Here is a 57,671-nt window from a genome sequence, read left to right on the forward strand (position 1 = left end):
GCCTTGGGCGCGAGGGCCGGGCGCGGGAGGATGTGGGGGAGCACCACAGCGACAGCGGAGGGAACCAGCGTGAGTGAGACCAAAGCGGCCAGGACCGGCTCGGGTGAGAGTGCCGAGAACGAGGTCGTCGACCTCTGTCGTGACCTGATCCGGATCGACACCAGCAACTACGGGGATCACTCGGGACCGGGCGAGCGGCTGGCCGCCGAGTACGTCGCGGAAAAGCTCGCGGAGGTCGGACTGGAGCCGCAGATCTTCGAGTCCCACAAGGGCCGTGCCTCCACGGTGGCGCGGATCGAGGGCGAGGACCCGTCCAAGCCGGCGCTGCTGATCCACGGCCACACGGACGTCGTCCCGGCCAACGCGCACGACTGGACGCACCACCCCTTCTCGGGAGAGATCGCGGACGGCTGCGTGTGGGGCCGGGGCGCGGTCGACATGAAGGACATGGACGCGATGACCCTGGCGGTCGTGCGCGACCGGATGCGCAGCGGCCGCAAGCCCCCGCGCGACATCGTGCTCGCCTTCCTCGCGGACGAGGAGGCGGGCGGTACGTACGGGGCCCGGTATCTCGTCGACAAGCACCCGGACCTGTTCGAGGGCGTCACCGAGGCCATCGGGGAGGTCGGCGGCTTCTCCTTCACGGTCAACGAGAACCTGCGGCTCTACCTCGTCGAGACCGCGCAGAAGGGCATGCACTGGATGCGTCTGACCGTGGACGGTACGGCCGGCCACGGTTCGATGACCAACGACGACAATGCGATCACCGAGCTGTGCGAGGCGGTCGGGCGGCTGGGGCGGCACAACTGGCCGGTCCGGGTCACCAAGACCGTGCGCTCCTTCCTGGACGAGCTGTCCGACGCGCTCGGCACCCCGCTCGACCCGGAGGACATGGACGCCACGCTCGCCAAGCTGGGCGGCATCGCCAAGATGGTCGGCGCGACCCTGCGCAACTCCGCGGCCCCCACGATGCTCGGCGCCGGCTACAAGGTGAACGTGATCCCGGGACAGGCGACCGCCCACGTCGACGGCCGTTTCCTGCCGGGGTACGAGCAGGAGTTCCTGGCCGACCTGGACCGGATCCTCGGCCCGCGCGTCAAGCGCGAGGACGTGCACGGCGACAAGGCGCTGGAGACCGACTTCGACGGCTCGCTCGTGGACGCGATGCAGATCGCGCTCAAGGCCGAGGACCCGATCGCGCGGGCGGTGCCGTACATGCTCTCCGGCGGTACGGACGCCAAGTCCTTCGGCGACCTGGGTATCCGGTGCTTCGGATTCGCTCCGCTGAAGCTCCCGCCGGAGCTCGACTTCGCCGGCATGTTCCACGGTGTGGACGAGCGCGTACCGGTCGAGGGCCTGAAGTTCGGCGCCCGGGTGCTCGACCGTTTCATCGACAACAGCTGAAAAGTCGATACGCGTCGCCATAATCGCCAGCTTGTACGCACCTAACCGGAACGAGTGAAAGGCGCGGATCACTCGTAGCCCGATTACTTCTTCCTCGTTACAGGTGATGCGGTCCGCGGCTGGGACCGCATTTGCCAACTAGGAGGAATAATGATCAAGAAGATCGTCGCCGCTGCGGCTGTCACCGGTGGTCTGGTTCTCGCGGGTGCCGGCATGGCCGTCGCCGACTCGGGCGCCCAGGGTGCCGCCATCGGCAGCCCCGGCGTGCTCTCGGGCAACGTCGTCCAGGTTCCCGTCCACGTTCCCGTGAACGTGTGCGGCAACACGATCTCCGTGATCGGGCTGCTGAACCCGGCCTTCGGCAACACCTGCGTCAACGCCTGACGTTGTGCGTCAACCCGTAAGGGTTTGAGCCCGCTCGGCCCCGGAGCGCACGCCATGTGCTCCGGGGCCGTCGGGTCCTTTGCCCCCGCACGGTCAAGTCCGGGGGTATTCCGGAAGGTAGAAGGCAGGAAACAACCTATGCGACAGGTCACGCGTAAAGGCCTGATCACCATGGCGGCTGCGGGCGGCGTTCTCGCGCTCAGTGGCGGTTACGCGCACGCCGACGCGGGAGCGGCCGGCGGCGCATCGAATTCCCCGGGGGTGCTTTCAGGGAATTCGGTACAGATCCCGGTCGAGGTTCCGGTCAACGTCTGCGGCAACTCCGTGAACGTCGTGGGGCTGCTCAACCCGGCGGCGGGCAACGCCTGCGCGAACACCTCGGACGGTGCGGCCGCAGGCCGTCACGGTTCGACCGCCGGGAGCTCGGGCAGCCACGCCTCCGACCACGGCCGGGCGTCCGGCGACCGCGGTCAGGGGGTGCGGGCGGGCACCGGGAAGCACCGGGCCGCCGGCAGCGACAACGGGGGAGGGGCCACCGCCGAGGGGACCGCGAAGGGCTCGCCCGGTCTGCTCTCGGGGAACCAGATCCAGGTACCCATCGACATCCCCGTGAACGCCTGCGGGAACAGCGTCACCATCGGTGGCCTGCTCAACCCCGCCCTCGGCAACACGTGCGAGAACGACAGCACACCCCCGGTCGTCCCGGAGACTCCCGTCACCCATGTGACACCGCCGACGCCCGGACCGCGCACCATCCCGAACGCGCCCGAACCGCAGACCCTGCCGGCGAGCACGCCGCAGCTCGCGCACACCGGAGCGGGCGGGCTCGACCTGCTCGTCCCGGCGGGCGCCGGTCTGCTGCTGGCCGGGGCGGGCACGGTGCTGTACCGCCGCGCCAGGGCCGCCGCCTGACGGCAGCGGTCGGCACGGCGAAGGGAAGGGGCCCCGCGGCGACGCGGGGCCCCTTCCGTCTCACCAGGTGGCCCGCAACTGGCGGATGATCCGCCGCCGCAGCCGCACCCGGCGACTGCCGTCCAGGCGCAGCGTCAGCCGGTCCAACTCCCAGTGCCCGTACTCGGCATGGTCGGTCAACAGGCGGGCCGTCTCCTTCCGGGACACCCCGCGCGGCACGTACACATCGACAAATTCGTATTCCGGCATCGCATCTATTGTGCGGGCAGAGCCCGTGTACGGATAGCGTCTGCCCTATGTCTGATGCTGCGCAGCCCACCGCTGCCGAGGTACGCGCCGCCGCCGATGCGGTCAAAGCCGCGATCGACCACCACCTCGCGGCGGTCGAGCGCCGGTCCGGGGACGACGACCCCGCTGTCTACGACGCGTTCAACGCACTGGCCGCTGCGGCCGAGGTCTACGACGAACTCCTCTACGACCGCCATGACGAGGTCACGCCCTTCGAGATTCCGGGGGTGGAGGACTCCCTGCCGCCGTACAGCGGCCCGGAGGAGCCGAACGCCGTCAGCGTGCTGATCCGCCGCGACTACGCGGTGGTGGAGCCGCAGCGGCTGCTCGCGCAGGCACAGCGTCTCGCCGACGTGGACCCCGAGGACCGCGGCAGCGGAAGCGCGGCCGTGGTCGGCAGCAGTGTCCACGCGGCGCTGGGGGTGCTCTTCGGGGAGTACGAGGCGGACGAGATCGCCTCCCGGCACACGGAGTTCGGTCTGGAGGAGGGCGACTCCACGCTCTGGGTCGCGGCCGCGGACGAGTTGCCGGAGCCGGGGGAGTGGCTCGGCGCCCCGTTCGACGACGCGGACCCGGAGCTGGTGGTCTGCCGCTTCGACGTCAGCGCGGTCTTCGACGAGGACGATCTGGACGAGGAGCTGGACGGCCTGACGAGGGACAGGACCTGATTCCTGCCCACAGGACCTGATCTCTCCCCGCAGACCGACCCCGGCGCAGCGGTGCAGCACGCCATCGCGGAGGGCGTCGTCCTGGTCTTCCAGGACGGCCCGGAGGACGAGGACGCCGACGGGGACGCGGACGAGGAGAGCGAGGCAACGGACGCGGGCGACGGGGGCGCCGAACCGGCGGCGGAGCGGGAGCCGGTCCAGGTCCTTCTCGGCCTTGCGCTTCTCGATCCGCTCGCGCAGTTCGCGCTGGGCGGCCAGCTCCGCCTCGGCCTCGGTGGGTGCCGGGGCGGCGGTCGCGTCCCCCTCGCTGCTGAGGTCCGCGGCGGCGTCCTCCTGGGGCGCGGACCCGTCGGGCTCCTCCCCGGGTCCGTCGGCCGTCGCCTCGTCGGCACCGTCGTGGCCGGCCTCCGCCTGCTCGGCGGGTGCGGGCGCGGTGGCGGGCTCGTCCGCGACGACGTCGTCGTCGGTGGCCGAGGGGCCGGGGGATTCCCCCCGGGGAAGCGCAGTCACAGCGTGCTCCAGTCCTGGTCGGGATAGCGGTGCACGGGCGCCGACACATCGTCGAGCGCCTGGCAGATCTCGTCAGGAAGACTAAGCGTCTCCACTGACAATGCCTCCGTGAGCTGCTGCGCGTTGCGCGCGCCGATGATCGGGGCCACCACTCCCGGCCGGTCCCGTACCCAGGCCAGGGCCACCTGGAGCGCCGTGGTGGCCAGCCCGTCGGCCGCCGTCGCCACCGCGTGCACGATGCGGCTCGCCGGGTCGTCGAGATACGGCTCGACGAAGGGGGCCAGCAGTTCGGAGGCGCCGCGGGAGTCCGCCGGGGTCCCCGTGCGGTACTTGCCGGTGAGCACGCCCCGGCCCAGCGGGGACGACGGCAGCAGCCCCACGCCCAGGTCGAGCGCGGCCGGCAGCACCTCGCGCTCCACGCCCCGCTGCAGCAGCGAGTACTCCATCTGCGTACTGGCCAGCCGGGTCCGCACCCCGGGCGAGGCGAGCTGCCAGGTCGCGGCCTTCGCCAGCTGCCAGCCACAGAAGTTGGACACGCCCGCATACCGGGCCCGCCCGCTGGAGACCGCGATGTCCAGCGCCTGGAGCGTCTCGTCCAGCGGGGTCATGGGGTCGAAGGCGTGGACCTGCCACAGATCCACGTAGTCCGTACCCAGCCGGGCCAGCGAGGCGTCCAGGGCGGCCAGCAGATGCCCGCGCGAGCCGTTGAACCTGCGGTACGGATCGGCCACGCTGCCGGCCTTCGTCGCGATGACCAGATCCTGCCGCGGCACCAGACCGGCGACCAGCTGCCCGAGCAGGTACTCCGCCTCCCCGCCGCCGTACACGTCCGCCGTGTCGACCAGGGTGCCGCCCACCTCCCAGAACGCCTTCAGCTGCTCGGCAGCGTCGTGCTCGTCGGTGTCCCGGCCCCAGGTGAGGGTGCCGAGCCCGATCCGGGACACTCGAAGGCCGGTGCGGCCGAGATGCCTCTGCTCCATGGGCGCTGAGGTTACTGGCCACAGCCGCGCACAGGGCAGGGCTGTGGACAACCGGGGCCCGGGTGGCCCCTGCCGTATCGCCTTCCCGCGCGCTAGAGTCCGGAGCACAGGGACGTTACTGATCAGTAAGGGGAGCGGCTATGCGGCTCGGCATCAATCTCGGTTACTGGGGCGCGGGAATGGACGGCGACAACCTCGCCGTCGCGCAGGAGGCCGACCGGCTCGGCTACGACGTCTGCTGGGCGGCCGAGGCGTACGGCTCCGACGCGCCGACCGTGCTGTCCTGGGTCGCCGCGCAGACGGAGTCCATCGACGTCGGCTCCGCGATCATGCAGATCCCGGCCCGCCAGCCCGCCATGACCGCCATGACCGCGGCCACGCTCGACTCGCTCTCCGGCGGCCGCTTCCGCCTCGGCCTCGGGGTGTCGGGGCCGCAGGTCTCGGAGGGCTGGTACGGCGTCAAGTTCGACAAGCCGCTCGCCCGCACCCGGGAGTACGTCGAGATCGTCCGCAAGGCGATGGCCCGTGAGCGGCTCTCGTACGAGGGGCAGCACTGGACGCTCCCGCTGCCCGGCGGCCCCGGCAAGCCGATCAAGCTGACCGTGCACCCCGAGCGCGAGCACATCCCGCTCTACATCGCGGCGATCGGGCCGAAGAACCTGGAACAGACCGGCGAGATCGCCGACGGCGCCCTGCTGATCTTCCCGTCCGCGGACCATCTGGAAGACACCGCGATGCGGTACCTGAGGGCCGGGCGCGAGAAGGCCGGCAAGACCATGGACGGCTTCGACGTCTGCCCGACACTGCCGCTGGCCGTGGGCGACGACGTCAAGGGCCTCGCCGACATGTTCCGGCCGTACACCGCGCTGTACGTCGGCGGTATGGGCAGCCCCAAGCAGAACTTCTACAACCAGCTCGCCCAGCGCATGGGGTACGAGAAGGAGGCCGCCGAGATCCAGGAGAAGTACCTGTCCGGTGACAAGGCCGGTGCCGCCGCCGCCGTGCCCCACCAGCTGATCGACCAGACCACGCTGCTGGGGTCGGTGGAGCGGATCGCCGACCGGATGCAGGCCTACGCGGCGGCCGGTGTCACGACCCTGACCCTGGCCCCGGCGGGCTTCACGCTCGACGAGCGGCTCGCCGCGCTGCGGGCCGGCACGGACGCGCTGGAGCGCTCCGGGCTCGCGTAGTCCCTCCCGGCGCCGGGCAGCACTACGGCCGTGGTGGGGGCTCGGGGTCCTCCCCGCCACGGCCGTCACCGGGAACAACGCGGGCGGGACGGTTGGGTTACGGGGTCATGCGGAAACGGTTCGCCAGCGGTGGGCCGCGACGGGGACGGTCCCCCGTCCGGCCCAGTGCGGGAGCGCTCCTGTTGCCCGTCGGAGCCAGGCGCACTTGACTGGCGCTCGGCAGACGCCGGCACGGAGGTGGCAGTGATGCTCTCGGCAAAGAACCTGTTCCAGGAGATGCTCGACGACGACGACGCGTTCCGGCTGTTCTGCTCGATCGCCGCCAGCGGGGAGTCCCAGGGCGGCTGGGAGAACGGCCGCATCGCCGCGCTCGTGCCCGCGAGCCAGCGCGCGCTCGCCCCGAAGATCGCCCGCCACGGCGCCGACGAGGACAAGCACGGGCGGATCTTCAACGCCCTGCTGAGGAAGCGCGGTCTGACCGCAGTCCCGGTCCCGCACGAGACCGACTACACGATGCTGCTGGAGAAGCACGGCATCGGACTCGCCCACGAGCAGCTGGGGCGCGAGGAACCGCTCACCGAGCGCGACATCATCACCTACCTCGCCCACAGCCGGGTCACCGAACAGCGCGCCTCCGAGCAGATGCGGCTGCTGCGCAAGCACTTCGCCGACCACCCCGACCTGGGCCGGGCGGTCCGGATGATCTCCAACGACGAGGACAACCACCTCGCGTACTGCCACGAGGAACTCCTGCGCTTCGCCGCGGCCGGGCACGGCCGGACGATCCAGCACATCCTGCGCGAGTGCGCCCTCGCCGAGATCCGCGTCTACCGCGACGTCAGCCTGGCCGTGATGGACCACATGGGCCGCGTCCTCGGCTGGTCCCGGGCGAAGGCCGCGGTGCTGGCGGCCGGGATCCACGCCGTCCACGCGTACGAACGGGTCCTCGGCTGGCGGCGCATGGTCAGCCTGACACCCCCCGAGCGGCGGGACGCGCTGGGCGGGCCGGCCGTACCGGCACCCGAGTTCGCCTGAGCGGGGCCGGCCCGGCCGGCCACGGTGTCAGAGCCAGCCGCGGCGCTTGAACTGGCGGTACAGGCCGAGGACCGCGCCCGCCATCAGCAGGACGACCACCGGGTACGCCCAGACCCACCCCAGCTCGGGCATGTGCTCGAAGTTCATGCCGTAGATCCCCGCGACCATGGTCGGCACGGCCGCCATCGCCGCCCAGGCCGAGATCTTGCGCATGTCGTCGTTCTGCCGCACGCCCATCTGCGCGAGATGCGCCGACAGGATGTCCGAGAGCAGCCGGTCCAGCCCCTCCACCTGCTCGTTGGCGCGCGTCAGATGGTCCTGGACGTCCCGGAAGAACGGCTGCGAGTGCTCGTGGACGAACGGCACGCCGGCGCTCGCCAGCCGGGCCATCGGCACCGCCAGCGGGACCGTCGCCCGGCGGAACTCCAGCACCTGGCGCTTGAAGGTGTAGATGCGGGCCGCGGTGTTCTTGGAATCGCCCGTTCCGCTCGGGGCGAAGACCTGCGTCTCCAGCTCCTCCAGGTCGACCTGGAGCTCACCCGCGACATCGATGTAGTGGTCCACGACCGCGTCGCTGATCGCGTACAGGACAGCCGTCGGCCCGTGCTTGAGCACATCGACCTCGGCCTCCAGCCGGCGCCGGACCGCTGCCAGGGGCGCCCCCTCGCCGTGCCGGACCGTCACCACGAACGAATCGCCTATGAACACCATCAGTTCGTCCGCGCTGACCGTGTCGCTCTCGTGCTCGTACACGATCGGTTTGATCACCGCGAACAGCGAGTCGTCGTACACCTCCAGCTTCGGCCGCTGGTGCGCGGACAGTGCGTCCTCGACCGCCAGGGGGTGCAGCCCGAACTCGCTGCTGACCAGGTCGAACTCCTTCTCCGTCGGCTCGTGCAGGCCGAGCCACAGGAAGGCGTCGCCGCCGGCCCGCGCCTCGGCGAGGGCGTCGGAGAAGTCGGCGGGCCCGTCGGTGCGGCGTCCGTCCCGGTAGATGGCACAGTCCACGATCACGCGCGCATTCTTCCCTGCTCCGGCCCCGCGCGCACCTTTGCGTACGCTGGCCGTATGCCGACCCTGATCCTCGTACGCCACGGACGCTCCACCGCCAACACGTCCGGAGTGCTCGCCGGCCGCACCCCCGGTGTCGCACTCGACGAGCGCGGCACCGAGCAGGCCGCCGCGCTCCCCGGACGGCTGGCCGCCCTGCCGCTCGCCGCCGTCGTCAGCAGCCCCCTGCAGCGCTGCCGGGAGACACTCCGGCCGCTGCTCGCCGCCCGGCCGGAGCTGACGCTCCACACCGAGGAGCGGATCAGCGAGTGCGACTACGGGGACTGGTCCGGGCGCAAGCTCGCCGAGCTCACCGACGAGCCGCTGATGAAGGTCGTCCAGCAGCACCCGTCCGCCGCGGCGTTCCCCGGCGGCGAGTCGATGCGGGCGATGCAGGCACGCGCCGTCGACGCGGTACGCGACTGGAACGCGAGGATCGAGGAGGAGCACGGCGAGAACGCCGTCTACGTCATGTGCTCCCACGGCGACATCATCAAGTCCCTCGTCGCCGACGCCCTCGGCATGCATCTGGACCTCTTCCAGCGCGTCCAGGCCGACCCGTGCTCCGTCACCGCGATCCGCTACACCAGGCTCCGCCCGTTCCTGCTGCGCCTCGGTGACACCGGCGAGCTGGCCTCCCTGGCACCCCGCGAACCGGCTCCCGACGCGAGCGCCGGGACGGGCGGCGACGAGGAGGACGCGGCGGTCGGGGGCGGCGCTGGGGCACCGTGATCGCTCCGCGCAGTAGGGTGGACGCGCCGTAGGCGCCTTTCCGGGGGAACTCTCCCGGCCCGGCCCGGCCGACCCCTCATATGCCGTCAATTTTCAAGGGAGACAGGACGTGTCCCGTCAGGTGTTCCTCTACGACCCCCCGGACCGTTTCGTGGCCGGCACGGTCGGGCTGCCTGGACGTCGTACGTTCTTCCTGCAGGCATCCTCAGGCGGACGTGTCACCAGCGTTGCCCTGGAGAAGACCCAAGTCGCCGCGCTCGCCGAGCGGGTCGACGAACTGCTCGACGAAGTGGTGCGGCGCACCGGCGGGAACTCGCCGGTGCCGGCCGTGGCCCCGATGGACGTCACCGACACCGCCCCGCTCGACGTCCCCGTCGAGGAGGAGTTCCGGGTCGGCACCATGGCGCTCGCCTGGGACGGCGAGGAACAGCGCATGATCGTCGAGGCGCAGGCCCTGGTCGAACTGGACGCGGACTCCGTCGAGGACCTCGCGGAGGCCGAGGAGCGGCTGCTCCAGGACGAGGAGAACGGCCCGCCGATGCTCCGGGTCCGGCTCAGCGGCGCCCAGGCCAGGGCCTTCGCCAAACGCGCCCTGGACGTCGTGAACGCCGGCCGCCCCCCGTGCCCGCTCTGCAGCCTGCCGCTCGATCCGGAAGGACACGTATGCCCGCGCCAGAACGGATACCGTCGCGGCGCCTGAGCGACGACGAGCTGATCACCCTGCTCGGCAAGGGACAGCTCACGGTCCTCGGACAGGTCCGCGGGGCCTCCAACGCGGTGCTCTACTGCTCGGTCGCGTACGAGGGCGAGCAGGCGCACTGCGTCTACAAGCCGGTCGCGGGCGAGCAGCCCCTGTGGGACTTCCCCGACGGCACCCTCGCCCAGCGCGAGGTGGCCGCCTACGAGGTGTCCGAGGTGACGGGGTGGGGCCTGGTGCCCCCGACCGTGCTGCGGGACGGGCCGTACGGCCAGGGCATGTGCCAGCTCTGGATCGAGGCGGCGCCCCAGGACGAGGACGCCCCCGGCCTCCTCGCGCTCGTCGAGGACGAGGAGCCGGGTGAGGGCTGGAAGCCCGTGGTCCTCGCCGAGGTGGGGGAGGGGAGGACGGCGCTGCTGGTCCACGCGGACGATCCCCGGCTGCGCCGGCTCGCGGTGCTCGACGCCGTGATCAACAACGGTGACCGCAAGGGCGGTCACCTGCTGCCCGGGCCCGACGGCCGGCTGTACGGCATCGATCACGGTGTGACCTTCAACGCGGACGACAAACTGCGCACGCTGCTGTGGGGCTGGGCGGGCGAGCCGCTGCCTGCGGAGGCCGTCGGGGTGCTGGACCGGCTGGCCGCGGAACTGGAGCCGGGGGCGGCGCTGCTCACCCGGCTGGGGGAACTGATCACCGCCGCGGAGATCGAGGCCCTGAGGGCCCGTGTGGAGGCGTTGCGGGGTACGGGTCTGCACCGCGAGCCGAGCGGCGAGTGGCCCGCCATCCCGTGGCCACCGGTGTGATCAGGCCGCGGTGACCGCCGCGGGCCCCGGGGAACCGCCGGGGCATGCACCTTCCGGGCCGGGGCGCAAGAGTGCCTCTTCGGTCAGGATGCCCCCTCCGGTTCGTATCCGGAAGCCGCGTCCGGTTACGCTCGTGGCATGCATGCCTGGCCCGCTTCTGAGGTCCCCGCCCTGCCTGGCAAGGGCCGCGACCTTCGGATCCACGACACCGCGACCGGCGGACGGATCACCCTTGACCCCGGTCCCGTCGCCCGCATCTATGTCTGCGGCATCACGCCGTACGACGCGACCCACATGGGTCATGCGGCGACCTACAACGCGTTCGACCTCGTTCAGCGCGTGTGGCTCGACACCAAGCGGCAGGTTCACTATGTCCAGAACGTGACCGACGTGGACGACCCGTTGCTGGAGCGGGCCGTGCGCGACGGGCAGGACTGGACCGAGCTCGCCGAGCGCGAGACGGCCCTGTTCCGTGAGGACATGACTGCCCTGCGCATGCTCCCGCCGCAGCACTACATCGGAGCCGTCGAGGCGATACCCGGCATCGTGCCGCTCGTCGAACGGCTCCGGGACGCGGGCGCCGCCTACGAACTCGACGGCGATGTGTACTTCTCCGTCGACACCGACCCGCACTTCGGCGAGGTCTCGGGCCTCGACGCCGAAGCGATGCGGCTGCTCTCCGCCGAACGCGGAGGCGACCCGGACCGCCCGGGCAAGAAGAACCCGCTCGACCCGATGCTCTGGATGGCCGCCCGCGAGGGCGAGCCGAGCTGGGACGGTGCCTCGCTCGGCGCCGGCCGGCCCGGCTGGCACATCGAGTGCGTGGCCATCGCCCTCGACCACCTCGGCATGGGCTTCGACATCCAGGGAGGCGGCTCCGACCTCGCCTTCCCGCACCATGAGATGGGCGCCTCGCACGCCCAGGTGCTGACCGGCGAGCACCCGTTCGCCCAGGCCTACGTGCACGCCGGCATGGTCGGCCTGGACGGCGAGAAGATGTCCAAGTCCCGGGGCAACCTGGTGTTCGTCTCGGTGCTGCGCCGCGACGGCGTGGACCCGGCGGCGATCCGCCTCGCGCTGCTCTCGCACCACTACCGCTCCGACTGGGAGTGGACCGATCAGGTGCTCGCCGACGCGGTGGAGCGGCTCGCCCGGTGGCGCGCCGCCGTCTCCCGGCCGGACGGGCTGTCCGCCGACGCCCTGGTGGAGGAGGTCCGCGCGGCCCTCGCCGACGACCTGGACGCCCCGGCGGCCCTGGCCGCCGTGGACCGCTGGGCCGAGCGGCAGACCGCCGAGGGCGGGACGGACGAGGGAGCGCCGGGACTCGTCTCGCGCACCGTCGACGCCCTGCTCGGTGTCGCGCTGTAACCGCCCGCTGTATTACGTCCCTTCACCGGCCCCGAACTTCTTGATGAAGTTCGGGGCCGGTTCCGTTTTGTCCATGGTCAAATGCTCGATGCTGCGCTAAAAGCGCTCTATGCAATCATCAACGCGCATCAGAGGGGCAGTAGTTGCAGCACTGCTGGGGCTGCTCGCCGCGGTCTCGGGACCGGGCAGCGCACAGGCGGCGGACCCGGCCGAACCCGCCGGCACGACGGTCGGCGATCTCACCGGCTTCACCGCCGACGGGCCGGTGTACCGGCTGACCGCGGGGGCCTCGAAGGCCCGCGTCAGCTTCGTGTCCGAGGAGATCTTCCGGATCGAACTCGCCCCGGACGGAACGTTCGAGGACCCCGCGGGCGATGCCATCGTCCTGCCGCAGGGCACACCGCCCCGCACCCGGTGGAAGGAGCGCGGCGACCGCTACGACCTCTCCACGGGCGATGTCACCCTGCGTGTCTACAAGTCGCCCCTGCGGTTCGCGCTGTACCGGGCCGACGGCAGCCAGGTCTGGTCCGAGGCGAAGGGGCTGAGCTGGGACGCCGAGAAGACCACCCAGACCCTGGCCCGCGGCGCCGACGAGCAGTTCTACGGTGCCGGCATGCAGAACGGCCGGGGCAACACCTCGCACCGGGACAAGACCGTCGAGGTCGGCGTCGACTACGACTGGGACGACGGCGGGCACCCCAACTCGGTGCCGTTCTACCTCTCGTCGGCCGGCTACGGCGTCTTCCGCAACACCTTCTCGCCGGGCACCTACGCCTTCACCGACCCGGTGACCACCACCGAGCAGGAACGGCGCTTCGACGCCTACTACTTCGCGGGTGACAGCGCCAAGGACGTCATCGGCCAGTACACGAAGCTGACCGGCAAGCCCTTCCTGCCTCCGGTGTACGGGCTGGAGATCGGCGACGCCGACTGCTACCTGCACAACGCCAACCGCGGTGAGCGCCACACCCTGGACGCCCTGAAGGTCGCCGACGGCTACGTCGAGAACGACATGCCGAACGGCTGGATGCTCGTCAACGACGGCTACGGCTGCGGTCACGAGGACCTGGCCGAGACCGCCAAGGGCCTCCAGGACCGCGACATGCAGCTCGGCCTGTGGACCCAGGACGGCATCGAGAAGATCGCCGAGCAGGTCAAGGCCGGCCAGCGCGTCGCCAAGCTCGACGTCGCCTGGATCGGCGAGGGCTACAAGTTCGCCCTCGACGGCTGCAAGGACGCCTACAAGGGCATCGAGGACAACAGCGACGCCCGCGGCTTCACGTACGCACCCGAGAGCTGGTCGGGCGCACAGCGCTGCGGTGTCCAGTGGTCCGGCGACCAGTACGGCACCTGGGACTACATCCGCTGGCAGATCCCGACCTACGCGGGCGCCACGATGTCGGGCCTCGCCTACACCACGGGCGACGTCGACGGCATCTTCGGCGGCAGCGCGAAGACGTACACCCGCGACCTCCAGTGGAAGATGTTCCTGGGCACCACGATGACCATGGACGGCTGGGCGGCCAGCGACAAGCAGCCCTTCCGCTACGGGGAGCCGTACACCTCCGTCAACCGCGACTACCTCAAGCTCAAGGAGTCGCTGCTGCCCTACCAGTACTCGTACGCCCACGAGGCCACGAAGACCGGTGTCGGCATGGTCCGCCCGCTGGTGCTGGAGTACCCGGACGACCCGAAGGCCGCGACGGACGCCGCCAAGTACGAGTTCATGTCCGGCGAGGACTTCCTCGTGGCCCCGGTGTACCAGGACAGCACCGAGCGCGACGGCATCTACCTGCCGAAGGGCACCTGGACCGACTACTGGAGCGGGCGGACGTACGAGGGGCCGGTCACGGTCGACGACTACAGCGCCCCGCTCGACACCCTGCCGCTCTTCGTCAGGGCCGGCGCCGCCGTGCCGATGTGGCCGGGCATCCGCTCGTACAAGGACCGCACCGCCACCTCCCCGCTCGCCTGGGACATCTACCCGCAGGGCCGTTCCTCCTTCACGCTGTACGAGGACGACGGCGTGACCCGCCGGCACCGCGACGGCGCGTACGCCACCCAGACGGCCGAGGTCTCGGCGCCGGTCAAGGGCGCGGGCGACGTCACCGTGAACATCGGTGAGAGCAAGGGGAAGTTCGAGGGCAAGCAGAGCAGCCGCCCGTACGAGTTCAGCGTGCACACGGGCTCCGCGCCGAGCGCCGTGAAGCTCGCCGGCAAGCTGCCCCGGCTGGACTCGGCCGCCGCCTACGCCTCGGCGAAGCAGGGCTGGTGGTACGACCGCGACGACCGAGGCGGCGTGGTGAAGATCAAGACCGTCCCGCTGTCCACGGGCAGGAAGTTCTCCGTGAAGCTGGAGAACACCAGTGCGGTCGGCGGGCGCGACGCCGCCGCGGCCGCCACCCTCTCCGCACCGCGGGGGCAGGAGACCGGCGCCGGTGCCGCGAGCACCGTGGCCGTCGACGTCACCGCCGGCTCGGCCGACGTCACGGACGCCGTGGTCTCGCTCGACGTCCCCGAGGGCTGGCAGACCACGCCGGCCGCGGCCGTGGACCGGATTCCGGCGGGCACCACCCGGCGCGTCGAGGTGAAGGTCACCCCGGCGAAGGGCGCCGAGGCGGGAGAGGCCCGGATCACCGCGCTCACGCGCTACCGGTCGGCGGGCGAGTCCCGCACGGCCGTCCAGCGCTTCGCCACCGCCGTGATGCCCGCGCCGCCCACCGGCGAGGTGTGGGCGAGCGACCTCGCGTGGCTGACCTCCGCCAACGGGTACGGACCGGCGGAGCGCGACCGCAGCAACGGCGAGTCGGGCGCGGCCGACGGACACCCGCTGACCCTGGCCGGGAAGGTGTACGAGAAGGGGATCGGCACCCACGCCGACTCGGACATCGAGGTCTATCTCGGCGGACGGTGCTCGCAGTTCACCGCCGACGCCGGGATCGACGACGAGATCAACGGCTACGGCGAAGTGGCGTTCTCCGTCGAGGCGGACGGCAAGGTGCTGTGGACCTCGCCGAAGGTGACCGGGGCGTCGGCGACGGTGCCGGTCGACGTGCCGCTCGACGGCGCGCGGCATGTGCGGCTGAAGGTCACGGACACCAACGGGTCCAAGACCGGCGACCACGGGGACTGGGGCGCGGCGCGCTTCGTCTGTTCCTGAATGCCGGCAGCGAAGCGGGGGAGCCGGGCGGGTACGCACCCGTCCGGCTCCACCCTGCCCGGATCAGTCCTCCGAGGAGTCGTCCGGCGAGTCGTCCGACGAGTCCTCCGCCGGTCCGCCGGCTGCGGAACCGCCGGCCGGCGGGGCGCCCTTTCCGGGTCCGGTCTCCGGCCTGGGCGGCTTCGGCGGCCTGGTCCGGCCGCTCGACGGATCCCGCAGATACGAGCCGTCACCGCCCTCCGTGGCGTGCCCGCCGGGGGCCTGGCCGGGGCCGGGGTCCCGGCGCCGCAGATAGCGCTCGAACTCCCGGGCGATGGCCTCACCGCTCGCCTCGGGCAGCTCCGCGGTGTCCCGGGCCTCCTCCAGCGTCTGCACGTACTCCGCCACCTCGCTGTCCTCGGAGGCCAGTTGATCGACCCCGAGCTGCCAGGCACGTGCGTCCTCGGGCAGTTCACCCAGCGGGATGCGCAGCCCGATGAGATCCTCCAGGCGGTTCAGCAGTGCCAGGGTGGCCTTCGGGTTGGGCGGCTGCGAGACGTAGTGCGGTACCGCCGCCCACAGACTCACCGCCGGCACACCCGCGTGCGTGCACGCCTCCTGGAGGATCCCGACGATGCCGGTCGGCCCCTCGTACTTGGTCTCCTCCAGGTCCATGGTCCGCGCCAGATCCGGGTCGGACGTGACTCCGCTGACCGGCACCGGCCGCGTGTGCGGGGTGTCGCCGAGCAGCGCACCGAGCACCACCACCATCTCGACGCCCAGTTCATGGGCGAATCCGAGGATCTCGTTGCAGAACGAGCGCCAGCGCATCGACGGCTCGATGCCCCGGACCAGGACGAGATCGCGGGGCTTGTCGCCGCCGATACGGACCACGGAGAGCCGGGTGGTCGGCCAGGTGATCTTGCGTACCCCGCCGTCCAGGAAGACGGTCGGGCGGTTGACCTGGAAGTCGTAGTAGTCCTCCGCGTCCAGCGCCGCGAACACCTCGCCCTTCCACTCCCGGTCCAGATGCGCGACCGCCGTGGAGGCGGCGTCACCTGCGTCGTTCCATCCCTCGAACGCGGCCACCATGACCGGGTCGATCAGCTCGGGAACCCCCTCGAGCTCGATCACCCAGGCCTCCTTCCGAAGTTCCCTTGCGTACGGAACAACCTTACGGCTTCCGGCCACTCCCGCCGCAGCCCTTGCGCACGCCGGGGCGAACCCGGCAGGCCGGGGACGCCTCATCGGCCGCAGCGAGGCATCGGTCCCGCTATACATCCGAGCTGTGTGGGGTCAATTTCCCCTCAACTCTGGACGTTGGAGCCTTCAGGGCGCTATACATCGGATGACCAGAGCAGAGGTCCGATGTTATTTCCCCTGGGGGCGCACATGAGTCAGACCGTCACGGATTTCGAGGTCCACGACATCCGTTTTCCGACCTCGGAACAACTGGACGGTTCGGACGCCATGAACCCCGATCCCGACTACTCGGCCGCCTACGTCGTGCTGCGTACCGAGGGGGCGGACGGTGAAGGCGGGGGCATCGAGGGGCATGGCTTCTGTTTCACCATCGGGCGCGGCAACGAGGTCATGGCGGCCGCCATCGAGGCGCTGCGGCCCTATCTGACCGGACGGCCGGTGCCCCGTACCGCGGCCGACCTCGGCGAGCTGTACCGGGACCTCACGCACGATTCCCAACTGCGCTGGCTGGGACCCGAGAAGGGCGTGATGCACATGGCCGCCGGCGCGGTCCTCAACGCCGCCTGGGACCTGGCGGCCAAGTACGCGGGCAGACCCGTCTGGCAGTTCCTGGCCGGGATGACACCCGAGGAGCTCGTCTCCCTCGTCGACTTCCGCTACCTCACCGACGCCCTCACCCCCGAGGAGGCGCTCGCGATCCTGCGCGCCGCCGAGCCGGGCCGGGCCGAGCGCGCGGAGCGGCTGCGCGCCGAGGGATACCCGGCTTACACCACCTCGCCCGGCTGGCTCGGCTACTCCGACGACAAGCTGGTGCGGCTGGCCAAGGAGGCCGTCGCCGACGGCTTCACCCAGATCAAGCTGAAGGTCGGCGGTGACGTCGCCGACGACGTGCGCAGGCTCGCCCTCGCCCGGGACGCCGTCGGCGCCGGTGTCCGGATCGCCGTCGACGCCAACCAGCGCTGGGACGTCGCCGACGCGGTGGAGTGGATGACCGCGCTCGCGCCGTACGACCCGCACTGGATCGAGGAGCCGACCAGCCCCGATGACATCCTCGGCCACGCCGCCGTGCGCGCCGGCCAGCCGGTCAAGGTCGCCACCGGTGAACACGTCGCCAACCGCGTCGTGTTCAAGCAACTGCTCCAGGCCGGCGCCGTCGACTTCGTCCAGATCGACGCGGCACGTGTCGCCGGTGTCAACGAGAACCTGGCGATCCTGCTGCTCGCCGCCAAGTTCGGCGTGCCCGTCTGCCCGCACGCCGGTGGCGTCGGACTCTGCGAGCTCGTCCAGCACCTGGCGATGTTCGACTACGTGGCGGTCTCCGGTACCTGGGAGGACCGGGTGATCGAGTACGTCGACCACCTCCACGAACACTTCGTCGAGCCCACCGTGATCGAGTCCGGGCGCTACACCGCTCCGGCGGCGCCGGGCTTCTCCGCCCGGATGCACCCCGAGTCGATCGCCGCACACCGCTACCCGGAGGGCCCCGTATGGCAGGCCCGCCGCACCAACGAGGAGGACGGCCGATGACCGCCACACGCGACTTCGAGGGCATGAACGCACTGGTGACGGGCGGCGCCTCCGGTATCGGGGCAGCCGTCGCGACCATGCTGCTGGAGCGCGGGGCCCGCGTCGCGGTACTCGACCGGGAGACCGCCGGGGCACCCGAGGGCGTCCTGGCCGTGAAGGCGGACGTCACCGACGACGCCGCGGTCCGCGAGGCCGTCGACCGGGCCGCCGCCGAACTGGGCTCCCTGCACACGCTCGTGTCCAACGCGGGCATCGGTTCCATCGGCAGCGTCGAGGACAACGACGACGACGAGTGGACCCGCGTCCTGGACATCAACGTCGTCGGCATGGTCCGTACGGCACGGCACGCGCTCCCGCACCTGCGCAGGGCCGCAGCCGAGCGCCCGGGCGCCGTATCGATCACCCAGACCTGCTCGATCGCCGCAACCGCCGGACTGCCCCAGCGCGCCCTGTACAGCGCGAGCAAGGGCGCCGTCCTGTCCCTGACGCTGGCCATGGCCGCCGACCACGTCCGCGAGGGCATCCGCGTCAACTGCGTCAACCCGGGCACCGCGGACACCCCGTGGATCGGCCGGCTGCTCGGCCAGGCGGACGACCCGGGCGCCGAACGCGCGGCGCTCAACGCCCGGCAGCCGCTGGGCCGGCTGGTCTCCGCCGACGAGGTGGCCGCCGCGATCCTCTACCTCGCCAGCCCCGCCGCGGCCTCCGTGACGGGCACGGCCCTGGCCGTCGACGGCGGAATGCAGGGCCTGCGCCTGCGCCCCGCCGACAGCTGACCCGGGAGGCGCGGTCCGGACGGGACGGCCGGGACCGCACTTCTCACAGCATCCGCACCACCTGTACCACGCACCCCCGCAACGCCATCAGATCCTTCGAGCCGGTACTCCACAAAGGAACGGGACACCAATGAGAGTGCGTACGACGAGTGCGGCGGCCTGCGCCGTGCTGCTGGCCGTCACTGCCCTTGCGGGCTGCAACCGCGAATCATCGGACAAGGGGGCGGGCAGCGAGAAGATCGGCATCGACCTGCCGCGCAGTGACAGCGACTTCTGGAACTCCTACCAGAACTACGTCGAGAAGGGGGTGAAGGACGGAGACGTCAAGGCACTGCCGCTGACCAACTCCCAGAACGACATCGGCAAGCTCGTCGCCAACGTCCAGACCTTCACCGACCAGGGCGCCAAGGCCGTGGTGATGGCCCCGCAGGACACCGGTGCGATAGCCGAGTCGCTCAACACGCTGAACGACAAGAAGATCCCCGTCATCAGCGTCGACACCCGCCCGGACAAGGGCGACATCTACATGGTGGTGCGCGCCGACAACAAGGCGTACGGGACGAACGCCTGCAAGTACCTCGGCGAGCAGCTGAAGGGCAAGGGCAAGGTCGTCGAGTTCCAGGGCGACCTGTCCTCGATCAACGGCCGCGACCGGTCCGAGGCCTTCAAGGCCTGCATGGACAAGGACTTCCCGGGCATCAAGGTGTTCGAGCTGGCCACCGACTGGAAGGGCGACGTCGCCTCCGCCAAGCTCCAGTCCACGCTGGCCGCACACCCCGACATCAACGGCATCTACATGCAGGCCGGCGGCGTCTTCCTGCAGCCGACCCTCGCGCTTCTGGAGCAGAAGAAGCTGCTGAAGCCGGCCGGTACCCCGGGCCACATCACGATCATCTCCAACGACGGCATCCCGGAGGAGTTCGACGCCATCAAGGCCGGGAAGATCGACGCGACGATCTCCCAGCCCGCCGACCTGTACGCGAAGTACGCGCTGTACTACGCCAAGGCGGCCCTGGCCGGGAAGACCTTCAAGGAAGGCCCCACCGACCACGACTCGAACATCATCAAGATCCCGAACGGCTTCGAGGACCAGCTCCCCGCGCCCCTGGTGACCAAGGACAACGTCGACGACCCGAAGCTGTGGGCCAACCAGCTGGAAAAGAAGAGCTAGTCATGGACCAGGGACCACCACCTGCCGTACAGGCGGAAGGCGTCGTCAAGCGCTTCGGGCCGACCGTGGCGCTCGACGGGGTGAAGCTCACGGTGCGGCCCGGGGAGTCGCACGCGCTCGTCGGACGCAACGGCGCGGGCAAGTCGACGCTGGTCAGCGTGCTGACCGGCCTCCACAAGGCGGACGCGGGCACGGTCACGTTCGGCGGGGAACCCGCGCCCGCCTTCGGGGACACCGCGGCCTGGCAGTCGAAGGTCGCCTGTGTCTACCAGAAGTCCATGGTCGTCCCCGAGCTGACCGTCGCGGAGAACCTCTTCCTCAACCGGTTCGACGAGAAGTCCCGCTGGATCAGCTGGGGGAGGCTGCGCAGACGTGCGGAGCGGCTCCTCGCCGACTACGGCGTCCAGGTCGACCCGAACACCCGGGCGCGCGATCTCGCGGTCGAGCAGCGGCAGTTCGTCGAGATCGCCCGCGCGCTGTCCTTCGGCGCCCGGCTGATCATCCTCGACGAACCGACCGCCCAGCTCGACGCCCGGGGCATCGGCCGGCTCTTCGACAAGCTCCGGGAACTGCAGGACCAGGGAGTGGCGTTCCTGTTCATCTCGCACCATCTGCAGGAGGTCTACGAGCTGTGCACGGCGGTCACCGTCTACCGCGACGCCCGCCATGTCATGACCGCCCCGGTGGCCGACGTCACGAAGGACGATCTGGTGTCGGCGATGACGGGAGAGGCGTCCGGCGGCGCCGTCGCCTGGCACGCCTCCGGCACGGCCACGCCGCCCAGCCCGTCGGCGGAGCCCGTCCTGCGGACCCAGGGGCTCACCCTGGACGGCTGGTTCGCACCGGTGGACCTCCAGGTCCGCCCCGGTGAGGTGCTCGGTCTGGCCGGTTCCGCGGCCAGCGGCAACACCGCGCTGGGCGAGGTACTGGCGGGCATGCGCAAGGCGGACGGCGGCACAGTGCGGGTGCACGGCAAGGACGTGCGGCCGGGAAGCGTGCCGCACGCGCTGGACGCCGGGATCGGCTACATCCCCGAGGACCGGCACGACCAGGGACTCGTCCTCGGGCGCAGCGTCGCCGAGAACGCCACCCTCACGGTCACCGACCAGCTCGGCCCGTGGGGGACCGTACTGCCCTCCCGTACCCGGGAGTTCGCCCGGGCCATGATCAGCTCGCTGGACATCAAGACCCAGGGACCCGAACAGGCCGTCTCCGGGCTCTCCGGCGGCAACCAGCAGAAGGTGGTGGTCGCCCGGGCGCTGGCCCGCAAGCCCAGCGTGCTGGTCGCGGTCCGGCCCACCGCGGGGGTGGACATCAAGTCCAAGGACGCGCTCCTCGGAGTCGTACGGCAGGTCGCCGACGAGGGCAACGCCGCAGTGATCATCTCCGACGAGCTGGACGACCTACGGGTCTGCGACCGCGTACTCGCCCTGTTCCACGGCCGGGTGGTCGAGACATTCGCAAGCGGGTGGGCCGACGGAGAACTCGTCGCCGCCATGGAAGGTGTGGGGGAAAGGGAATGACCGGCACGGTAAGGCCCCCGGCGGCCGAAGAGATCGAGAGCGCGCTGAAGGGTCCGCTCGCGGGCGACGGCCCGCTGGACCGGCTGAAGCTGATCCGGTGGAGCGACTTCTCGCTGGTACCGGTGATCCTGGTGGTGATGCTGGTCGGATTCATCGTCTCGCCGGTGTTCCTGACCTCCCAGAACCTGATCAACGTCGTCCAGCAGTCCTCCGAGCTCAGCCTGCTGGTGCTCGCCCAGGCCTTCATCCTGATCTGCGGGCGGATGGACCTGTCACTGGAGTCGACGATCGGCATCGCGCCCGTCATCGCGCTGTGGCTGGTGCTGCCCGGCGGTGGTGACCGGTTCGCCGGTCTGGGGGTGATGCCGGGCTGGACGGCGGTCCCGCTCTGCCTGCTGGCGGGAGTGGCGATCGGCGCCTTCAACGGCTTCCTGATGCTGAAACTGCGCGTCAACGGCTTCATCGCGACGCTCGGCATGCTGATGATGCTGCGGGGCCTCCACAACGGCATCACCGAGGGCAAGTCGATCATCGACGTCCCCGCCTCCTTCAGCTACCTGGGCAAGGCCTCCTGGCTCGGCGCACCGGCGGCCGTCTGGATCTGCCTGGCGCTGTTCGCCGTCGGCGGCGCCGTGCTGGCCTGGACGCGGCACGGGCGCTCGCTCTACGCGATCGGCGGCAACCCGGAGGCCGCGCGGGCCGCCGGTATCCGCGTCGACCGTGTCACCTGGATCGTCCTGGCGATCGGCGGGCTGCTCGCGGCCTTCGCCGGCATCCTCTACACCGGCCACTACGGATCGGTCGGGGCCACGCAGGGCAAGGACATGATCTTCGACGTCATGGCGGCCGCCGTGATCGGCGGAATCGGTCTGAAGGGAGGCCGCGGCACCATCTTCGGCGCGCTCACCGGCGTCCTCACCCTTCGGCTGGTCGTCAACGTGATGACCCTGGCCGGTGTCCCGGGCCAGTGGGAGAAGTTCCTCAACGGCGCCATCATCCTCGTCGCCCTGGTCGCCTCGCGCTACGCCAGCCGCGAGGAACAGGACTGACCGTCCGGCCTCGCCGGCGTTCGAGGCGCGGGGTCCGGGGCGGAGCCCCGGTGACGGGAAGGGGCGGGCCGGGGAAACCCCGCCCGCCCCTTCCCGCTGCCGCACGCGCGGCTACAGCGTCGACCGCAGCCACTGCTCCACGCTGGCGACATGCACCGTCGCCCACGCCCGCGCCGCCTCCGCGTCGCGGTCCCGCAGCGCCGAGAGGATCGCCCGGTGCTCGTGGAGCGTGCGGCTCACCGCGTCCTCCTGGGTCAGCCCGCGCCACACCCGCGCCCGGGTCGTCGGACCCGAAAGGCCGTCGAGCAGCGAGCAGAGCACCGAGTTGCCGGACGACTGCACGATGCCGCGGTGGAACTCCAGATCGCAGGCCACCAGCTCCTCGACCGAGGGGTGCTCGCCCAGCGCGTCCAGCTGGGCGCTCAGCGCGTCCAGCTGCTCCTCGCCGATGCGGCTCGCCGCCATCGCGGTCGCCGCCGGCTCCAGGATCCGGCGGACCGCCAGGAACTCCAGCACCGTGTCGTCGCGGTGGAAGTCCACCACGAAGCTCAGCGCCTCCAGCAGCAGCTGGGGGTCCAGGCTCGTGACGTACGTGCCGTCGCCCTGCCGTACGTCGAGAATGCGGATGAGCGACAGGGCGCGCACCGCCTCCCGCAGCGAGTTGCGGGACAGACCGAGCTCCGCGGCGAGTTCGCTCTCCTTGGGGAGGCGATCGCCGGGCCGTAGCGCACCCGAGACGATCATTCCCTTGATCTTCTCGATGGCCTCGTCAGTGACAGCCATGGGCGACCTCCAGACATCCGATGTATCGCACCATTATGCGTGCCCACGGACAGCCGGTACGCCCATCGGAGGAATCGGCGCACGCGAAGGGGGCGGCGCCCCGCCGGCCGCCGCCCCCGTTCACCCGTGTCAGCTCCTCCGCTCGCCCAGCACCGACTCGACGCCGGCCCGGACCTCGTCCGTCGCCAGACCCCGGATCGTCAGTGTCGTCCGGCGCCGCAGCACGTCGTCCGCGGTCTCGGCCCACTCGTGGTCCCGCGCGTAGGCGACCTGCGCCCAGATCTCCGGTGCGTCGGGGTGGACGCGCTTCGCGAGGTCCGGGTTCTCGTTGGCCAGCCGGGCGATGTCGAAGGACAGCGAACCGTAGTGCGTGGCCAGGTGCCGTGCCGTGTCGGCGGACATCCGCGGGCCCGGCGTACCGCCGTCGACCAGCAGCCGGTGCGCCACCGCGTTCGGGTTGGCGATGCCGGGCAGCGGGAGCTTCCTCGGCAGCCGCGAGACCGGCTCCATGTCCTCGCCGAGCGGATGCCCGGGGAGCGCGGCCAGCTTGGTCATCACGGTGCGGCCGATGTGGCGGAACGTCGTCCACTTGCCGCCCGCCACCGACAGCATCCCGCCGCGGCCCTCGGTCACGACCGTCTCGCGCTTGGCCTTGGACGTGTCACCGGGACCGCCCGGCAGCACCCGCAGCCCCGCGAAGGAGTACGTGATGAGATCGCGCGACAGCTGCTGGTCCCGGACGGAGAACGCCGCCTCGTCCAGGATCTGCGCGGTGTCCTTCTCGGTCACCGAGACGTCCGCCGGGTCGCCCTCGTACTCCTCGTCCGTCGTACCGAGCAGCAGCATGTCCTCCCACGGCAGGGCGAACGTGATGCGGTACTTGTCGATCGGCGTGGCCAGGGCGGCCTTCCAGGGGCGGGTGCGCTTGAGCACCAGGTGCGCGCCCTTGGACAGACGTATCGACGGGGCCGCGTCGGGGTCCTCCAGCTTCCGCAGGTGGTCGACCCACGGTCCGGTGGCGTTCAGCACCAGCCGGGCGTTGACGCCGAACTCCGTGCCGTCCGTACGGTCCTCCAGGTCCGCGCCCGTCACCCGGCCCCTGGTGAACCGCAGCCCGGTCACCGCCGCGTGGTTGAGGACGGTCGCCCCCGCCTCGACGGCCGCGCGGACCGTCATCAGCGCCATCCGCGCGTCGTTCATCTGGTCGTCGCCGTACACCGCGACGGCCTTCAGGTTGTCCGTACGCAGCTCCGGCACATCGCGCTGCGCCTTCGCCGGGCTGATCACATGGCCGACTCCGTCCCCGAAGGCGGACAGGGCCGAGTACGCGAACACGCCCGCGCCGAGCTTCGCCGCGCCGTGCGGCCCGCCCTTGTAGACGGGGAGATAGAAGGTGAGCGGGTTGGCCAGGTGCGGGGCCACCTGACGGGATACCGCACGGCGCTCGAAGTGGTTCTCCGCGACCAGCTTCACCGCGCCGGTCTGCAGGTAGCGCAGACCGCCGTGGAGCAGCTTGGAGGAGGCGGAGGAGGTGGCGCCGGCGAAGTCGCCGGCGTCCACCAGGGCCACCCGCAGTCCGGACTGTGCGGCGTGCCAGGCGGTGGAGATGCCCAGAATGCCGCCACCGATGACCAGGAGGTCGTACGTCGCCTTGGAGAGCTGCTCCCGTGTCTCGGCGCGGCTCGGAAGGGAGCCGGAGGCCGGGTGCGTCCCGAGGGCGGGGACGCTCTGCAGGGTGGTCATGTGTGTCTACTCCTCGTCGTCCAGCCAGCCCATGGTCCGTTCCACGGCCTTGAGCCAGCTCTTGTACTCGCGGTCGCGGGTGTCCGCGTCCATGCGGGGGGTCCACTCGGCGGCCCGACGCCAGTTGGCGCGCAGCGCGTCGGTGTCGGGCCAGAAGCCGACGGCCAGGCCGGCGGCGTAGGCGGCGCCGAGGCAGGTGGTCTCGGCGACCATGGGCCGCACCACGGGTGCGTCCAGGAAGTCGGCGAGCGTCTGCATCAGCAGGTTGTTGGAGGTCATGCCGCCGTCGACCTTGAGCGCGGTCAGCTCGACGCCGGAGTCCTTGGTCATCGCGTCGCTGATCTCGCGGGTCTGCCAGGCGGTCGCCTCCAGCACGGCACGGGCGATGTGCGCCTTGGTGACGTAGCGGGTGAGACCGGCGATGACACCGCGGGCGTCGGGGCGCCAGTACGGGGCGAACAGTCCGGAGAACGCCGGGACGAAGTACGCGCCGCCGTTGTCCTCGACCGACGAGGCCAGGGTCTCGATCTCGGCCGCGGACTGGATCAGGCCCATCTGGTCGCGCATCCACTGCACCAGCGAACCGGTGACGGCGATCGAGCCCTCCAGGGCGTAGACCGGCTTCTCGTCGCCGATCCGGTAGCCGACCGTGGTCAGCAGCCCGTTGTAGGAGTTGACGGGCGTCTCGCCGGTGTTCATCAGCATGAAGGTGCCGGTGCCGTACGTGGACTTGGCCTCGCCCTCGGCGAAACACGTCTGGCCGAACAGCGCGGCCTGCTGGTCGCCGAGCGCGGAGGCGACCGGCACGCCGTCGAGCACACCGCCCTTGGCGTTGCCGTAGACCTCGGCCGAGGAACGGATCTCGGGCAGCAGGGCCGCCGGGATGTCCATGGAGGAGAGGATCTTCTCGTCCCACTCCATGCGGTGCAGATTCATCAGCAGCGTGCGCGAGGCGTTGGTGACGTCCGTGACGTGGACGCCGCCGTCGGTGCCGCCGGTCAGGTTCCAGATGACCCAGGAGTCCATGGTGCCGAAGAGGATGTCGCCGCGCTCGGCGCGCTCGCGCAGCCCCTCGACGTTGTCGAGCAGCCAGCGGACCTTGGGACCGGCGAAGTACGAGGCGAGCGGCAGACCGGTCTCGCGGCGGAAGCGGTCCTGGCCCACGTTGCGGCCGAGCTCCTTGCAGAGCGCGTCGGTGCGGGTGTCCTGCCAGACGAGGGCGTTGTGGACGGGCTCACCGGTGTGCTTGTCCCAGAGCAGCGTGGTCTCGCGCTGGTTGGTGATGCCGATCGCCTTCACGTCGGCGGCGGTGATGCCGGCCTTGACGATGGCGCTCGCCACAACCTCCTGGACGTTCTCCCAGATCTCGGTCGCGTCGTGCTCGACCCAGCCCGGCTTCGGGAAGATCTGCTCGTGCTCCTTCTGGTCGACGGAGACGATCCGGCCGTCCTTGTCGAAGACGATGCAGCGGCTGGAGGTGGTGCCCTGGTCGATGGCCGCGATGAACGGCCCGGTGCCGTGGGTGCCGGTGGTGTGTGCGTCGGTCACGGTGTGCTCCCGGAGGTCTGTGTGGTCGTGGGGGTGGCGGCTGTGGGCCCTGCGGCTCACGCGAAGGCGAGGTTGTAGAGCCCGCCGGCGAGCGCGCCGCCGACGAGCGGTCCGACGACGGGGATCCAGGCGTAGCCCCAGTCGGATCCGCCCTTGTTCGGCAGCGGAAGCAGCGCGTGCACGATACGCGGACCGAGGTCGCGAACCGGGTTGATCGCGTAGCCCGTCGGGCCGCCGAGCGAGAGGCCGATGGAGACGACCACCAGGGCGGTGATCAGGGCGCCGAGCGTGCCGATCCCGTTGCCGTCGTTGTTGAGGCCCTGCGTGAGGATCGCCAGGACCAGCACGAGCGTGGCGATGATCTCGGTGACGACGTTCTGCACGGCGTTACGGATCTCGGGACCCGTCGTGAAGATGCCGAGCACGGGTCCGGCCTTGGGGGCCGCGGCCTTGTCGACCATGCCCTCCTCACCCGAATGGGCGCCGAGGATCTCCGGATCGGTGAGATGGGCCCGGAACTGTCCGTAGTAGACCAGCCAGACCAGCACCGCGCCGATCATCGCGCCGAACAGTTCGGAGGCGAGGTAGAGCGGTACGTCGCTCCACTTGGTGCCGCCCTCGATCGCCAGGCCGATGGTGACCGCCGGGTTGAGGTGCGCTCCGGATACGCCGCCGACCATGTACGCGCCGGTCAGCACCGCGAAACCCCACCCGAAGGTGACGGCGAGCCAGCCGGCGTTCTGCGCCTTCGAGCGCTTGAGCGTGACGGCGGCACAGACACCGCCGCCGAGCAGGATGAGTACGGCGGTACCGATGGTCTCGCCGATGAAGATGTCGGAGCTGGACACCCGCGACTCCTTTGTCCTTCGTCCAGGGAAGCCGAACCCCGGGTCCCTCCGGTGGTCCGCGCCCTCATGTGAGGGCGTTGCCGGCCTTGGCTCTGTCACACCCTAACGCGTATTTCCGTTAGGCGTTCGACAATGCCGACCGGTGAACGGCAGTGTTTCCCCCAGGTGAATGAGGCGTCAAGGGTTGTGTGTTCTATAACTCGATCGTTACCGGTGACTCGGATGATCGCGCACGGGGCTCAGAAGCGCCTGGCGCCCAGATCCCGGGAGACCGCGCGGGCGCAGTCCCGTACCGCCGCCACCAGCTCCGGCCGCAGCTCGCCGCCCGCGCACACCCGTTCCACCGCGCCGGTCACGGCCACGGCTCCCACCGGCATCCGGCGCCGGTCGTGGATGGGCGCGGCCACCGCGGCCACGCCCTCCCAGGTCTCCTCCACGTCGGCCGCCCAGCCGCGCGCGCGGATCAGGTCGAGCATCGACTCGAACTCCTCCGGGTCGGTGACCGTGCGGGGCGTGAAGGGCTGTCTCTCCGCTTCCAGGGCCTCCGTGTGGGCCACCGGGTCATAGGCCGAAAGGACCTTGCCCAGGGCCGTGGAATGCAGTGGCTGCATGGCCCCGACCTCCAGCACCTGGCGGCTGTCGTCGGGCCGGAAGACGTGGTGGACGATCAGGACCCCCTGCTGGTGCAGCACGCCCAGGTGGGTGCTCTCGCCGCTGGAGCGGGCCAGGTCGTCCGTCCAGACCAGTGCGCGGGCCCGCAGCTCGTGGACGTCCAGATAGCTGTTGCCCAGGCGCAGCAGCTCGGCCCCCAGCTGGTAGCGCCCGGACGCCGCGTCCTGCTCGACGAAGCCCTCGTGCTGGAGGGTGCGCAGGATCCCGTGCGCGGTGCCCTTGGCCAGGCCGAGGGAGGAGGCGATGTCGGACAGTCCCAGCCGCCGCTCGCCGCCCGCGAGCAGGCGCAGCATCGCCGCCGCCCGCTCCAGCGACTGGATGTTCTTGGCCATCGCGCCGTACTCCTCCACCTTGTTCGACAATGCTGAACACTATCGGTCGATGCCGACCCATGCTCGATCGCAAGGGAATTCTGCGGCACTCCGACACCCCGGGACGACCGCCTGAACAGCATGCGGTCCGATTCGTGGGACAGAGTGACGGCCCGGGACGCCGCCCGGCTACCCTGGCCGGGTGCGCCTTCCGCCGAAGCCGCAAAGCCGACAGCCGTCGCATCCCAGGGAGTACATCCATGGCCTCGTCGCCGACCCCTTCCGCCGACAGCCGGAACCGAGCCGCAGCCCTCCGTGAGGCGCTCGCCACCCGAGTCGTGGTGGCCGACGGTGCCATGGGCACCATGCTCCAGGCACAGGACCCCACGCTCGAGGACTTCGAGAACCTCGAAGGCTGCAACGAGATCCTGAACCTCACGCGCCCCGACATCGTGCGCTCGGTGCACGAGGAGTACTTCGCCGTCGGCGTGGACTGCGTGGAGACGAACACCTTCGGCGCGAACCACTCGGCTGCGAACGAGTACGAGATCGCCGACCGGATCGTGGAGCTGTCCGAGGCGGGCGCCCGCATCGCCCGCGAGGTCGCCGACGAGTTCACCGCGAAGGACGGCCGGCAGCGCTGGGTCCTCGGCTCGGTGGGTCCCGGCACCAAGCTGCCCTCGCTCGGCCACATCGCGTACGACGTGCTGCGGGACGGCTACCAGCAGAACGCCGAGGGCCTGCTCGCCGGCGGCGCGGACGCCCTGATCGTGGAGACCACGCAGGACCTGCTGCAGACCAAGTCCAGCCTCATCGGCGCACGCCGGGCGATGGACGCCCTGGGCCTCGACGTGCCGCTGATCTGCTCGCTCGCCTTCGAGACGACCGGCGTCATGCTGCTCGGCTCGGAGATCGGCGCCGCGCTGACCGCGCTGGAGCCGCTGGGTATCGACCTGATCGGGCTGAACTGCTCGACGGGCCCGGCCGAGATGAGCGAGCACCTGCGCTATCTGGCCCAGCACTCGCGCACCCCGCTGATGTGCATGCCGAACGCGGGCCTGCCCGTGCTGACCAAGGACGGCGCGCACTTCCCGCTCGACCCCGAGGGGCTGGCGGACGCGCAGGAAACCTTCGTCACCGACTACGGCCTGTCCCTGGTCGGCGGCTGCTGCGGTACGACGCCCGAACACCTGCGCCAGGTCGTCGAGCGGTCCCGCGCCCTGACCCCCGCGGTCCGCGACCCCCGCCCCGAGCCCGGCGCCGCCTCGCTCTACCAGACCGTGCCGTTCCGCCAGGACACGTCGTACCTCGCGATCGGTGAGCGTACGAACGCCAACGGGTCGAAGAAGTTCCGCGAGGCCATGCTGGAGGCCCGCTGGGACGACTGCGTGGAGATGGCCCGCGACCAGATCCGCGAGGGCGCGCACATGCTCGACCTCTGCGTGGACTACGTCGGCCGCGACGGTGTCGCCGACATGAAGGAGCTGGCCGGACGGTTCGCCACGGCCTCCACCCTGCCGATCGTGCTGGACTCCACCGAGCTGCCCGTGCTGCGGGCCGGCCTGGAGAAGCTCGGCGGGCGCGCGGTCCTGAACTCGGTGAACTACGAGGACGGCGACGGTCCCGAGTCGCGCTTCGTCCAGGTCACCCGGCTGGCCGCCGAGCACGGTGCCGCGCTGATCGCCCTGACGATCGACGAGGAGGGCCAGGCCCGCACCGCCGAGCACAAGGTCGCCATCGCGGAGCGGCTGATCGAGGACCTCACCGGCAACTGGGGCATCAGCGAGTCGGACATCCTCATCGACTGCCTGACCTTCACCATCTGTACCGGGCAGGAGGAGTCCCGCAAGGACGGCATCGCCACCATCGAGGCGATCCGCGAGCTGAAGAAGCGCCACCCCGACGTCCAGACGACACTGGGCCTGTCGAACATCTCCTTCGGCCTCAACCCGGCCGCCCGCGTCGTCCTGAACTCCGTCTTCCTCGACGAGTGCGTCAAGGCCGGTCTGGACTCCGCGATCGTGCACGCCTCGAAGATCCTTCCGATCGCGCGCCTGGACGAGGAGCAGGTCAAGGTCGCCCACGACCTGGTCTACGACCGCCGCGCCGAGGGCTACGACCCCCTCCAGAAGCTCATGGAGCTCTTCGAGGGCGTCAACATGAAGTCGATGAAGGAGGGCAAGGCCGAGGAACTCCTCGCCCTGCCGCTGGACGAGCGCCTCCAGCGCCGGATCATCGACGGCGAGAAGAAGGGCCTGGAGGCCGACCTCGACGAGGCCCTGCGGACCCGGCCGGCTCTGGACATCGTCAACGACACCCTGCTGGAAGGCATGAAGGTCGTCGGCGAGCTCTTCGGCTCCGGCCAGATGCAGCTGCCGTTCGTGCTCCAGTCCGCCGAGGTCATGAAGGCCGCGGTGGCCCACCTGGAACCGCACATGGAGAAGTCCGACGCCGAGGGCAAGGGCACCATCGTGCTGGCCACCGTCCGCGGTGACGTCCACGACATCGGCAAGAACCTCGTCGACATCATCCTGTCCAACAACGGCTACAACGTCGTCAACATCGGCATCAAGCAGCCCGTCTCCGCGATCCTGGAAGCCGCCGACGAGCACAAGGCCGACGTCATCGGGATGTCGGGCCTCCTGGTCAAGTCCACCGTGATCATGAAGGAGAACCTCCAGGAGCTCAACCAGCGCAAGCTGGCGGCCGAGTACCCCGTCATCCTGGGCGGCGCCGCCCTGACCCGCGCCTACGTCGAACAGGACCTCCACGAGATCTACGAGGGCGAGGTCCGCTACGCCCGGGACGCCTTCGAGGGGCTGCGCCTGATGGACGCGCTCATCGGGGTCAAGCGCGGCGTTCCGGGCGCCGTCCTCCCCGAGCTGAAGCAGCGCCGTGTGCCCAAGCGCGACACGGCCGTGCTGGAGGTCGAGGAGCCGGAGGAGGGCGTGCGTTCCGACGTCGCCGTCGACAACCCCGTCCCCACCCCGCCGTTCTGGGGCAGCCGCGTCGTCAAGGGCATCCAGCTCAAGGAGTACGCCTCCTGGCTCGACGAGGGCGCCCTCTTCAAGGGCCAGTGGGGCCTCAAGCAGGCCAGGGCCGGCGACGGACCGACGTACGAGGAACTGGTCGAGACCGAGGGACGCCCGCACCTGCGCGGCTGGCTCGACAAGCTCCACACCGAGAACCTGCTCGAAGCCGCCGTCGTCTACGGCTACTACCCCTGCGTCTCCAAGGGCGACGACCTGATCCTGCTCCACGAGGACGGCTCCGAGCGCACCCGTTTCACCTTCCCGCGCCAGCGCCGCGGCCGCCGTCTGTGTCTCGCGGACTTCTTCCGCCCCGAGGAGTCGGGCGAGACGGACGTCATCGGCCTCCAGGTCGTCACCGTCGGCTCGAAGATCGGCGGCGAGACCGCCAAGCTCTTCGAAGCCAACTCCTACCGCGACTACCTGGAGCTGCACGGCCTGTCCGTCCAGCTCGCCGAGGCGCTCGCCGAGTACTGGCACGCCCGGGTCCGCTCCGAGCTCGGCTTCGCGGGCGACGACCCGGCCGACGTCGAGGACATGTTCGCGCTCAAGTACCGCGGTGCGCGCTTCTCCCTCGGCTACGGTGCGTGCCCGGACCTGGAGGACCGGGCGAAGATCGCCGACCTGCTCCAGCCCGAGCGGATCGGGGTCCACCTGTCGGAGGAGTTCCAGCTCCACCCCGAGCAGTCCACCGACGCGATCGTCATCCACCACCCCGAAGCGAAGTACTTCAACGCGCGGTAAGGCTCCGTTCGACGCGCGGTAGCAGCACGAGTCGTACACTGGTCGGTCCAGTGCAGGCCGGTCGCCCTCCTCCGGGAAAGGCGGCCGGCCTTCTCGTCCCTCATGGAAGGTGTGCCGGATGACCAGTACGATCCCCGCGTCCCCGACCCGAACGGCCGAGGGTGGCGCCCTGCAGGCCGTCCTCCTCGACATGGACGGCACCCTGGTCGACACCGAGGGCTTCTGGTGGGACGCCGAGGTGTCGGTCTTCGCCGATCTGGGGTACCGGCTGGACGAGGCGTGGAAGGACGTCGTCGTCGGCGGTCCGATGACCCGCAGTGCCGGCTACCTCATGGACGTCACCGGGGCGGACGTCACCCTCGACGAACTGACCGTGCTGCTCAACGACCGCTTCGAGAAGCGCATCGCCGACGGTGTGCCGCTGATGCCGGGGGCGGCCCGGCTGCTCGCCGAGCTCGCGAGACACGAGGTTCCCACCGCGCTCGTCTCCGCCTCGCACCGCCGGATCATCGACCGGGTCCTGGACTCGGTGGGCCGACACCACTTCGCGCTCACCGTCGCGGGCGACGAGGTCACCCGCACGAAGCCACACCCGGAGCCCTACCTCAAGGCCGCGAGTGGCTTCGGGGCCGACCCCCGGCTCTGTGCCGTCATCGAGGACACCGCGACCGGCGTGGCCGCCGCGGAGGCCGCGGGGTGCCGGGTGGTCGCCGTGCCGTCCGTGTCGCCGATCGCACCGGCTGCCGGCCGGGTCGTCGTCGGGTCGCTCGAAGAAGTCGATCTCGCGTTTCTCCGGGGCCTGGTCACCGGAATGCGGTGATGCGCACACCGAGAGTGCTTCTGTGAATGAATGGAAAAGCTCTCGCGGAAAGGCGTGCGTTTTATGTCGCGCCGTGGTGTCGAAAAGGCGGGGACATGTCAATGCCTGGACTGCCCGCCGCGTGACCTTCGTCACTCGTCCCGGGATCGAGGAGTGGCCCGAATCCGCCGGGCCGCCCGCCGGGCGTACCCAAGTGTCCCGATTCGTGAATGCGTGTACGAATCATTCCGGGGGATACCGGGAGCGGGAAATTTACTCCCCTTTGACTTCCCGGGCGCTCTGATTACCCGGGACGGGGAACCGGTCCGGGCCCACCTGCGGCTGCTACTAATGTCGTTTTCTCCATGACCGCATGAGGGAGAACGTCCACGATGAACCGCAAGACTCTGGTGCTGCCGGCCGTCGTCGGCCTGCTCGCGCCCGTACTCGCCGCCTGCGGCGCGTCGGACGGCGGGAGCGAGGGCAACGGCGCCATCGTTGTCGGCACTACGGACCAGTTCGTCGCCTCCGAGGAAGCCCCGGCACCCCTCGACCCCGCCATCGGCTACGAGGCGGGCGTCTGGAACGTGCTGCGGCAGACCGTCCAGACCCTCATGCACGTGCCCCGGGGCGGCGGCCTGCCGGTGCCCGAGGCGGCCGAGAGCTGCACCTTCACGGACACGGCGAACGAGAGCTACCGCTGCAAGCTGCGCGCGGGACTCGAATTCGCCGACGGCAGCGCGGTCACCGCCGAGGACGTCAAGTACTCCATCGACCGCGTCGTCCGGATCAAGTCCACCAACGGACCCGTGTCCCTGCTCAACAACATCGACACCGTCGAGACCAAGGGCGAGCGCGAAGTCATATTCCATCTCCGGACCTCGGACGCGACCTTCCCGTACAAGCTCTCCACGCCTCCCGCCGGAATTGTGCAGAAGAGCAAATATCCGGCGGACTCGGCGCGCGACGGTTTCCAGGTGGACGGTTCCGGGCCGTACACCATGAAGCCCGAAGTGAAGAACGATCAGGTCGTGAAAGTCGTCTTCACCAAGAACCCCCGTTACAAGGGCGACCTGAAGGTGCTGAACGACAAGGTCGAACTCGATCTCTTCCCCGACGCCACCGCCATGGGAAAGGCGCTCGACGAGAAGAAGATCGACATGATGACCCGGACGATGTCGCCCAAGCAGGCCCAGCAGATGCTGGAAAAGCCCAAGGACGACGTCAAGCTCACCGAGATGCCCGGCCTCGCGATCAGCTACCTCGGTTTCGACACCGAGGACCCCGCCGTGAAGAACAAGGCGGTCCGCCAGGCCATGGCCCAGATCATCGACCGCGGTCAGATCGCGAGCGAGGTCTACGGGACGACGGCCGAGCCGCTGTACTCGCTGATCCCGTCCAGCATCACCGGGCACACCAACTCGTTCTTCAACAAGTACGGCGAGCCCAGCACCACCAAGGCCGCCGCCATCCTGAAGGACGCCAAGATCCGCACACCCGTGAAGTTCACCCTGCACTACACGACCGACCACTACGGCGAGGCCACCGCCGCCGAGTTCCGGACGCTGAAGAAGCAGTTCAACGACTCCGGGCTGTTCGACATCTCCGTCGAAGGCACCCCCTGGGCGAAGTACCGCCCGGCCGAGGTGCGCGGCGACTACGCCGCCTACGGCATGGGCTGGTTCCCCGACTTCCCGGACCCGGACAACTACACGGCGCCGTTCCTCGACAAGGACAACTTCCTCAACTCGCCCTACCGGTCGACCCTGGCCCAGAAGACCCTGATCCCGCAGTCCCGCCGCGAGGACGACCGCAGCGCCGCCACCAGGACCTTCCAGCAGCTCCAGGACATCGTCGCCGAGGACGTCCCCGTCCTCCCGGTCTGGCAGGGCAAGCAGTACGTCGCCTCCCGCGAGGGACTCACCGGCGTCGAATGGGCGGTCAACTCCTCAGCCGACCTCCAGCTGTGGGAGCTCGGCCGCAGCTGACACGCGATGCCGCCCCGGCGCCCAGTGACCCCCGGAAGGGTCACTGGGCGCCGGGGCGCACCAGTCCGCTCTCGTACGCGTACACCGCGGCCTGCACCCGGTCGCGCAGCCCCAGCTTCGTCAGCACATGACCCACATGCGTCTTGACCGTGGTCTCGCTGACGAAGAGATCGGCGGCGATCTCCGCGTTCGACAGACCGCGTGCCACGAGCTTCAGGACCTCGACCTCGCGGTCCGTGAGCGTGTGCAGGGTGTCCGGGACCGGCTCCTCGCCGGACGGCAGATGGTCCGCGTACTTGTCGAGCAGCCGGCGCGTGATGCTCGGCGCGAGCATCGCCTCGCCACCGGCGACCACCCGGATCGCCTGCACCAGCTCATTGGCCGGGGCGTCCTTCAGCAGAAAGCCGCTGGCGCCGGCGCGCAGCGCCTCCACCACGTACTCGTCGAGATCGAACGTCGTCAGCACCAGCACCTTCGCCGGGCCGTCCCGGCCCGGTCCGGTGATCTGACGCGTCGCCTCGACGCCGTCCATCCGCGGCATCCGGATGTCCATCAGCACCACATCGGGCTGCAGCGCCCGCACCTGGTCGAGCGCCTGGAGGCCGTCACCGGCCTCGCCCACCACCGCGAGGTCGCCCTCCGCCTCCAGAATCATCCGGAAGCCGGTGCGCAGCAGTGGTTGGTCGTCGACCAGTAGGACGCGGATTGCCACGGGATCTCCTCAATGTCCTTCAAGGGCACCGGGCGGGCCGGTCTCAGCCCGGACCGGGTCCATTCTGCCCTGGACATCCTGCGCCGACTCCGCCGGGCGCACCGACAGCGGATACACCGGGGGAGTCCCGCCGAATTCGGGACAGAGCGCCTGGTGGTCGCACCAGCCGCACAGCTTCGTCGGCCGCGGCCGCCACTCGCCGGTCTCCGTCGCCAGCGCGATCGCGTCCCACAGCGCCAGCAGCTTGCGCTCCACCCGCTCCAGATCCGCCACCACCGGGTCGTACGTCATCACGTCGCCGCTGCCGAGGTAGACCAGCTGGAGCCGGCGCGGCACCACGCCCTTCAGCCGCCAGATCACCAGCGCGTAGAACTTCATCTGGAAGAGCGCGCCCTCCGCGTACTCCGGACGCGGCGCCTTCCCCGTCTTGTAGTCCACGATCCGGACCTCGCCCGTCGGCGCCACGTCGATCCGGTCGATCACCCCGCGCAGCCGCAGACCCGACTCCAGCTCCGTCTCGACGAACATCTCCCGCTCGGCCGGCTCCAGGCGCGTCGGATCCTCCAGCGAGAACCAGCGCTCCACCAGCCGCTCCGCCTCCGACAGCCATCGCGCGAGCCGCTCGCCCTCCGGGTCCTCGGCGAACAGCTCCGCCAGCTCCGGCTTCGACTCCAGCAGCCGGTCCCACTGGGCCGGGATCAACGAGGTGGCCCGGCCCGGTGTGCGCTCGGGCGCGGGATTGTCGAACAGCCGCTCCAGCACCGCATGCACCAGCGTGCCCCGGGTAGCCGCCTCACTGGGCTTCTGCGGCAGCTTGTCGATGACCCGGAAGCGGTACAGCAAGGGGCACTGCATGAAATCGCTCGCCCGCGACGGCGAAAGGGACGAGGGCGGCTGAGGCGGCCGCGGTACTGAGGTCATGACGAAGACCCTACGACCCGCCACTGACACCGATCGGCATACCATCGACCACAGACCCTCGAACACTGCATCATCGTGCCGAAACGGCACCGACCGAAGGGACCTCGTGGACGAGAGCGGCAACAGCGGGCGGCCGCGGCCCGGCCCAGGGGGTACGGGCCCCGGCGACGGCCCCGACAAGGGCGCACCGGGACGCAAGGAGGATCCGGGAGGCGGCATCCTCATGGGCCGCCCCTTCGGAGTGCCCGTCTACGTCGCGCCCAGCTGGTTCGTCGTGGCCGCCCTGATCACCTGGGTCTTCGGCGGCCAGCTCGACCGTGTCCTGCCCGACCTCGGCGCGGCGCGCTACCTGGTCGCCCTCTTCTTCGCGATCGCGTTCTACGCCTCCGTGCTCGTCCACGAACTCGCCCACACGGTCGCCGCCCTGCACTACAAGCTCCCGGTCCGCCGGATCCAGCTCCAGTTCTTCGGCGGCGTCTCCGAGATCGAGAAGGAATCCGAGACGCCCGGCCGCGAGTTCGTCCTCGCCTTCGTCGGCCCGCTGCTCTCCCTGATCCTGGCGGGCGTCTTCTACGTCCCGATGAAGTTCGTCGAAGCCGGCACCGTGCCCGGCGTGCTGCTCGGCGGACTGATGATCTCCAACCTCATCGTCGCCGCGTTCAACCTCCTGCCCGGCCTGCCGCTCGACGGCGGCCGGATGCTCCGCGCCGTCGTCTGGAAGATCACCGGCCGCCCGATGAGCGGCACCGTCGCCGCCGCCTGGGTCGGCCGCGCCCTCGCCGTCATCACCCTCGTCGGCCTGCCCCTCCTCACGCACACCGACGTCCTCGGGAGCGGTGACCGCGAGATCAGCGGCATGGACACGGTCACCGACGCCCTGCTCGCCGCGATCCTCGCCGCCATCATCTGGACCGGCGCGGGCAACAGCCTGCGCATGGCCCGGCTGCGCGAACACCTCCCCGACCTGCAGGCCCGCACCCTCACCCGGCGCGCCGTCCCGGTCGAGGCCGGCACCCCGCTCTCCGAGGCCCTGCGCCGGGCCAACGAGGCGGGAGCCCGCGCCCTCGTCGTCGTCGACGGCACCGGCGAGCCCCAGGCCCTCGTCCGGGAGGCCGCCATCGTCGGCGTCCCCGAACACCGCCGCCCCTGGGTCGCCGTCGGCGGGCTCGCCCAGGACCTCACCGACGGCATGAAGGTCTCCGCCGAACTGGCCGGCGAGGCCCTCCTGGACCGCCTCAAGGCCAGCCCCGCCACCGAGTACCTCGTCGTCGAGGAGACCGGCGAGATCTACGGAGTGCTCTCCACCGCCGACGTCGAGCGTGCGTTCGTCGCCGCCATGGCCCGCCCCGCCGCCTGAAGGCCGTCGCCCCGCCCGGGCGGGCGGTCGGAGGCCCCGGAAACACCGGTACGCTGGTCACATGTCTGAACCGACCGGTGCCGCCCGCCGACGTGGGCCCTTCAAGGTCGGGGACCAGGTCCAGCTCACGGATCCCAAGGGACGCCACTACACCTTCACGCTCGAAGCCGGAAAGAACTTCCACACCCACAAGGGTTCTTTCTCGCACGACGAGCTGATCGGTGCTCCCGAGGGCAGTGTTGTCCGTACCACGGGAAACGTCGTCTACCTGGCGCTGCGCCCCCTGCTCCCCGACTACGTCCTGTCCATGCCCCGCGGCGCCGCCGTGGTCTACCCCAAGGACGCGGGGCAGATCCTGGCCTTCGGCGACATCTTCCCCGGCGCCCGCGTCGTGGAAGCCGGCGTCGGATCCGGCGCACTGTCGACCTTCCTGCTCCGCGCCATCGGCGAGCAGGGCATGCTGCACTCCTACGAGCGCCGCGAGGACTTCGCCGAGATCGCCCAGCAGAACGTCGAGCGCTACTTCGGCAGCCCGCACCCCGCATGGCAGCTCACCGTCGGTGACCTCCAGGACAACCTGTCGGAGACCGACGTGGACCGCGTCGTCCTGGACATGCTCGCGCCCTGGGAGTGCCTGGACGTCGTCTCCAAGGCGCTCGTCCCCGGCGGCATCCTCTGCGCGTACGTCGCGACCACCACCCAGCTCTCACGGACGGTCGAGTCCATCCGCGAGATCGGCTGCTTCGCCGAACCGCAGCCCTGGGAGTCGATGATCCGCAACTGGCACGTCGAGGGCCTGGCCGTGCGTCCGGACCACCGCATGATCGGCCACACCGGATTCCTGGTCACCGCCCGCCGGCTGGCCGACGGCGTCCAGCCCCCGCCGCGCCGCCGTCGCCCTTCCAAGGGCGCCTACGGCGAGGACTACACGGGCCCCGGCAGCCAGAGCGGCTCCGCGGCCCGCGACTGACATCTGCCCACGACTCGGACCGCCCGCCGGCCCGAGCAACGGGTCCGCGTGCTCGGCGCGCACCCCGTCGTACCGGCGCCCGGGAGCGCGCGTGGACGCCGGGCGGGATCCGTAGCGACCCCACCGTTCCGCTGCCGTGTGAGGTGTGGCACGATGCTGGCCACCCCCACCCCGCCGCCGACGTCCCGCCGACGGCACCGCCTTCCCGGCATCCCGCACCACAGGAACCACAGGAGACATCCCGCGTGCAGACCTCCGCGCTCCCGGACCTCGCGCACACCGACACCACGCCGATGCACTGGCTCGCCACGGCAGCAGCCATGGCCGCCGTCGTCGCGGCAGCCGGTCTGCTCCAGCCCGACGCCAGCGCCTCGGCCTCCACCACCCCCCACCGCACCGTGGCACAGCACGGCACGGCCCCCGCCGTCGCGCCGGACCCGGCCCGTGCGGACTTCCCCCTCGAATGCGGCGGGGCGGGCCACACCGTGGCCAAACAGGCCCCCGGCGACCTCGACGGCGACGGCCGTCCGGAAACCGTCGCGGTGGTCCACTGCGCGGCCGGATCCGGTACCCCGCCCAGCGGCGTCTACGTCCTCACACAGGGGAACGGGGCCGCACCACGGATCGTGGCGACCCTGGTGGACCCCGTCCAGAAAATGAGCGTCGGTGACTTCGCGGTGCGTGACGGCGTCGTCTCCGCCACGCTCCTCGGCTACTCCTCGCCCTCGGTTCCGTCCTGCTGCCCGGACGAGCAGGAGCAGGTCAGCTGGCAGTGGCGCAACGGCGCCTTCGTCCGCAGCAGCCGGCCGGCGGACCCCGCAGGCGCCGGCGTCTGACCGCCGCCACCCGGCGAGTCCGCCGTCGCGGCCCGCGGCCGGCCGCCGTCCGCGCGGTCAGGCCGCCTCGGGACCGAAGACCTCGACCCTGTCCGAAACGCGCCGTACGTGAATGCAGTCGCCCGGGCACTCCTTGGCCGAGTCGACCACGTCCTGGAGGATCGGCAGCGGGACCCGGGTGGTCGCGCCCTTCTCCTGGAGCAGCTCGTCCTGATCGCTCTTCACGTACGCCAGCCCGTCGATGTCCAGCTCGAACACCTCCGGCGCGTACTGCACGCAGATGCCGTCCCCCGTGCAGAGGTCCTGGTCGATCCAGACCTCCAGATCCTGAGTCCCGCTACCGGTGGGAGCGTCCTGCTGCACGGTCATTTCTCCTGCCGTTCCTGCGTATCCGAACCAAAAAAAGCCAGCCCTGACGGGTGTTGAACACTTCGACGATACAACCGGCCGCTTTCGGAGGTTGAAGGGTGGGTATTCACCTGACACGAGGGAGAGAGCGCAAGGGTGAAGATCGGACACGCCCCACAGTCTTTGTGATCTAGGGGTTTCAATCATCACCCACCCAGGTAGGGTCAGGAAGCGTCCAGCTCCCCTTGGAGGAGGTGAGGACCGTGGCAGCCCACGACGACGACATCAACCGCGGCATCCGGCCCGGGCGGGGGTCCGATGACCCAGCCGGCCAGGTCGCCTATCTTGAGCAGGAAATCGCCGTCCTGCGACGTAAGCTCGCCGACTCTCCGCGTCATACGAGGATTCTCGAAGAGCGGATCGTCGAGTTGCAGACCAACCTCGCAGGCGTGTCCGCACAGAACGAGCGGCTCGCCGGCACACTCCGCGAGGCCCGCGACCAGATCGTGGCCCTCAAGGAAGAGGTCGACCGGCTCGCACAGCCGCCGGCCGGCTTCGGTGTGTTCCTGCATGCGAACGAGGACGGCACCTGCGACATCTTCACCGGGGGCCGCAAGCTCCGGGTGAACGTCAGTCCCAGCGTTGAGCTCGAAGACCTCCGGCGCGGCCAGGAAGTCATGCTCAACGAAGCGCTCAACGTGGTCGACGCCATGGAATTCGAGCGGGCCGGGGACATCGTCACCCTCAAGGAGATCCTTGAGGACGGCGAACGGGCCCTGGTCATCGGGCACACCGACGAGGAACGGGTGGTGCGGCTCGCCGAGCCGTTGCTGGACATCACCATCCGCCCCGGCGACGCCCTGCTGCTCGAACCCAGGTCCGGCTACGTCTACGAAGTCGTTCCCAAGAGCGAGGTCGAAGAGCTCGTCCTCGAAGAAGTCCCGGACATCGACTACAACAAGATCGGTGGCCTGGGCGACCAGATCGAGCTGATCCGCGACGCGGTCGAGCTCCCCTACCTCCACCCCGACCTCTTCAAGGAGCACGAGCTCCGGCCACCGAAGGGCATCCTGCTCTACGGCCCGCCCGGCTGCGGCAAGACACTCATCGCCAAGGCCGTCGCCAACTCCCTTGCCAAGAAGGTCGCCGAAGTCACCGGCCAGCCGGCCGGGAAGAGCTACTTCCTCAACATCAAGGGTCCGGAGCTCCTCAACAAGTACGTCGGCGAGACCGAGCGCCACATCCGCCTGGTCTTCCAGCGTGCCCGCGAGAAGGCGAGTGAGGGTACCCCCGTCATCGTCTTCTTCGACGAGATGGAGTCCCTCTTCCGCACCCGCGGATCCGGTGTCAGCTCGGACGTGGAGAACACCATCGTCCCCCAGCTGCTCGCCGAGATCGACGGCGTCGAGGGCCTGGAGAACGTCATCGTCATCGGCGCCTCCAACCGCGAGGACATGATCGACCCCGCGATCCTGCGCCCCGGCCGCCTCGATGTGAAGATCAAGATCGAGCGTCCCGACGCAGAGGCCGCGAAGGACATCTTCGCGAAGTACCTCACGCCCTCGCTGCCCCTGCACGCGGACGATCTGGCCGAGCACACCGGCTCCAAGGAGGCGGCGGCTCACGCGATGATCCAGTCGGTCGTCGAGCGGATGTACACCGAGTCCGAGGAGAACCGCTTCCTCGAGGTCACGTACGCCAACGGCGACAAGGAAGTCCTGTACTTCAAGGACTTCAACTCCGGCGCGATGATCCAGAACATCGTCGACCGGGCCAAGAAGATGGCCATCAAGGCCTTCCTCGAGCAGGGCCAGAAGGGTCTGCGCGTCTCCCATCTCCTCCAGGCATGCGTGGACGAGTTCAAGGAGAACGAGGACCTGCCGAACACCACCAACCCGGACGACTGGGCCAGGATCTCCGGCAAGAAGGGTGAGCGGATCGTCTTCATCCGCACACTCGTCACCGGAAAGCAGGGCGCGGACACCGGTCGCTCCATCGACACGGTGGCGAATACCGGGCAGTACCTCTAGAACGCGGACCGGCTGCGGATGCCCGGCCGGGCATCCGCAGCCGGCTGCTTTCCGGTCAGCTCCCGCGACACCGCAGTAATGACGTAATTGATCTCCCCACCGGCACAGAGGCGCTCTAGGCTCTGGCGTACCGCCCGGTCGCGCAGTGCGGGAACGGGCAAACCGCGCACGCACCGGAAAAGCAGCGGTACTTGAGCGCCGCCCCGGAAGGGAGCGCCGCCGGGCAAGGAGGGCCGCATGACCGTACGGCGAGTAATGGGCATCGAGACCGAGTACGGGATCTCCGTGCCAGGTCACCCCAACGCCAATGCCATGCTCACCTCGTCCCAGATCGTCAACGCCTACGCGGCGGCGATGCACCGGGCGCGCCGCGCCCGCTGGGACTTCGAGGAGGAGAACCCGCTGCGCGACGCGCGAGGCTTCGACCTCGCCCGTGAGACCGCCGACTCCAGCCAGCTCACCGACGAGGACATCGGCCTGGCCAATGTCATCCTCACCAACGGCGCACGGCTCTACGTCGACCACGCACACCCCGAGTACAGCTCTCCGGAGATCACCAATCCCAGGGACGCGGTCCTGTGGGACAAGGCCGGCGAGCGGATCATGGCCGAGGCCGCCGAGCGTGCGGCCCAGCTCCCGGGCGCCCAGCCGATCCACCTGTACAAGAACAACACGGACAACAAGGGCGCCTCGTACGGCACCCACGAGAACTACCTGATGAAGCGCGAGACGCCGTTCTCCGACATCGTGCGCCATCTGACGCCGTTCTTCGTCTCCCGCCAGGTCGTCACCGGTGCGGGCCGGGTCGGAATCGGCCAGGACGGTCACGAGCACGGATTCCAGATCAGCCAGCGCGCCGACTACTTCGAGGTCGAGGTCGGTCTGGAGACCACCCTCAAGCGCCCGATCATCAACACGCGCGACGAGCCCCACTCCGACGCCGAGAAGTACCGCAGGCTCCATGTGATCATCGGGGACGCGAACCTCTCGGAGATCTCCACCTACCTCAAGCTGGGCACCACCTCGCTGGTCCTCTCCATGATCGAGGACGGCTTCATCAATGTCGACCTGGCCGTCGACCAGCCCGTGCGCACCCTCCACCAGGTCTCCCACGACCCGGACCTCCAGCAGCTGATCACTCTGCGCAGCGGCCGGACACTCACCGCTGTCCAGCTCCAGATGGAGTACTTCGAGCTGGGCCGCAAGTACGTCGAGGAGCGGTACGGGGCGGACGCCGACGAGCAGACGAAGGACATCCTGACCCGCTGGGAGGACACGCTCAACCGGCTGGAGAACGATCCGATGAGCCTGTCCCGCGAGCTGGACTGGATCGCCAAGCGGGAGCTCATGGAGGGCTACCGCCGCCGCGACAGCCTGGACTGGGACGCGCCCCGCCTGCATCTGGTGGACCTGCAGTACGCCGATGTGCGGCCCGAGAAGGGCCTCTACAACCGCCTGGTGGCCCGGGGCAGGATGAACCGCCTGCTGGACGAGAACGAGGTCGAGAAGGCCCGTACAGCGCCTCCGGAGGACACCAGGGCGTATTTCCGCGGCCGCTGCCTGGAGCAGTACGCGGACGACGTGGCCGCGGCCTCCTGGGACTCGGTCATCTTCGACCTGCCGGGCCATGACTCGTTGCAGCGGGTACCCACCATGGAGCCGCTGCGGGGCACCCGGGACCACGTCAAGGCGCTCCTGGACCGCTGCCGTACGGCGGAAGAGCTGGTCCGGGTGCTGCAGGGCGGCTGAAAGGGCCGCCGGCTGGGAATCATTCCGATGACCTCCGGACGTTGAGACAAGTACCGGGCCAATGTCGGACCCCGTAGGTAGGGTCTGATCAAGTGCTTCGAACCGAGCGGGGTGAGCTATATGGCGACCAAGGACACCGGCGGCGGACAGCAGAAGGCGACGCGCTCCACCGAGCAGACCGAGGAGCAGGCCCAGGAGGCGCAGGGCTCCGAGGACCTCAAGGAGCGACAGGAGAAGCTCAGCGACGACGTGGACGACGTCCTCGACGAGATCGATGACGTCCTCGAGGCCAATGCCGAGGACTTCGTTCGCTCGTTCGTTCAAAAGGGCGGCGAGTAACCGGCCAGGCGCCCTCACCGCTGACCGGCGTGCGGCACGGGCTCCGGCCCGTGCCGCACGGCCGGCCGCACGCATCGGAGGAACGCGTCGAGGGCTCGGACCGCGATCGGTCCGAATGCCTCCGTCACACATGTGGATCATCGCCGTCGGACGGGTAGGGTCCGTGGCATACGGTGCTTCAACTGCAATTCGGCCGTAGGCAAGTTGGGAGATGATCCTGACACCTTGCGCAGGGCCATCGCTTACCTGGAGGGAAACGCGTGGAAGCCAACACTCGTAGCACCGGGCGTCTACCAGCTGCCTTCCTGACGCCCGGGTCCTCTTCGTTCATGGACTTCCTGTCCGACCAGTCGCCGGGGATGCTCCCGGGCAACCGGCAGCTGCCGCCCTTGAAGGGGGCCATCGAGGCGCCGCACGGCACCACGATCGTCGCGGCGTCCTTCCCGGGCGGTGTGGTGCTGGCCGGTGACCGGCGGGCGACCATGGGCAACATGATCGCGCAGCGCGACATCGAGAAGGTCTTTCCGGCCGACGAGTACTCGGCGGTGGGCATCGCGGGTACGGCCGGTCTGGCCGTGGAGATGGTCAAGCTCTTCCAGCTGGAGCTGGAGCACTTCGAGAAGGTCGAGGGGGCCCAGCTCTCCCTGGAGGGCAAGGCGAACCGGCTCTCCACGATGATCCGGAGCAATCTGGCGATGGCCATGCAGGGGCTCGCCGTGGTGCCGCTCTTCGCCGGCTACGACGTCGACCGCGAGCGGGGCCGGATCTTCAGCTACGACGTCACCGGCGGCCGTTCCGAGGAGCACGGGTACGCGTCCACCGGCTCCGGTTCGATCTTCGCCCGCAACTCGATGAAGAAGCTCTACCGCGAGGACCTGACGGAGGAGCAGACGCTCACGCTGGTCGTACAGGCGCTGTACGACGCGGCGGACGACGACTCGGCGACCGGTGGACCGGACGTGGGCCGTCGTATCTATCCGATCCTCACCGTCATTACCGACGAGGGCTTCCGGAAGCTGACCGAGACGGAATCCTCCGAGATTGCCCGCTCGATTCTGGAACGCCGGCTGGAACAGCCCGACGGCCCGCGCGCCGCGCTGCTCTGACCGTCCGTTCCGAGGCTTCTTCGATGCTCCTGCCACTGACAGAAAGGGACGGATAGCCGGTGTCGACGCCGTTCTATGTCTCACCTCAGCAGGCCATGGCCGACCGGGCGGAATACGCCCGGAAGGGCATCGCCCGTGGTCGCAGCCTGGTTGTGCTGCAGTACGCCGACGGCATTGTGTTCGTCGGCGAGAACCCGTCCCGTGCGCTGCACAAGTTCAGCGAGATCTATGACCGGATCGGTTTCGCCGCCGCCGGCAAGTACAACGAGTACGAGAATCTCCGCATCGGCGGAGTGCGCTACGCCGATCTGCGCGGGTACACCTATGACCGCGACGATGTGACGGCGCGTGGACTGGCGAACGTCTACGCGCAGACGCTCGGCACCATTTTCTCCAGTGCGGCCGAGAAGCCGTACGAGGTGGAGCTGGTGGTCGCCGAGGTCGGCGACGGACCCGAGGGCGACCAGATCTACCGGCTGCCGCACGACGGATCGATCGTGGACGAGCACGGCTCGGTCGCGGTCGGCGGCAACGCGGAGCAGATCAGCACCTTCCTCGACCAGCGCCACCGTGACGGGATGTCGCTCGCCGAGGCGCTGAAGCTGGCGGTACAGGCGCTGTCCCGCGATCCCAACGGCAGCGAGCGGGAGATCCCCGCGGAGCGGCTGGAGGTCGCGGTCCTGGACCGTACGCGGCCGCAGCAGCGCAAGTTCAAGCGGATCGTCGGCCGGCAGCTCGCCCGGCTGCTGGAGGCCGACGGCGCCGGCGCGACGCCGACGGACGCCCCTTCGGACACCGAGGACGCCGAGGGCGCGGACACCCCCGCGGCCACGACGGACACCGGCAAGCCGGGCGGGAAGAAGGCCGCGCCGGACTCCTCCGGTGACGGTGACTCCACCGGTTCCGCCGACTCCGGCGGCGACGTCGAGTAGCCGGTTCCACGCGCTCCGTGTGCCCCGGTCCGCCTCCTCGGCGGGCCGGGGCGCCGTCATGTGGTGGGCCCGGCCGGCGGTGGCGCGCTGGAGCCCCGCACGACGAGGTGGACCGGCAGGCTGCCGGGCTCGGCCTGCCGGCCTTCGAGTACGGCCAGCAGGGCGCTCATGCCCCGCTCGCCGACCTTTTCGGCGGGCAGCCGCACCGTGGTGAGCTCCGGCTCGACCGCCGTGGCCAGGGCCAGGTCGTCGAAGCCGGTGACCGAGAGATCGTCCGGAACGCGCAGTCCGAGCCGGCGGACGGCCTTGCAGGCACCCGCGGCCAGGATGTCGTCGTCGCAGACGAGGGCGGTGGGACGGGGCCCCGGGAGCGCCAGCGCGTGTTCCGCCGCCTCGCGGCCGGCCCGTACGTCCAGCGCGGCGGACACGGTCCGGAGCTCGGTGCCGGGGACGCCGCGCAGGGCCTCCTGGAGGGCGCGGGCGCGGACCGCGAACGTCCAGGTGTCGACGGCCGAGGCGAGGTGGAGGAAGCGGCGGTGGCCGAGGGCGAGCAGATGACCGGCCACCTGACGCATCCCGTCGGCGATGTCGAGGTTGACCCTGGCCGCGGGGCCCGGTGCCGCGGGGTCGCTGTCGAGCATGACCAGGGGGAGTCCGGCGCCGCGCAGGGCGCCCAGGGCGTCGGCGGCCATCGAGGAGGCGATCACCCCGTCCAGGGCGGCGCGTGCCGAGGCGAAGGGGTCCCGGGCCGGGCCCGTGCCGTCGGGTGAGGGGTACAGGACGACGCCGAAGCCGTGCTCCGCGGCGACCGCGGCAGCGCCGGTGTAGACCCGGGCGAAGAACTCGTTGGTCAGGGCGGGGACGACCAGCAGCGCGGTCCTGGTGTGGCCGAGGCGCAGATTGCGGGCGGCGAGGTTCGGCCGGTAGCCGAGGTCGCGGGCGGCGTCGCGCACCCGGCCGGCGGTGCTCTCGGAGACCCGGCCGCGCCATTTTTCGCCGAGCACCAGGGAGACGGTGGCCTGGGAGACGCCTGCGGCCCGTGCCACGTCGCGGCTGGTGGGCCGGGGCGGGCCGGGTGGTGCTGGGCTGGTCACGCGGGCCTCCGGGCCGGTCGGGCAGGCGCGACGATGTGGACCTGCGGACGGGGCCATGGTACGTATGAACCTCGAAGTTATACGTAAAACCTCGGGTGGCCGGAACGGCGCTCCAAGGAGAGGGGCGGGACATGGCCGCGGGATATCTGGACATCCTCCGGGCGCGGCATGCCGCCCGGCTGCTGACGGGCACGCTGGTGGGCCGGCTGCCGAACGGCACCGCGCACATCGCGATCGTGCTGTTCACCCGCGCGGAGGGCGGCAGCTACACCCTCGCCGGCGCGCTCGCCGCCGTATACGGGCTGGCCACGGCCGTCGGGCAGCCGCTGCTGGGCCGTGCGGTCGACCTCTACGGCCAGCCCCGGGTCCAGCTCCCCGCCTCCGTCCTCTCGGCCCTCGGCATGGCCCTGCTCGCCGTGGCGGGTTTCGATTCCCTGCCGGTGGCCTACGCGGCGGTAGTCGTGGCCGGGGTCTTCACGCCGCCCCTGGAGGGCGGCCTGCGGGCGCTGTGGCCGAGCGTGCTGGGGAGCGAGGACCGGGTGCACCGCGCCTATGCGATGGATGCGGTGGCCCAGGAGGTCATGTTCACGGTCGGGCCGCTGCTGGTGACCCTGCTGGTGTCCCTCTGGTCGCCCGCCGCCGCGCTGCTCGTCATCAACGTCATAGGGGTCCTGGGGGCGCTCTCCGTCGTCCTGTCCGAGCCCTCCAGGACCTGGCGCTCCGCCCCGCGCGAGGCGCACTGGCTGGGTGCGCTGCGCTCGCGTGGGCTGCTGGCGCTGCTCGGCGCGTTCTTCTTCGTCGGGATGGCGCTGGGCTCCATCACCGTGGCCGGTGTGGCGTACGCCGACGACCACGGCCGGGAGTCCGTCTACGGCTGGCTGATGGCGGCGCTGGGCCTGGGCGCGCTGATCGGGGGAGCGGTGTACGGGGCCCGGCAGTGGTCCGGGCCGCCCGAGCGCAGGCTGCGGGTGATCGTGGCGCTGCTGGCACTGGGCTATCTTCCGCTGATGCTGACGCCGGGCGTGGTCGCGATGACCGTGCTGGCCGCCGTCGCCGGGGTGTTCCTGGCTCCGGCCATCGCCTGCTCGTTCATCGTCGTCGACCGGCACGCTCCGCGGGGCACGGTGACGGAGGCGTTCTCCTGGCTGGTGACGACCTTCGGCGTGGGCGCCGCGGCGGGGACGGCGGTGGCGGGCCCGGCCGTGGAGCTGGGCGGTACGGCTTGGAGCTTCGCCGTGGCGGGGGCCGGCGGCGTGGCCGCGCTGATCGTGCTGCTGTCCACCGGAAGGGTCCTCGCGGTCCCCGGGCACAGCGCTGTCGCGGTCCGCGGTCCGGGCGGCGACCGGGACGACGCGGTCGGACCCGGCGTGAGCCAGGCGGCGAACGGGACGACGCCGTCGAACCCGGCGTGAGCCGGGGCCGTCCGGTGTGACGGGGGCGCCGTGGCGTGGCGGGCCCCGCCGGCCCCCGGAGCCGCGTCGCCGCCCTCGCGAGGGCCGGTGGAGTGGTGGCGCCGCCCGGCTCCGCGGGCCACCGGAAAGGTCCTCGCAGCTCCCGGGCGTAGTGCTGTTGTGGTGCGAGGATCGGAAAATGATCGAAACGGTGCCGTCGAACCCGGTTTCAGCACGGCCCTTCAGGCGTAATGTTCAGTCATGGACCGCCGCATTTTCGGGCTGGAGAACGAGTACGGCGTCACGTGCACGTTCAGGGGACAGCGCCGACTGTCTCCTGATGAAGTGGCGCGCTACCTCTTCCGCCGTGTTGTGTCATGGGGCCGCAGCAGCAATGTCTTTCTGCGGAACGGCGCCCGCCTCTACCTCGACGTGGGATCGCATCCGGAATATGCAACCCCCGAATGCGACAACCTGACCGAGCTGGTCACCCACGACAAGGCCGGCGAGCGCATTCTCGAAGGCCTGCTTGTCGACGCCGAACGACGTCTGCACGAGGAGGGAATCGCAGGCGACGTCTATCTCTTCAAGAACAACACCGACTCGGCGGGAAACTCCTACGGATGTCACGAGAACTACCTCGTGGCCCGGCACGGAGAATTCTCCCGGCTCGCGGACATCCTCATTCCCTTCCTCGTCACGAGGCAGCTGATCTGCGGCGCCGGCAAGGTGCTGCAGACCCCGCGGGGCGCCGTCTACTGCGTCAGCCAGCGTGCCGAACACATCTGGGAGGGCGTCAGCTCCGCGACGACGCGTTCCCGGCCGATCATCAACACCCGCGACGAACCGCACGCGGACGCGGAGCGCTACCGGCGCCTCCACGTCATCGTCGGTGACTCCAACATGTCCGAGACGACGATGCTCCTCAAGGTCGGAGCGACCGACCTGGTGCTCCGCATGATCGAGGCGGGCACGGTGATGCGGGACCTGACGCTGGAGAACCCGATCCGGGCGATCCGCGAGGTCAGCCACGACATCACGGGACAGCGCAAGGTCCGGCTCGCCAGCGGCCGCGAGGCCTCCGCCATAGAGGTGCAGCGCGAGTACTACGAGAAGGCCGTGGACTTCGTGGACCGCCGCGGGATCCGTACGGGCAACGTCGCGAAGGTCCTCGAACTGTGGGGCCGCACCCTCGACGCGATCGAGGCCGAGGACCTCGACCGGATCGGCACCGAGATCGACTGGGTCATGAAGTACAAGCTCATCGAGCGGTACCGGGCCAAGCACAACATGACCATGTCGAACCCGCGGGTCGCCCAGATAGACCTCGCCTACCACGACATCCACCGCCGCCGGGGCCTGTACTACCTGCTGGAACGCAAGGGCCAGGCCGCCCGCATCTGCAACGACCTGAAGATCTTCGAGGGCAAGTCGGTGCCTCCGCAGACGACCAGGGCGCGGCTGCGGGGCGACTTCATCCGGCGGGCCCAGGAACAGCGGCGGGACTTCACCGTCGACTGGGTCCATCTCAAGCTCAACGACCAGGCGCAGCGCACGGTGTTGTGCAAGGACCCGTTCCGATCCGTCGACGACCGAGTGGAGAAGCTGATCGCGGGTATGTGAGCCGGCGCAGGACGCGCCTCGGCTCTTGTGCGACCCGGGCCCCGTACGTTCCTCGTACGGGGCCCTGCGCACGCCCTAGAGTGTCGGGGACCCCTGGGCAGTGTCCCAACACATGTGTCGTCTGAGATCTGAGGAACCAGTGCGCCGAATTGCCGGCCTTCTCGTCGTCCCCCTGCTGCTGGTTTCAGCGGCCTGCGGCAGCGACGACAAGGGCTCCGACTCCGCTTCCACCTCCGCGTCCGCCCCCACGGAGGGCGGGTTCCCCGCCATCACCGCGGGCGCGAAGTTCGGTGAGAAGCCCACCCTGGCCAAGGGCACCGGAACGCCGCCCAAGGAGCTGAAGACCAAGGTCGTCAGTGAGGGCGACGGCGCGACGCTCAAGAACGGCGACGCCATCCAGGTCAACTACCTCGGGCAGGCCTGGGACTCCGACAAGCCGTTCGACAACAGCTTCGACCGCAAGCAGCCGTTCGATCTCACGCTCGGCGCCGGCATGGTCATCCAGGGCTGGGACAAGGGCCTCGTCGGTCAGAAGGTCGGCAGCAGGGTCGAACTCGTCATCCCGCCGGACCTCGGTTACGGCGCGAACGGCCAGGGCGACATCAAGCCGAACGCCACCCTCGTCTTCGTCGTGGACGTCCTGAAGGCGAAGCAGATCCCGGCGTCGGCCAAGGGCACCCCGGTCGCCCAGGACAACACCGACCTGCCGAAGGTGGGCACCAACACCGACGGCAAGGCGCCGACCCTCACGATCCCCAGCAAGGTCACCCCGCCCAAGAAGCTGGTCTCCAACTACGTGCTGGAGTCCAAGGGCGAGGTCGTGAAGGAGACCGACACGGTCGTCGTGAACTACGTGGCCAAGCTGTGGAAGGACGGCAAGGAGTTCGACAACACGTACAAGACGGGCAAGACCGCCTCCTTCCCGCTGGCCCAGGTCACCCTCAAGGGTCTGAAGAACGGCCTGATCGGCAAGAAGATCGGCAGCCGTGTGCTGCTCGTCGTCCCGCCGGACCAGGGCCTCGGTGACAAGGCGCAGCAGTCGATCCCCGCGAACTCCACGCTCGTCTTCGCCGTGGACATCCTCGCGAAGATGTAAGACTGTCCCGGTTGCCCAGTTCATCATTTAGAGGAGCAAGTCAGTGAGCATCGAGAAGCCCGAGATCGACTTCCCGGGTGGCGAGCCGCCGGCCGACCTGGAGATCAAGGAGATCTGGGAAGGCGACGGTGCCGAGGCCAAGGCCGGCCAGACCGTCTCCGTCCACTACGTGGGCGTGGCCTTCTCCACCGGTGAGGAGTTCGACGCCTCGTGGAACCGCGGTACGCCGCTCCAGTTCCAGCTCGGCGCCGGCCAGGTCATCAAGGGCTGGGACCAGGGCGTGCAGGGCATGAAGGTCGGCGGCCGTCGTCAGCTGACCATCCCCGCGCACCTCGCGTACGGTGACCGCGGCGCCGGCGGCGGCTCCATCGCGCCGGGCGAGACGCTGATCTTCGTCTGCGACCTGGTCGCCGTCTGATCCGGCGTCTCCGCGCTCCGAGGGCCCGTGCCGCCAGGCACGGGCCCTCGTGCCGTGGCGGGCGACGTCCGCCCCGTCGCGAACGCCGCCCGCCCCCGGCACCGGCTTTTGTCCGGACACCCCGGAGCGGTACGGTCGAGGGTCGTAGAGCAAAACAGAAAGGGCGTCGATGGCGATTGCCAAGGCCGAGCGGCTGATGAACCTGGCACTGTGTCTGCTGGGGACCCGGCGCCCGCTCAGCAAGCGCGAACTGCGCGGTTCCATCGAGGCCTACCTCGAGGCGGGATCCGACGACGCCTTCAACCGGATGTTCGAGCGCGACAAGGACGATCTGCGCGAGCTCGGCCTGGTCATCGAGACCGTGGAGAACCTGGACGGCGACACGGGCTACCTCGCCCGCCGCGACAGCAACCGGCTGCCCCCCATCACGCTGGACGCCGAGGAGGCCGCCGCTCTCGGGCTGGCCGCCAAGGTCTGGCAGCAGGCCCGCCTCGCCGGAGCCGCCAGCGGAGCCCTGCAGAAGCTGCGGGCCGCGGGCATGCCGGAGGCGGAGGACGCCTACGAGGTGCACAGCGCCCTCGAACCCCGCATCCCCGTCCACGAGGCCGCGTTCGAGCCCCTGATGCTCGCCTGCCGCGACCGCCGGCCGGTGACCTTCGACTACCGCAAGGCCAACGCCGCCCGGCCCGAACAGCGCCAGGTCGAGCCGTGGACGCTGGAGTGCTGGCGCGGGCACTGGTATCTCGCCGGCTGGGACCGGGAGCGGGGCGCGGAGCGGGTGTTCCGGCTCTCCCGGATCTCGGGCAAGGTCCGTTCGCGGGCCGGCGCCTTCACCGCCGAGGTCCCCGATGTGGTCACCGTCCGCGAGACCGTGGAGAGCTGGGCGGGCGAGACGGCGACCCGTACCGCGCTGATCAGGCTGCGGGCCGACTCCGGCTACCCGCTCCGCGCCCGGGCGATATCGGTCCGGGAACTCGGTGACGGGTGGGAGGAGTTGGAGATCCCGTACGGACACGGCCTGGACGCCTGGCTCGTCGAGTTCGGACCGGACGTCGTCGTGACCGAACCTGCGGATCTGCGGGCCGATGTGGTGGACCGGCTGCGCGCCGTGGCCAAGGACTGAGGGGACCGTACTCATGGCCACGAACGCCATCGACCAGACCCGCCGGATGCTTTCCCTGGTGACGTATCTGCGTGAGCGCCCAGGCGCCCATGTCCAGGACGTCGCGCGGGCCTTCGGGATCACCGAGGACGAGCTGATCTCGGACCTCGACGTCCTGCCGATGTGCGGGACGAGCTTCCGCGGCGGCGATCTGCTGGACATCGACACCGACGGCGACCGTATCTGGTGGCACAACCCGGACGACGTCGCGGAGCCGCTGCGGCTCGCGGCCGACGAGGCGACGGCCCTGCTCGTCGCCGCCCGTGCCGTCGCGACGCTGCCCGGACTGCGCGAGAGCGACCGTCAGGCCCTGCTGCGGGCCACCGCCAAGCTGGAGGCCGCCGCCGGTGAGGTGGGGGCCGCCAGCTCCCGGCTCTCGGTCACCTTCGAGTCCGAGGGCGGCGTCTTCGCCGATGTGGACCGGGCGATCTCCGAGCGCCGCCGGCTCTGGCTGCGCTACTACTCACCCGCGCGCGACGAGCTCACCGAGCGCGAGGTGGACCCGATCCGCCTGTTCGCCGTCGGACACACCTATATGGAGGCCTGGTGCCGGTCCTCCGAGGACCGGCGCACCTTCCGCCTCGACCGGGTCGCCGAGATCCGGCTGCTCGACGAACCGGCCGCGCCGCCGGAGCTGGAGCTCCGGGACCTGTCGGAAGGGCTGGTACAGCCCGCCGCGGAGGACCCGGAGGTCGTGGTCGAGGTCGGTCCCGGCGGCCGCTGGGTCGCCGAGTACTACCCGCACGACAGCGCCGAGGAACTGCCCGACGGCGGCCTGCGGATCACCCTGCGCACCCCCGACCCGGCATCGCTCCGAAGACTCGCGCTCCGGCTCGGCGGGGAGGGCCGCATCGTCTCGCCGCCGGAACTGGCGCGCAGCGCACGGACAGCGGCCCGTGCGGCGCTCGCCGCGTACGACGGCCTGATCTGAGGGGATGCGGGAGATATGGGCAATATGTCTGTGGTGTCCGGTGTTTCCGGTGTGCCGACCGTCGTCGTTCCCGATTCGGTACGGTTCAAGGCCGCCTGTCCGGACTGCCGGGCGCGGTTCGAACTGGCGGCGGCGGAGTTCCGGCTCGCGATCGGCGCGAGCAGCCGGACCACGTTCTACTCCTTCACCTGCCCCGCGTGCGGCGTGTCCGTCCGCCGGCCCGCGGGGGAGCGGATAGTGGAACTCCTCACCGGCGGCGGCGTGCGGACGCTCCGCCTGCACACGGGTGCCTGAGGCATCACTCCGGACCTCCGGGACCTCAGGGGCCTCCGGGACCGTCGGAACCTTCGGACACGAGACACATCGAGGCACTGCGCATGTTCTGGCCCATGCTCGCCATCGCCCTGGGATTCCTCGGGATCGCCGTCCTGGGCGTGCTGGCCGTCAAGGTCTTCATCGAGGCCCAGCGCCTCGGTCACCAGGTGACAAGTACCACTGAGCGCATCAACCGGGCGGCCGAGGACCTGGAGCGCGCGGCCACGAATCTCGCGGCCACGGGCGAAACCCTGCGCTAGTACCCCTCCCGGCAAGCTTTGCCCCGTCGGGCAAACATTGCCGGTCACGGCACTGGCGCCGCCGTTTGATCTGCCCGGGCGCGGCCTCCTCTTTCCCAGGCCCGGGGGGTACGCTGCTGGTGACGGCCCTGGCAGGGGTGCGGGCCGCAGCGAAAGTATGCATAGGCATTGCCTCGCGTTTACTCCCGCGGGTTACGATCGCTCCCAGCGAAATGGTCGGACGTGTGTCCGTCCCAGGGCAGCGAGCCCACCTCCAGCCGCCTCAGCGAGAAGGAAGCACATCATGGGCAATCTGAAGCCTCTCGAGATCGTTCTGATCATCGCTGTCATTCTGCTGTTGTTCGGTGCCAAGAAGCTTCCCGACATGGCGCGTTCGCTCGGCAAGTCGGCCCGCATCCTCAAGAGCGAGGCCAAGGCGATGAAGAAGGACGACGAGCCCGCGGCCACGACGGAACCGGTCGCCGACCAGGCTGCCCAGCCCGCCGCCGCGCGCACGATCCAGGCCGCTCCCGGCGACGTGACGAGCTCCCGCCCGGTGAACGAAGCGAAGCCCACCACCCAGAGCTGACGGCTGACGGATCTCTCCGACAGCTGCCGCACGAGACGAGGGAAGTGGGTTGCTCAAGTCTGCCCGCAAGCAGGAGAAGGACGGCGAGGGGCGGATGCCTCTCGCTGATCACCTGCGTGAGTTGCGTAACCGACTGCTGATCGCGGTGGTGGCGGTCGTCGTGATCACGTCGATCACGGCCTTCTTCTACAAGGACCTGATCGACTTCCTGATCCGGCCCATCCTGGAGTCGGTCGGCTGCACCGACGGCCGGAAGGTGCAGGACAACGGCAAGCCGTGTGCCGAGATGACGGTGAACGGTCTCGTCGCTCCGTTCTCCATCGCCCTCAAGGTCTCCCTCATGGCGGGCGTGGTGTTCTCCACTCCCGTGTGGCTGTACCAGCTCTGGGCGTTCCTGGCCCCGGGCCTGCACAAGAACGAGAAGAAGTACGCGCTGAGCTTCGTCGGCGCCGGTGTGCCGCTGTTCTGTGTGGGTGCCGCGCTCGCGTACATCCTGATGCCGCAGACCGCGGCGGTGCTGCTCGACTTCACGCCGGACAACACGACGAACCTGCTGCCCGTCGACGACTATCTCGACATCGTCACGCGCATGGTGATCGTGTTCGGCCTCGCCTTCGAGCTGCCGCTCCTGCTCGTCCTGCTGAACTTCACCGGAGTGCTCACGGCCAAGCGGCTCGCGTCCTGGTGGCGAGCCATGGTCATGGGCATCACGGTCTTCGCGGCCGTGGCCACGCCGACGGGTGACCCACTGACGATGGTGTCGCTGGCAGCGCCGATCGTGCTGCTCTACTTCATCGCGCTCGGCATCTGCATCGCCAACGACCGCCGCAGGCGTCGTAGCAACCCCGACGCCGACCTCGACGACGACGAGGCCTCGGACCTGGATCTCACCCCCGAGGACATCGGCGAGATGGAGAACGTGTCGGCCTCGCTGCCCGCACAGGCGGACGGCGAACAGGACGGCGGACGATCGTCCCGCCGAGACGGTTACGACGACATCACCTGACCTTGTAAGGTCCCCCGGGTGACCAGCGAGATCACCCTTTTCGTCAATCCCACCGCAGGACGCGGCCGGGGCGCGCACGCCGCGCAGCCGGCCGCTTCCGCGTTGCGGGACGCCGGATTCTCCGTCCGCACCGTGCTCGGCGAGGACGCCGACGACGCATTGCGGCGGGCCCGCGAGGCGGTGGCCGGGGGAACGGGCGCGCTCATAGCCGTCGGCGGGGACGGGATGATGTCCCTCGCCCTCCAGGCGGTCGCCGGAACCCTGACCCCGCTCGGTGTCGTCGCCGTCGGTACGGGCAACGACTTCGCCCGTGCCCTCGGTATGCCGATACGGGATCCGGCAGCGGCCGGGCAGCTGGCCGCCGAGGCGCTCAAGGGAGATGCCGTCCGCGAGATCGACCTCGGCCGGGTCGGTGAGCGCTGGTTCGGCTCCGTGCTCGCCTCAGGCTTCGACTCCCGCGTCAACGACCGCGGCAACCGGATGCGCTGGGTCGGCGGCCGCTTCAAGTACGACCTGGCGATCCTCGCCGAGCTCGCCGCCTTCAAGCCGATCACGTACCGCATGGGTCTGGACGGCGGACCGTTCCGCGAGGTCGAGGCGACGCTCATCGCGGTCGGCAACGGCTCGACCTACGGCGGCGGCATGCGGATCTGCGCGGACGCCGTCATGGACGACGGCCTCTTCGACGTGACCGTCGTCGGCGACTGCAGCCGCGCCACGCTCCTCAAGGTGTTCCCCAAGGTCTACAAGGGAACGCACCTCGGCCACCCCGCCGTCACCGTGCACCGGGTCTCCTCCATCGCACTGGAAGCGGTCGGCGTCACCGCGTACGCGGACGGTGAACCGCTCGGCGCGCTTCCGCTGACCGCGACCTGTGTGCCGGGTGCCGCCCGGGTGCTGGGGGCGTCCCGCACCACGGGCGATTAAAGATCGAGTGACTGTCGGAGGCGGCGGGTAGGCTCGTGGACAAGATGACAGAGGACCTCTCACCAGCTGAGCGATACCAGGCTTCCCGGATCCGAGCCGCCGAGCAGGCGACCGCGCTCGGACCGTTCCGCGAGATGTACGAGTTCGATCTGGACCCCTATCAGATCGAGGCCTGCAAGGCGCTGGAGGCCGGCAAGGGCGTTCTCGTCGCGGCTCCGACGGGTTCGGGCAAGACGATCGTCGGCGAGTTCGCCGTGCACCTCGCCCTGGCCCAGGGCCGCAAATGCTTCTACACCACGCCGATCAAGGCCCTCTCGAACCAGAAGTTCGCCGACCTGGTCAAGCGCTACGGCGCGGAGAAGGTCGGCCTGCTGACGGGGGACAACAGCGTCAACGCCGACGCACCGGTGGTCGTCATGACCACCGAGGTGCTGCGGAACATGCTGTACGCGGGCTCCCAGGCGCTGACCGGCCTCGGATACGTGGTGATGGACGAGGTGCACTACCTCTCCGACCGCTTCCGGGGCGCCGTCTGGGAGGAAGTGATCATCCACCTCCCCGAATCCGTCACGCTGGTGTCGCTGTCGGCGACCGTGTCCAACGCCGAGGAGTTCGGTGACTGGCTGGACACCGTCCGCGGCGACACCCAGGTGATCGTCTCCGAGCACCGGCCGGTGCCGCTCTGGCAGCACGTGCTGGCCGG

At 70.1% G+C, this 57,671-nt stretch carries 53 protein-coding genes and 1 pseudogene (1 of these 54 cut by a window edge); 41 read left to right on the forward strand and 13 right to left on the reverse strand.

Going from position 1 to position 57,671, the window contains the following annotated elements; genetic code table 11:
• Window positions 1-69 precede the first annotated feature (69 nt).
• From EAO72_RS05870 to EAO72_RS43750, 3 genes are all read left to right on the forward strand, one after another.
• On the forward strand, window positions 70-1,404 hold the full coding sequence (locus EAO72_RS05870) for a M20/M25/M40 family metallo-hydrolase (RefSeq protein ID WP_148016117.1): 1,335 nt from the start codon (window positions 70-72) through the stop codon (window positions 1,402-1,404).
• Between the two features lie 150 nt (window positions 1,405-1,554).
• On the forward strand, window positions 1,555-1,788 hold the full coding sequence (chpH, locus tag EAO72_RS05875) for a chaplin ChpH (RefSeq protein ID WP_123528131.1): 234 nt from the start codon (window positions 1,555-1,557) through the stop codon (window positions 1,786-1,788).
• Between the two features lie 138 nt (window positions 1,789-1,926).
• The gene (locus EAO72_RS43750; RefSeq protein WP_148016118.1) at window positions 1,927-2,700 is read left to right on the forward strand and encodes a chaplin; all 774 of its coding nucleotides are present in this window, start codon (window positions 1,927-1,929) and stop codon (window positions 2,698-2,700) included.
• A 60-nt stretch (window positions 2,701-2,760) separates the two neighbouring features.
• Here EAO72_RS43750 and EAO72_RS05885 read toward each other — a convergent pair whose 3' ends face one another.
• Window positions 2,761-2,949 carry a DUF5703 family protein gene (locus EAO72_RS05885; RefSeq protein ID WP_136328229.1) on the reverse strand — a complete coding sequence of 63 codons (189 nt, stop codon included), beginning with the start codon at window positions 2,947-2,949 and terminating at the stop codon, window positions 2,761-2,763.
• A 47-nt stretch (window positions 2,950-2,996) separates the two neighbouring features.
• On the opposite strand from EAO72_RS05885, the gene EAO72_RS05890 reads away from it, so the two are divergent.
• The gene (locus EAO72_RS05890) at window positions 2,997-3,656 is read left to right on the forward strand and encodes a hypothetical protein (protein ID WP_148016119.1); all 660 of its coding nucleotides are present in this window, start codon (window positions 2,997-2,999) and stop codon (window positions 3,654-3,656) included.
• 51 nt (window positions 3,657-3,707) lie between these two features.
• Window positions 3,708-4,193 (forward strand): hypothetical protein, encoded by a 486-nt coding sequence (locus EAO72_RS42830; RefSeq protein WP_261991336.1) that lies wholly within the window; start codon window positions 3,708-3,710, stop codon window positions 4,191-4,193.
• Here the strand turns inward: EAO72_RS42830 and EAO72_RS05900 are convergent.
• Window positions 4,163-5,146 (reverse strand): aldo/keto reductase, encoded by a 984-nt coding sequence (locus EAO72_RS05900; protein ID WP_148016120.1) that lies wholly within the window; start codon window positions 5,144-5,146, stop codon window positions 4,163-4,165. The genes EAO72_RS42830 and EAO72_RS05900 overlap by 31 nt on opposite strands.
• Window positions 5,147-5,286: 140 nt before the next feature.
• Here EAO72_RS05900 and EAO72_RS05905 point away from each other — a divergent pair, with 140 nt between their 5' ends.
• Window positions 5,287-6,336 carry an LLM class F420-dependent oxidoreductase gene (locus EAO72_RS05905; protein WP_148016121.1) on the forward strand — a complete coding sequence of 350 codons (1,050 nt, stop codon included), beginning with the start codon at window positions 5,287-5,289 and terminating at the stop codon, window positions 6,334-6,336.
• A 246-nt stretch (window positions 6,337-6,582) separates the two neighbouring features.
• Window positions 6,583-7,371: a ferritin family protein gene (locus EAO72_RS05910; RefSeq protein WP_148016122.1), complete on the forward strand. Its 789-nt coding sequence runs from the start codon at window positions 6,583-6,585 to the stop codon at window positions 7,369-7,371.
• A 27-nt stretch (window positions 7,372-7,398) separates the two neighbouring features.
• Here the strand turns inward: EAO72_RS05910 and corA are convergent, their stop codons facing one another.
• Complete coding sequence (corA, locus tag EAO72_RS05915) at window positions 7,399-8,385, reverse strand: magnesium/cobalt transporter CorA (protein ID WP_148016123.1); 987 nt, start codon at window positions 8,383-8,385, stop codon at window positions 7,399-7,401.
• 54 nt (window positions 8,386-8,439) lie between these two features.
• Between corA and EAO72_RS05920 the strand changes: the two genes are divergently transcribed.
• From EAO72_RS05920 to EAO72_RS05940, 5 genes are all read left to right on the forward strand, one after another.
• Window positions 8,440-9,153 (forward strand): histidine phosphatase family protein, encoded by a 714-nt coding sequence (locus EAO72_RS05920; RefSeq protein ID WP_148016124.1) that lies wholly within the window; start codon window positions 8,440-8,442, stop codon window positions 9,151-9,153.
• Window positions 9,154-9,262: 109 nt separating this feature from the next.
• Complete coding sequence (locus EAO72_RS05925) at window positions 9,263-9,853, forward strand: DUF3090 domain-containing protein (RefSeq protein WP_020207450.1); 591 nt, start codon at window positions 9,263-9,265, stop codon at window positions 9,851-9,853.
• On the forward strand, window positions 9,817-10,656 hold the full coding sequence (locus EAO72_RS05930; protein WP_148016125.1) for an SCO1664 family protein: 840 nt from the start codon (window positions 9,817-9,819) through the stop codon (window positions 10,654-10,656). The genes EAO72_RS05925 and EAO72_RS05930 overlap by 37 nt, the downstream gene beginning before the upstream one ends.
• A 138-nt stretch (window positions 10,657-10,794) precedes the next feature.
• The gene (gene mshC, locus EAO72_RS05935) at window positions 10,795-12,024 is read left to right on the forward strand and encodes a cysteine--1-D-myo-inosityl 2-amino-2-deoxy-alpha-D-glucopyranoside ligase (protein WP_148016126.1); all 1,230 of its coding nucleotides are present in this window, start codon (window positions 10,795-10,797) and stop codon (window positions 12,022-12,024) included.
• Between the two features lie 109 nt (window positions 12,025-12,133).
• On the forward strand, window positions 12,134-15,184 hold the full coding sequence (locus EAO72_RS05940) for an NPCBM/NEW2 domain-containing protein (protein WP_148016127.1): 3,051 nt from the start codon (window positions 12,134-12,136) through the stop codon (window positions 15,182-15,184).
• 63 nt (window positions 15,185-15,247) lie between these two features.
• Here EAO72_RS05940 and EAO72_RS05945 read toward each other — a convergent pair whose 3' ends face one another.
• On the reverse strand, window positions 15,248-16,297 hold the full coding sequence (locus EAO72_RS05945) for a PAC2 family protein (RefSeq protein WP_148016128.1): 1,050 nt from the start codon (window positions 16,295-16,297) through the stop codon (window positions 15,248-15,250).
• A 258-nt stretch (window positions 16,298-16,555) separates the two neighbouring features.
• Between EAO72_RS05945 and EAO72_RS05950 the strand changes: the two genes are divergently transcribed.
• The 5 genes from EAO72_RS05950 (at window position 16,556) to EAO72_RS05970 (ending at window position 22,412) form a co-directional block, all read left to right on the forward strand.
• On the forward strand, window positions 16,556-17,893 hold the full coding sequence (locus tag EAO72_RS05950; protein WP_148016129.1) for an enolase C-terminal domain-like protein: 1,338 nt from the start codon (window positions 16,556-16,558) through the stop codon (window positions 17,891-17,893).
• The gene (locus tag EAO72_RS05955) at window positions 17,890-18,669 is read left to right on the forward strand and encodes an SDR family NAD(P)-dependent oxidoreductase (RefSeq protein ID WP_148016130.1); all 780 of its coding nucleotides are present in this window, start codon (window positions 17,890-17,892) and stop codon (window positions 18,667-18,669) included. Before EAO72_RS05950 ends, EAO72_RS05955 begins: the two co-directional genes overlap by 4 nt.
• Window positions 18,670-18,799: 130 nt before the next feature.
• Window positions 18,800-19,840, forward strand: a complete 1,041-nt coding sequence (locus tag EAO72_RS05960) for a sugar ABC transporter substrate-binding protein (protein WP_148016131.1) — start codon at window positions 18,800-18,802, stop codon at window positions 19,838-19,840.
• 2 nt (window positions 19,841-19,842) lie between these two features.
• A complete protein-coding gene (locus EAO72_RS05965; protein ID WP_148016132.1) occupies window positions 19,843-21,363 on the forward strand; it encodes a sugar ABC transporter ATP-binding protein in 1,521 nt (506 codons plus the stop codon).
• A complete protein-coding gene (locus tag EAO72_RS05970) occupies window positions 21,360-22,412 on the forward strand; it encodes an ABC transporter permease (protein ID WP_148016133.1) in 1,053 nt (350 codons plus the stop codon). Before EAO72_RS05965 ends, EAO72_RS05970 begins: the two co-directional genes overlap by 4 nt.
• Before the next feature lie 111 nt (window positions 22,413-22,523).
• On the opposite strand, the gene EAO72_RS05975 is transcribed toward EAO72_RS05970, so the two are convergent.
• From EAO72_RS05975 to EAO72_RS05995, 5 genes are all read right to left on the reverse strand, one after another.
• Window positions 22,524-23,195, reverse strand: coding sequence for a FadR/GntR family transcriptional regulator (locus EAO72_RS05975; protein ID WP_148016134.1), 672 nt, complete (start codon window positions 23,193-23,195; stop codon window positions 22,524-22,526).
• 129 nt (window positions 23,196-23,324) lie between these two features.
• Window positions 23,325-24,938: a glycerol-3-phosphate dehydrogenase/oxidase gene (locus tag EAO72_RS05980; protein ID WP_148016135.1), complete on the reverse strand. Its 1,614-nt coding sequence runs from the start codon at window positions 24,936-24,938 to the stop codon at window positions 23,325-23,327.
• Window positions 24,939-24,944: 6 nt separating this feature from the next.
• Window positions 24,945-26,486 (reverse strand): glycerol kinase GlpK, encoded by a 1,542-nt coding sequence (gene glpK / locus EAO72_RS05985; RefSeq protein WP_148016136.1) that lies wholly within the window; start codon window positions 26,484-26,486, stop codon window positions 24,945-24,947.
• A 56-nt stretch (window positions 26,487-26,542) separates the two neighbouring features.
• Complete coding sequence (locus EAO72_RS05990) at window positions 26,543-27,334, reverse strand: MIP/aquaporin family protein (RefSeq protein ID WP_148016137.1); 792 nt, start codon at window positions 27,332-27,334, stop codon at window positions 26,543-26,545.
• A 239-nt stretch (window positions 27,335-27,573) separates the two neighbouring features.
• A complete protein-coding gene (locus EAO72_RS05995) occupies window positions 27,574-28,356 on the reverse strand; it encodes an IclR family transcriptional regulator (protein ID WP_187284959.1) in 783 nt (260 codons plus the stop codon).
• A gap of 221 nt (window positions 28,357-28,577) precedes the next feature.
• Between EAO72_RS05995 and metH the strand changes: the two genes are divergently transcribed.
• The 3 genes from metH to EAO72_RS06010 all read left to right on the forward strand — a co-directional run bounded on the left by metH (window position 28,578) and on the right by EAO72_RS06010 (window position 34,877).
• The gene (gene metH / locus EAO72_RS06000; protein WP_148016138.1) at window positions 28,578-32,090 is read left to right on the forward strand and encodes a methionine synthase; all 3,513 of its coding nucleotides are present in this window, start codon (window positions 28,578-28,580) and stop codon (window positions 32,088-32,090) included.
• Between the two features lie 118 nt (window positions 32,091-32,208).
• Window positions 32,209-32,910, forward strand: a complete 702-nt coding sequence (locus tag EAO72_RS06005) for an HAD family hydrolase (RefSeq protein WP_148016139.1) — start codon at window positions 32,209-32,211, stop codon at window positions 32,908-32,910.
• 371 nt (window positions 32,911-33,281) lie between these two features.
• Window positions 33,282-34,877 carry an ABC transporter substrate-binding protein gene (locus EAO72_RS06010; protein WP_148016140.1) on the forward strand — a complete coding sequence of 532 codons (1,596 nt, stop codon included), beginning with the start codon at window positions 33,282-33,284 and terminating at the stop codon, window positions 34,875-34,877.
• Window positions 34,878-34,917: 40 nt separating this feature from the next.
• Here the strand turns inward: EAO72_RS06010 and EAO72_RS06015 are convergent, their stop codons facing one another.
• Together EAO72_RS06015 and EAO72_RS06020 are read right to left on the reverse strand one after the other, a co-directional pair.
• Window positions 34,918-35,589 (reverse strand): response regulator, encoded by a 672-nt coding sequence (locus tag EAO72_RS06015; protein ID WP_148016141.1) that lies wholly within the window; start codon window positions 35,587-35,589, stop codon window positions 34,918-34,920.
• 9 nt (window positions 35,590-35,598) lie between these two features.
• Window positions 35,599-36,444, reverse strand: coding sequence for a RecB family exonuclease (locus tag EAO72_RS06020; RefSeq protein ID WP_261991355.1), 846 nt, complete (start codon window positions 36,442-36,444; stop codon window positions 35,599-35,601).
• 172 nt (window positions 36,445-36,616) lie between these two features.
• On the opposite strand from EAO72_RS06020, the gene EAO72_RS06025 reads away from it, so the two are divergent.
• From EAO72_RS06025 to EAO72_RS06035, 3 genes are all read left to right on the forward strand, one after another.
• On the forward strand, window positions 36,617-37,867 hold the full coding sequence (locus tag EAO72_RS06025) for a site-2 protease family protein (protein ID WP_148016142.1): 1,251 nt from the start codon (window positions 36,617-36,619) through the stop codon (window positions 37,865-37,867).
• Between the two features lie 61 nt (window positions 37,868-37,928).
• Window positions 37,929-38,837, forward strand: a complete 909-nt coding sequence (locus EAO72_RS06030; RefSeq protein WP_148016143.1) for a tRNA (adenine-N1)-methyltransferase — start codon at window positions 37,929-37,931, stop codon at window positions 38,835-38,837.
• Between the two features lie 245 nt (window positions 38,838-39,082).
• Complete coding sequence (locus EAO72_RS06035; RefSeq protein ID WP_148016144.1) at window positions 39,083-39,673, forward strand: hypothetical protein; 591 nt, start codon at window positions 39,083-39,085, stop codon at window positions 39,671-39,673.
• Between the two features lie 57 nt (window positions 39,674-39,730).
• On the opposite strand, the gene EAO72_RS06040 is transcribed toward EAO72_RS06035, so the two are convergent.
• A complete protein-coding gene (locus tag EAO72_RS06040; RefSeq protein WP_148016145.1) occupies window positions 39,731-40,042 on the reverse strand; it encodes a ferredoxin in 312 nt (103 codons plus the stop codon).
• Window positions 40,043-40,284: 242 nt separating this feature from the next.
• Here EAO72_RS06040 and arc point away from each other — a divergent pair, with 242 nt between their 5' ends.
• From arc to prcA, 6 genes and pseudogenes are all read left to right on the forward strand, one after another.
• Window positions 40,285-42,051, forward strand: coding sequence for a proteasome ATPase (arc, locus tag EAO72_RS06045; protein ID WP_148016146.1), 1,767 nt, complete (start codon window positions 40,285-40,287; stop codon window positions 42,049-42,051).
• 237 nt (window positions 42,052-42,288) lie between these two features.
• Window positions 42,289-43,800 carry a depupylase/deamidase Dop gene (dop, locus tag EAO72_RS06050; RefSeq protein WP_148016147.1) on the forward strand — a complete coding sequence of 504 codons (1,512 nt, stop codon included), beginning with the start codon at window positions 42,289-42,291 and terminating at the stop codon, window positions 43,798-43,800.
• A gap of 120 nt (window positions 43,801-43,920) precedes the next feature.
• Complete coding sequence (locus tag EAO72_RS06055) at window positions 43,921-44,139, forward strand: ubiquitin-like protein Pup (protein ID WP_148016148.1); 219 nt, start codon at window positions 43,921-43,923, stop codon at window positions 44,137-44,139.
• Window positions 44,140-44,256: 117 nt separating this feature from the next.
• Window positions 44,257-44,448 (forward strand): annotated as a pseudogene (locus EAO72_RS06060) (endonuclease domain-containing protein); the annotation flags it as partial.
• Window positions 44,400-45,245 (forward strand): proteasome subunit beta, encoded by an 846-nt coding sequence (gene prcB, locus EAO72_RS06065; protein ID WP_148016149.1) that lies wholly within the window; start codon window positions 44,400-44,402, stop codon window positions 45,243-45,245. The pseudogene EAO72_RS06060 and the gene prcB, both read left to right, overlap by 49 nt.
• A gap of 59 nt (window positions 45,246-45,304) precedes the next feature.
• Window positions 45,305-46,177 (forward strand): proteasome subunit alpha, encoded by an 873-nt coding sequence (gene prcA, locus EAO72_RS06070; protein ID WP_261991337.1) that lies wholly within the window; start codon window positions 45,305-45,307, stop codon window positions 46,175-46,177.
• A 56-nt stretch (window positions 46,178-46,233) separates the two neighbouring features.
• Here the strand turns inward: prcA and EAO72_RS06075 are convergent, their stop codons facing one another.
• On the reverse strand, window positions 46,234-47,271 hold the full coding sequence (locus EAO72_RS06075) for a LacI family DNA-binding transcriptional regulator (RefSeq protein ID WP_148016150.1): 1,038 nt from the start codon (window positions 47,269-47,271) through the stop codon (window positions 46,234-46,236).
• Between the two features lie 131 nt (window positions 47,272-47,402).
• Here EAO72_RS06075 and EAO72_RS06080 point away from each other — a divergent pair, with 131 nt between their 5' ends.
• The 12 genes from EAO72_RS06080 to EAO72_RS06135 all read left to right on the forward strand — a co-directional run.
• Window positions 47,403-48,683 carry an MFS transporter gene (locus EAO72_RS06080; protein WP_148016151.1) on the forward strand — a complete coding sequence of 427 codons (1,281 nt, stop codon included), beginning with the start codon at window positions 47,403-47,405 and terminating at the stop codon, window positions 48,681-48,683.
• Window positions 48,684-48,923: 240 nt separating this feature from the next.
• Complete coding sequence (gene pafA, locus EAO72_RS06085; RefSeq protein WP_148016152.1) at window positions 48,924-50,285, forward strand: Pup--protein ligase; 1,362 nt, start codon at window positions 48,924-48,926, stop codon at window positions 50,283-50,285.
• 139 nt (window positions 50,286-50,424) lie between these two features.
• A complete protein-coding gene (locus EAO72_RS06090; protein WP_148016153.1) occupies window positions 50,425-51,381 on the forward strand; it encodes an FKBP-type peptidyl-prolyl cis-trans isomerase in 957 nt (318 codons plus the stop codon).
• Between the two features lie 43 nt (window positions 51,382-51,424).
• Complete coding sequence (locus tag EAO72_RS06095; protein ID WP_148016154.1) at window positions 51,425-51,799, forward strand: FKBP-type peptidyl-prolyl cis-trans isomerase; 375 nt, start codon at window positions 51,425-51,427, stop codon at window positions 51,797-51,799.
• Between the two features lie 169 nt (window positions 51,800-51,968).
• A complete protein-coding gene (locus EAO72_RS06100; protein ID WP_148016155.1) occupies window positions 51,969-52,922 on the forward strand; it encodes a helix-turn-helix transcriptional regulator in 954 nt (317 codons plus the stop codon).
• A 13-nt stretch (window positions 52,923-52,935) separates the two neighbouring features.
• Window positions 52,936-53,892, forward strand: coding sequence for a helix-turn-helix transcriptional regulator (locus EAO72_RS06105; protein ID WP_148016156.1), 957 nt, complete (start codon window positions 52,936-52,938; stop codon window positions 53,890-53,892).
• A gap of 15 nt (window positions 53,893-53,907) precedes the next feature.
• Window positions 53,908-54,186 (forward strand): CpXC domain-containing protein, encoded by a 279-nt coding sequence (locus EAO72_RS06110; protein WP_148016157.1) that lies wholly within the window; start codon window positions 53,908-53,910, stop codon window positions 54,184-54,186.
• Window positions 54,187-54,269: 83 nt separating this feature from the next.
• On the forward strand, window positions 54,270-54,467 hold the full coding sequence (locus EAO72_RS06115; RefSeq protein ID WP_148016158.1) for a hypothetical protein: 198 nt from the start codon (window positions 54,270-54,272) through the stop codon (window positions 54,465-54,467).
• A gap of 280 nt (window positions 54,468-54,747) precedes the next feature.
• Entirely contained in the window at window positions 54,748-55,035 is a 288-nt protein-coding gene (gene tatA, locus EAO72_RS06120) for a Sec-independent protein translocase subunit TatA (RefSeq protein WP_148016446.1), read from the forward strand.
• A gap of 49 nt (window positions 55,036-55,084) precedes the next feature.
• Window positions 55,085-56,041: a twin-arginine translocase subunit TatC gene (gene tatC / locus EAO72_RS06125; RefSeq protein WP_148016159.1), complete on the forward strand. Its 957-nt coding sequence runs from the start codon at window positions 55,085-55,087 to the stop codon at window positions 56,039-56,041.
• A gap of 18 nt (window positions 56,042-56,059) precedes the next feature.
• Window positions 56,060-56,968 (forward strand): diacylglycerol kinase, encoded by a 909-nt coding sequence (locus EAO72_RS06130; protein WP_148016160.1) that lies wholly within the window; start codon window positions 56,060-56,062, stop codon window positions 56,966-56,968.
• A gap of 44 nt (window positions 56,969-57,012) precedes the next feature.
• Window positions 57,013-57,671, forward strand: partial view of a DEAD/DEAH box helicase gene (locus EAO72_RS06135; RefSeq protein WP_148016447.1) — the 5' end (the start) only. 2,176 nt of this gene lie beyond the right edge of the window; the window shows 659 of its 2,835 coding nt (coding positions 1-659); its start codon is at window positions 57,013-57,015; its stop codon lies beyond the right edge, outside the window.

The organism is Streptomyces sp. OR43 (assembly GCF_008042275.1).
Lineage (GTDB): Bacteria > Actinomycetota > Actinomycetes > Streptomycetales > Streptomycetaceae > Streptomyces.

Bases quoted from the DNA above. Each gene is read 5' to 3' on its own strand.
- EAO72_RS05960 (WP_148016131.1), top strand. From the start codon at position 18,800: ATGAGAGTGCGTACGACGAGTGCGGCGGCCTGCGCCGTGCTGCTGGCC.
- metH (WP_148016138.1), top strand. From the start codon at position 28,578: ATGGCCTCGTCGCCGACCCCTTCCGCCGACAGCCGGAACCGAGCCGCA.
- EAO72_RS06020 (WP_261991355.1), bottom strand. From the start codon at position 36,444: ATGCAGTGCCCCTTGCTGTACCGCTTCCGGGTCATCGACAAGCTGCCG.
- EAO72_RS05955 (WP_148016130.1), top strand. From the start codon at position 17,890: ATGACCGCCACACGCGACTTCGAGGGCATGAACGCACTGGTGACGGGC.
- EAO72_RS05950 (WP_148016129.1), top strand. From the start codon at position 16,556: ATGAGTCAGACCGTCACGGATTTCGAGGTCCACGACATCCGTTTTCCG.
- EAO72_RS43750 (WP_148016118.1), top strand. From the start codon at position 1,927: ATGCGACAGGTCACGCGTAAAGGCCTGATCACCATGGCGGCTGCGGGC.
- EAO72_RS05975 (WP_148016134.1), bottom strand. From the start codon at position 23,195: ATGGCTGTCACTGACGAGGCCATCGAGAAGATCAAGGGAATGATCGTC.
- EAO72_RS06100 (WP_148016155.1), top strand. From the start codon at position 51,969: ATGGCGATTGCCAAGGCCGAGCGGCTGATGAACCTGGCACTGTGTCTG.
- EAO72_RS06010 (WP_148016140.1), top strand. From the start codon at position 33,282: ATGAACCGCAAGACTCTGGTGCTGCCGGCCGTCGTCGGCCTGCTCGCG.
- pafA (WP_148016152.1), top strand. From the start codon at position 48,924: ATGGACCGCCGCATTTTCGGGCTGGAGAACGAGTACGGCGTCACGTGC.
- dop (WP_148016147.1), top strand. From the start codon at position 42,289: ATGACCGTACGGCGAGTAATGGGCATCGAGACCGAGTACGGGATCTCC.
- EAO72_RS06115 (WP_148016158.1), top strand. From the start codon at position 54,270: ATGTTCTGGCCCATGCTCGCCATCGCCCTGGGATTCCTCGGGATCGCC.
- mshC (WP_148016126.1), top strand. From the start codon at position 10,795: ATGCATGCCTGGCCCGCTTCTGAGGTCCCCGCCCTGCCTGGCAAGGGC.
- EAO72_RS05970 (WP_148016133.1), top strand. From the start codon at position 21,360: ATGACCGGCACGGTAAGGCCCCCGGCGGCCGAAGAGATCGAGAGCGCG.
- EAO72_RS05910 (WP_148016122.1), top strand. From the start codon at position 6,583: ATGCTCTCGGCAAAGAACCTGTTCCAGGAGATGCTCGACGACGACGAC.
- EAO72_RS05900 (WP_148016120.1), bottom strand. From the start codon at position 5,146: ATGGAGCAGAGGCATCTCGGCCGCACCGGCCTTCGAGTGTCCCGGATC.
- EAO72_RS05905 (WP_148016121.1), top strand. From the start codon at position 5,287: ATGCGGCTCGGCATCAATCTCGGTTACTGGGGCGCGGGAATGGACGGC.
- EAO72_RS06005 (WP_148016139.1), top strand. From the start codon at position 32,209: ATGACCAGTACGATCCCCGCGTCCCCGACCCGAACGGCCGAGGGTGGC.
- EAO72_RS06080 (WP_148016151.1), top strand. From the start codon at position 47,403: ATGGCCGCGGGATATCTGGACATCCTCCGGGCGCGGCATGCCGCCCGG.
- EAO72_RS06055 (WP_148016148.1), top strand. From the start codon at position 43,921: ATGGCGACCAAGGACACCGGCGGCGGACAGCAGAAGGCGACGCGCTCC.
- EAO72_RS05890 (WP_148016119.1), top strand. From the start codon at position 2,997: ATGTCTGATGCTGCGCAGCCCACCGCTGCCGAGGTACGCGCCGCCGCC.
- chpH (WP_123528131.1), top strand. From the start codon at position 1,555: ATGATCAAGAAGATCGTCGCCGCTGCGGCTGTCACCGGTGGTCTGGTT.
- EAO72_RS05965 (WP_148016132.1), top strand. From the start codon at position 19,843: ATGGACCAGGGACCACCACCTGCCGTACAGGCGGAAGGCGTCGTCAAG.
- EAO72_RS06110 (WP_148016157.1), top strand. From the start codon at position 53,908: ATGGGCAATATGTCTGTGGTGTCCGGTGTTTCCGGTGTGCCGACCGTC.
- EAO72_RS06040 (WP_148016145.1), bottom strand. From the start codon at position 40,042: ATGACCGTGCAGCAGGACGCTCCCACCGGTAGCGGGACTCAGGATCTG.
- EAO72_RS06105 (WP_148016156.1), top strand. From the start codon at position 52,936: ATGGCCACGAACGCCATCGACCAGACCCGCCGGATGCTTTCCCTGGTG.
- EAO72_RS06030 (WP_148016143.1), top strand. From the start codon at position 37,929: ATGTCTGAACCGACCGGTGCCGCCCGCCGACGTGGGCCCTTCAAGGTC.
- EAO72_RS05885 (WP_136328229.1), bottom strand. From the start codon at position 2,949: ATGCCGGAATACGAATTTGTCGATGTGTACGTGCCGCGCGGGGTGTCC.
- EAO72_RS05940 (WP_148016127.1), top strand. From the start codon at position 12,134: ATGCAATCATCAACGCGCATCAGAGGGGCAGTAGTTGCAGCACTGCTG.
- EAO72_RS05930 (WP_148016125.1), top strand. From the start codon at position 9,817: ATGCCCGCGCCAGAACGGATACCGTCGCGGCGCCTGAGCGACGACGAG.
- EAO72_RS05980 (WP_148016135.1), bottom strand. From the start codon at position 24,938: ATGACCACCCTGCAGAGCGTCCCCGCCCTCGGGACGCACCCGGCCTCC.
- EAO72_RS05920 (WP_148016124.1), top strand. From the start codon at position 8,440: ATGCCGACCCTGATCCTCGTACGCCACGGACGCTCCACCGCCAACACG.